Source organism: Oculatella sp. FACHB-28, assembly GCF_014696015.1.
GTDB lineage: Bacteria > Cyanobacteriota > Cyanobacteriia > Elainellales > Elainellaceae > JAAUTN01.
Genome location: NZ_JACJPJ010000092.1, coordinates 1 through 57671, shown reverse-complemented (window position 1 = coordinate 57671; position 57671 = coordinate 1). Strand labels below are relative to the sequence as shown.

Here is a 57671-nt window from a genome sequence, read left to right as displayed (position 1 = left end):
GCGGCAGAGGAGTGGGTGTGCAGGCTGAAGTGGTTGGGCAAAAAGCAGGACAGCCCAAACGCTACCGCTCAGCCCTGGTACATTCTAGTGCAGCGATCGCTACGGGTCTTGGTACGGGTTGCATTGCTCAATTCTTGCTGTCTGGTCAGTTAAAAAAACCAGGGGTTTGGGCTGTTGAGCAGGCCCTTCCTACAGATTTATTTGAGCAAGCCATGCAAGCGCGCAACATTACTATTCAGCAAGAGTGGGTGTAGCGTCTAAGCATATTTATGCTTTCTGCCTGCCTGTTCTTAATAATTTAGCCCCCAAACTTGAGGCAGAATGGCATCGGGAACGATCGCTTGGGACTGAGATTCATTGGCACCTCATCGACTTTTATCTGTCATATCGCAGATTTTACAAACCATTGGCATCGCCTTAATTCTGACGCTAATTCTGCTAATAGCCCCGGCGATCGCCCAAAAAGAAATTCCAGCTTCGGTGGTGTTAGACGGGCGAGAAATTTTTCAAATCAGCCCTTCAGGCGAATACACAGCCACCGAGCGGGCAGAGTTGGTTAATTCGCTGCTGCAAGAAGCAGTACAGGAAGATCAGCCCGTCCAGATTGAAATTGAGCAGCGCAACGGCTTGCCGACTATCCGGCTGAATGACCGCCATCTAATGACGGTGACAGACCGGGATGCTCCCCTAGGCAGAACCCCTGAAGAGCAGGCAAGAGAGTTAACCCGGCGGCTTAGGGATGCTGTTCAGCAAGCCCAGCAGCAGCGGACAGCAGAATTTTTGCGGTGGGCAGGAACGATCGCTGTGGGAGTCGTAGCGATCGCCACTTTGTTGCATTGGGGGCTGGGTGAGTTTTGGCAGCGATCGCTGCGCCCTTCCCTAGCTGCAATCTTGCCGCAGCCGAATGCTGATGAAGATGAAACCATTGAACACCCCCAAGCGTTGAACTTGCTGGTGAATCTGCTGCTGGCGATCGCCCGAACGGGCGTATGGCTAGGCGCAACGCTTTACATCACTAACCTGTTTCCGCTGACTCGTCAGTGGGGCTACCGCATCTTCAATAGCCTAATAGCTAGCTTTACCTCTCCCATCATTACCCTGGGGCAAAGCAGTTACTCAGTGACGGATCTGCTGGTTTTGGCATTCATGCTGCTGGGGCTGATCGTCTTTACCAAGATGGCAACGGATCTACTCAAGTCCCGCATTTTACAAATGACTGGGGTAAACCGCGGTGCACAGGAAGCCGTTGCGGTAATCATCCGCTACGCCATGTTGTTTATCGGTTCGCTGGTGGTGCTGCAAATTTGGGGGCTAGACATCAGTTCCCTGGCAATTCTGGTCAGCGCCCTCGGGGTAGGAATTGGCTTTGGTTTGCAGGATATTGCCAAAAACTTCGGTAGCGGCTTGGTGTTAGTGTTCGAGCGTCCCATTCAAGTTGGAGATTTTATTGAAGTTGGTGAATTTCAAGGCAACGTCGAGCGCATCGGGGCACGCAGCACCCTAATTCGCACGCTCGATCAGATCTCGATCATTGTGCCAAACTCGCGTTTTTTAGAACAGGAAGTGATCAACTGGAGCCACGATAACCCTGTTTCTAGAATTCACCTGCCTGTCGGGGTAGCCTACGGCTCAGACATTGAAGCGGTGCGATCGGCGCTGTTAGAGTCGGCGCGAAATCATCCTAAAATTCTTTCAACTCCGCAGCCCCAAGTCTTTTTCAAAGAATTTGGCGACAGCAGCCTAAATTTTGAACTGTTGGTCTGGACAGCAGAACCCAGCAAGCAAGTTGTGATCAAAAGCGATCTCTATTTCCGCATGGAAGCTCTGCTACGTCAGAATCAGGTAGACATTCCCTTCCCCCAACGCGACCTGCACCTCCAAGTCGATCACCTGCCCCTGAAACTGTCCCCAAAAATGGAGCAGATGGTGCAGCAGTGGTTAGAGCGATCGCAGCTTTAAAGCTATTCAAGGGGTTGGATTTTCCATGCGCTTAATGCACAAAAAATTCAACCTCTCAAACAAACCTTCGTTTCTAAACTTTCCTGAAACGACTCCAGTTGCTTGGAGAAGTTATAGGGTGAAAGCAACTTCTTGGTATCGCAAGCTGGGTTTGCGATCGCTGGGTGGGAGTGGTGCGATCGCCTACTAGCCCGGGAAAAAGTCATAGAGGTAGAGCAAATGCGCCTTGTCTATTGGGGTTTGGCAATTGGCGGGTTCGTTCTGGTCGTTACTTGGTTGTGGGGAGCGCTCGTCGCGTTTTCCCTAATTCTTTTGCTCATTATTGGTTACGAGATTTGGCGACAGAGCCGTCCCTTAGCGCTATCAAATCGGTCCCGTAAAGCCAAGCTAGAAGACGGCTTAGTTGAGCGATCGCAGTCTGAAGTACCTCTACCCGATGCAGTTAAACTGACTGCAAAACCTGCTGGCAAGCTTCGGTTTCAACTGGTAGAAGAGAAATCAGTCAAGCACTCCAGCAGATCGGATTTTGATCAGCCCCTTGGTGCAATTCCTGCTCAATCTGCTGTAGGAGGCGATCGCACAGTCATTCAGGAGCCGCTGACACTAATTTCAGCTATAGAGGCAGATGCAATTGCAGAAGCAATTCAGAATTTTGCTCAGACCGAGTCAGACGCAGATTTAGCTGATGCCCCTACCGTGATCGAGTCGCTCAACCAAGTTCACTTTGCCGGGTCTGCTGAAGCAAGCCCCAATGCAACGAGCTTGGCTGAGGAACCTACCGTTCTGCCAAAAGAGGAGAGCAAGCGGGCGATCGCCAAACCCTCCCGTCAGCCCAATCCCTGGGATGAACCTGTTACCACACCCGGTTTCCTCAATCTCCAAAGCAATCAGACCGTCATTCGTTCCCCAGCCACAAGCGAGCCAACTGTTGCCAGACCGTTCCAATCGCAGTCAGCAGATGAGCCGACCGTTGCTAGACCGTTCCAGCCTAGTAGCTCCGCAGACGAAAAAACGGTAATCGGTCCCTCAAAAGCAAAAACCGGCAACAAGCCAACCATTGCCACCCCGTTTCCAAGCCAAGACTTAAACAACGTCACTATCCCCAAGCCTGCTGATGGAAGCAGTCCTAATTCTCCATTAGCTAACCCTAAAATCTCCTCCTTAAAAAGTACCGATCCAGAAAAAATTACTGTAATTGGGCAAAACCAAAGTCCCAATCAGGAGGAGCAGACAACGCTTTAACGGATTGGGTCAAAGTCAAAAGTGACAAAAAATCATGATTAAAATAAGGGCGATTTACTACCAAACAGGTGAGTCTCAGGAAAAAATCCTAACACCAGAAACATTAACTCAGGGGGGTGGTCTAATCGGACGAAACCCAAACTGTGATCTGGTGCTAAATAGTCCTGAAGTGAGTCGAGTTCACGGTCGAGTTTTGTATCAGTCGGGGCAATACTATTACACCGATTTGGGCAGTACCGATGGCTCTCAGGTCAACGACCAGACAGTGCAGACCAACCAGAATTTTTTGCTTCAAACAGACGACATTATCCGCATTGGCGGGTTCATTCTACTCGTCAAAGAACTGGACTTACAGGCAGCAGCAATGAGTGGCTCAAAAGCAACTTTGATTGATGGTAGTGCTGCCAGTGTGTCATCCAATGCAAATCGGAACGCTGTGAGTCAACCTAATCCAGCGCAAAACGGTTTGCCTAATGATTCTTTGCCTCAAAATGACTCATCTGATGGTCTCTTCTATATTTCTCAAGGCAACCCTACTAGCTCAACACCTATTTCTGCGGCTGAGGCACCCGCAGTGCAGCGGCTAATGTTTAAGGTGGAAGAGTTAAAAGAAAAAGGTATTTTGAACCAGGGTTTTACAGAATGCGTTTTTCAAGGCAAAGTTCTGGTAGAAGGCATCTCTTTGGCTAAACGCTTGCGCGAAAAAGCAACTGATCTCTGGCAATCTGAACTTGACTCCGGCAAACTCTGTCTCCTAGTGGAATATCCTGAACACTTCACCCTTTGGCAAGAAAAAGAAGGGTAAGATGTTGGGCGTTGCTGGGTGTTAGGCGATCACCCTGGCCGCAAAATCGGGAAAAGGCAGAAATCTCGACGATTACTTCGTTGGCTGAACAGATTCCCAAATTCGCTTGAGTAAGTCATAAAAGGGAGTCCAGTTATCTTCAACGGTAATCGGTTCCCAAATTGCCTCAATTTCGGGTCTGAGTAAAATGGTGCTGGGGTTGTGTTGTTGTAACCGTTGAGCGATCGCCTCCATCCTGTCTTGTGGCAGAGCAGTGAGAATTTGGTGATGGAGCGATCGCCACTGGTCGAAACAATCCATCACTGCATCAGATTGGGATTCACCTTCAGCAAAAATTAAGGCTTTATCGGTGCGCCAATCTGGTGAAAACTGTTGTCGTAACGCTAGAAAGAAGTCGTGATAACCAATTCGGGCTTCTTCTAACAGTTGCAAAGTGAGTTTAAGTAAGTGAGTGGCGACCCCTTGTGGGTATCTCTCCGAGATCGCCTCATCTAGTTCCTCTAATCCTTCAAAGCCCAACTTGTTCAGCATTCGCTGTAGATAGGCAGTGACATAATGTTGCTCAAACTGAGCTAGACCTGACTCCATTTCTGCGGGGCTGATCACTGCTTTTAGTGGTACTTGCAGCATTTCTAAATTCCAGCGGCAGATTGAAGGCTGATTTCTATAGCTGTAGCGACCAGCGTAATCAAAGTAAGCAGCAGTGAAGTGAGGATCGTATTGATCAATAAAAGCGTAAGGACCGTAATCAAAACTTTCCCCAGTAATCGACATATTGTCTGTGTTGAGTACGGCATGACAAAAGCCCACAGACATCCATTCTGCAACCAGTTTTGCGACTCGCTGCACCAGTTCTGCATAGAAATGAGCGTACTGGTCAGGTTGGTTCCACAGATGCGGATAGTAGTACTGAATCACATGATTCAGCAGCCTTTGGGTGAGATCAGGACGACCCAGGTGATGGAGTCGTTCAAAGGTGCCAAAGCGAATGTGCGATCGCGAAAATCTCACCATTACTGAAGATCTCGTAGGAGACGGCTCATCTCCTCGCCAGAGTGCTTCCCCGGTTTCAATCAAGCTGAGGCAACGAGAAGTACGGACACCCAAAACATTTAGCATTTCGGATGCCAGCACTTCTCGTACACCCCCTTTGAGTGTGAGTCTGCCATCCCCACCCCTGGAGTAAGGCGTTGTGCCAGAACCTTTAGTGCCAAAATCGTACAGTTCACCGTCTACACCACGTACCTGCCCGTACAGGAAGCCTCTGCCATCGCCCAAAAACGGATTGTACTGACCAAACTGATAACCGTGGTAGCGCAGCGCTAGCGGCAGTTGCTGCGCCTGAAAATGTCCAAAAGCTTGGATAAAATCTGCATCCGTAACCGACTTTGGATCAAGTCCTAGTTTAGGCAACACCTGATCATTACGAAAGCGAAGAATGTGACGGGGAAACTCCGCTGCTGAGACAATATCAAAATAATCGTCTCCCAGATTTTCTAGGGCCGGCTCATAGTTGAGCGATAGAAAAGGATTTGGAGAACTCGTCCGGTCAAGGGCTTCAGGGAACATGGTTACTGCTAGAACACCTACTTCATCTTCTCATCTTAGAAGGAAGTCCTGGTTCGCATAAACGTCTGGTCGCGATAGAGGTCTAACTGTTTGATTTTTGCTCGTAGTACTCAGAGATGTGTTCGTAGACATCCTGAGGAAATTGGAGGTCTTTGTAGACATTACAAGCATCAGGATCATCGGAATCAGGACAAATCTGAAAATCCTGATTTTTTTGCCATTCCAAAATGCGCTCGCGTTTGGGTGGATTGTAGTCCTTGCCCTGCACCTGCTGGTAGAGCGATCGCGCCTCCCGTTCATCACAGTCTGGGTCTTTCTGAAGGTAAGTCACCAGTTCTTCTTCTGACATGAAGTGACGCGCCACCATAGCAAACGTCAGTCTGCCATAATGTCCGATATCCTGCTTTTGGTCGAGCGCCTCTAGCAAGTGCGCCATTACATCACTTTTACGGAGTTCCTTAACTGCCATAATGCACTTCCTTATTAAGCTGTGACTTCAGTACAGGGAATTTAAAACGCTCTTGGATCGCTTTAAATCTGACCTGAAACTATTACCCTTCCTTTGTAAAACACTGCTTAAAAGGTGCCGTCTATCTTCAGAAGGCTGTTTGTAGAACAAAAGTACTCATTCTGGCAGGTTGCCCAGGCAGAATTACCCGTTTACCTCGGAGCGGATATGTTTGCAGAAGCAGTCCCAGCCATCTCTGTACTCGACAGATTCAAGGAGTCAACTTGCTCAAGATCTGGTTCAGCCATCTGCAAATGCCTCTCTAAAAGAGCCAGATTTCGCACATTTGCTTTGTAATAAGCGTCAAACAAGTCACCCAGAAGGGGCACTGAACCCACCACTGCCTCTAAGACAATGTTGGCAATCATTTGGCCTAGCACCTCCGAAGGAAGCTGAAAGCGCCGCGCCAGAAAAATAATATAAGCCGAAAATGCAGTTGTAACTATATCTCCTGCACCAGGAACCAGACCTAAAATAGGATCTAGCCCAATTCGAAAGTTAATAAAAGGAATGCGAATGGCAGTATCCATCAATCGACTCAGCTTACGAATGCGATTGAGGGTAGCAAGCCGTTCTACAGCATTTAAACTTGATGTATTCATGTCAAAGTAATATTCATATATTTATATGTCTAAAAGCTTGACATAGTTATTAGAAAGCAGCTTGTACCGTGAGAAGTATGTTTTAAGGAAATTTTGCCTGTTCCAGGTTATATTTATTGACTCGATCGCTGTAGAATTCATTCCATTCGTGACCACTCACAGGATTACTCACAAGATTTATTGCAATGCCAAAAGCACAAGATAAAGACAATTCAGGTATGAATAGACCGTTGAGTTGGCTAGGCGTTCTTTTAATTGCAGTTGTCAGCGGTTTGATTGTACGAGTCTTGGGTGATCCTATTGTTGAAGTTACGTCACCAAACCTAGAAGAATTTTGTGAGGATGTAGAGGAGTTTTTTGAAGATCCTAAAGACTTTTTTGAAGACCTGAATCGGTAGATTTGCTTTAGAGCCTATCCTTTGAGCGATGAATTTTGCCTCATTTCAGACATACGCTCTCAGGGTGGCAATCTAAGCGGAGAAATGAATTATGGCTAACTTAGTAGAAGTTGCTACTGAAGCAGGTTCTTTTGGGACATTGATTACAGCAGTCGAACGTGCTGGTCTTGTAGATATTCTCAAAGGTGAAGGTCCTTACACTGTGCTTGCGCCAACCGATGACGCATTTAACAAGCTCCCAGCAGAAACGTTAGAATCCTGGCTTCAAGATCCTCATAAGCTAAAGCAGGTGTTGTTATATCACGTCATCTCAGGCGATGTGCGATCGGATGACTTGGCTGAAATCGATGAAGCCCCGACCCTAGAAGGTTCAGTGGTATCCGTTGAGCAGGGAGACGGCGTTCACGTAAATGAGGCGAAGGTACTGCAAACTGATATCCTGACTGACAATGGTGTGATTCATGTCATTGACACTGTTTTAACGCCAGCACTTTTGGTGTAGAAAAGGTGTAAAAAAGAGAGGCGATCGCCCTAATCACCTGACAAATCTTCTGATGTAGGTTGGGTGGAGCAGAGCGTAACCCAACACTCACCTAGATTTCGTTGGGTTCCGCATTCGCTTCACCCAACCTACGATATACCCATAGTTTTGGGAGTTTTGTCAGTTAACTAGGTGATCGCCCTCAAGCCTTCACTGGAAAGGGCGATCGCTTGGTATACAGTGTTGGAACCCTAATTTAGCAGCAAAAAACTTAAATCATTAAGCAACTTCTCTACAGCATTGCTGTCCAATACGAACCGTCAAGTTTTTACAGTCGGCGCAGCTTCGTTGCTCAAGGGTGATAAGATAAGCAGTCAAGCTAGGGGTGCCTGAGTTTCTCAGGCTGAGATTACACCCTTAGAACCTGAGTCTGGCTAGCACCAGCGGAGGGAAGCTGTTTATTTTGAGGAACCTCATATGCGGACTGAATGGATCGCCAAGCGGCGCGGACAAGGCAATGTGTCTCAGATGCACTATGCCCGTCAAGGTGTAATCACAGAAGAGATGCACTATGTGGCACGGCGCGAAAACCTGCCTGCCGACCTAATTCAAGCGGAAGTGGCGCGGGGGCGAATGATTATTCCCGCTAACATTAACCACACGAATCTGGAGCCGATGGCGATCGGCATTGCTTCTCGTTGCAAAGTGAATGCCAACATTGGCGCATCCCCCAACTCTTCCGACCTGCAAGAAGAGGTCAACAAGCTTAAACTAGCGGTCAAGTATGGCGCAGATACCGTGATGGATTTGTCCACGGGTGGGGGCAATCTAGACGAAATTCGCACTGCTATCATTAATGCCTCACCCGTACCAATCGGCACCGTTCCGGTCTATCAGGCGCTAGAAAGTGTGCATGGCACCATTGAAAACCTCACGCCTGATGACTTCCTGCACATCATTGAAAAACATGCTCAGCAGGGGGTGGACTACCAAACGATCCATGCAGGCATTTTGATCGAGCATTTACCCCTGGTGAGAGGGAGGCTGACAGGCATTGTTTCACGAGGCGGTGGTATTCTGGCTCGTTGGATGCTACATCACCATAAGCAAAACCCACTCTACACTCACTTTCAGGACATCATTGAGATTTTCAAAAGATATGATGTTTCGTTTAGTCTGGGTGATTCCTTGCGTCCGGGCTGCGCTCACGACGCATCAGACGCGGCCCAGTTAGCAGAGCTGAAAACTTTGGGGCAGCTTACCCGCAAAGCCTGGGAAGATGACGTACAGGTTATGGTGGAAGGCCCAGGACATGTACCGATGGATCAGATCGAGTTCAATGTCCGCAAGCAGATGGAAGAATGTTCAGAAGCACCTTTCTATGTGTTGGGACCACTGGTGACGGATATTGCGCCAGGATATGACCACATCACCTCAGCGATTGGAGCGGCGATCGCCGGTTGGCATGGCACAGCAATGCTTTGCTATGTCACACCCAAAGAACACCTCGGCTTACCCGATGCAGAAGACGTGCGAAATGGGTTAATTGCTTACAAAATTGCGGCTCATGCAGCAGACATTGCGCGTCATCGACCAGGGGCACGCGATCGCGATGATGAGCTTTCGATCGCACGCTATAACTTTGACTGGAATCGCCAGTTTGAGCTGTCGCTCGACCCTGAGCGGGCACGGGAATACCATGACGAAACATTACCCGCTGATATTTACAAAACGGCTGAGTTTTGTTCGATGTGTGGTCCAAAGTTTTGTCCCATGCAAACTAAAGTCGATGCAGAAGCGCTAACCGAGCTAGAAAAGTTTCTGGCGAAGGAAAGCGTTGGCAGCGGTGTGTAACGATTTTTGAGAATCAGGGGCTTAGGCCCCTGATTCGGACCGAAAACCGGGATTAATTAGAATGCAAACCCCTCGTCCGGAATTACGTTCAGTAATTTGGAATCTATCGGGGGTAATATTTCTTTCATCTTCCCGAACCCGTCATGCAATATCCTCTCGAACTAACTTTTAAGATCTGGACGCTAGCTCCCACCATTTCAGTCACGGATGCTCAAGGCAACTTGGTCCTATACGTCAGACAAAAGCTGTTTAAGTTCAAGGAACACATCACTGTCTTTTCGGATGCTCAACAGACCCATTCGAAATTCACGATCAAAGCCGATCGCATCATTGATTTTTCTGCTCGTTATAACTTTGCTGACCACGATGGAGCCTACTTAGGCAGCGTCAAGCGTCGCGGTCTGCGGTCACTCTGGCGCGCCAGATATGACATTTTTGATGGTGATTCAAGCAACTTGATGATTCAAGAAGAAAATCCTTGGGTCAAAATTTGGGACAGCTTGTTTCAGGAAATTCCAATCCTGGGAGCGCTCAGTGGCTATGTATTTCACCCCAAATATCTGGTCAGCCGTCCCGATGGTCAAGTGGTGATGCGTTTGGAAAAGCTACCTTCATTCTTCTCAAGAAAGTTTGTCTTAAAACCAGTTGATCAAATGAGCGATCGCGAAGAAGCTCAAGCTTTACTCAGCTTGCTCATGATGATTCTGCTAGAACGCGCTCGCGGTTAAATTAGCTATACATCTTAAAGGAGAAGGGAGACAGGACTGGGTTCTGCCTCCCTTCTTTAACTGAAGTGTCTACTACCAATTTCAAAATCTACAGATAGAAAGGCACCCCGCTCAGCGGGGTGCCTTTCTATCTGTAGCCTCTTAAGGATTAGCGAGCAATGTCTCCAGGTGGAGGCTGCAAATAGGGTGAAATGTTGGGCGCAATCTCACAGGCTGTGGCCTGGTTGATTTGAACGTAGCTAATACCGTCTCTACGATTCAGCACATTGATGCAGCGTCTGGTGCTGACTTGGAGTTGATCTTCGTTTCCCAATGCGACAAACACGAGCGCTTCATACTCTACGGTGCCGTCGGGCGTAAATGTGAGTGAGTTGTTGGAAGAGTCTGGAATGGTGAAAATTAGCCGATCTGCTGGAATATTGGGAGACAGCGTTTTCCATTCTCGTGGTTCTGTCGTGTAGGGTGACTGTGCAACCTGAATTCCTGTATCAGTTTTCCGAAAGTGAACCGTGTAGTTGTAGCCTTCCGAAATAGCTTGCTGCTGCGCTTCCTTGAGTGATTGACGAATTTGTTCGGCTAGAAGGTTGACTCGGGTTTGATTAACCAGACTGATGAAGTTAGGGATAGCGATCGCTGCCAAAATTCCCATCACGCAAATGACGACCAGCAGTTCAATCAAGGTGAATCCCTGACTGAAGTGCTGAGATGGGCGATCGCTCCTCTCAGAAACTCGCAACTGACGAAGTTTCATCATCTCCCTCCATCCGTTGCCAGACGCTGCAAATCGTGTGGCGCAGGTGGTTGAATGCTAGGTTGATCCCTTTCACGAGTAGAACGGGTAGACGATTGACCTGACTGAATTCCTGGTTGAGTTTTCGACTGAGCGTCTTCCTGAATCGTTGTGAGATATTGCTCAGCCTGCTGAAGCCACTGTCTTTGGTCAGGGTGCATCCGAGATGCATAACGGCGGCAAGACTCCCAGTTGGTCACCACTTCAGGCGATCCCTGAACTTCTGCCAACTGTGCCATTAAGCAATAGGCAGAGGCTTCTTCATCATTAAGCTGAATTGCCGCATTTAGGTAAGATGCTGCCTCAGTGTAATTCGCTTGGGTTAAGTAAGCCCAGCCCAGATTTTTGAGCATGGAATACCGAATAGTATCATTTTGCTCTAGTTTCAATCCTGCTTGCAGCAGCGAAATTGCCTGCTCTGGCTGCCCTGCTAAAATGTCAAGCCGAGCCAGGTTGCTGTATGCCTCTGGTAACCCTGCCTGCTGAGCAGTTTCGTAAGCCGTGCGAGCTTGCTCAAGGTCGCCTAGCTGCTCATAGTTACGTCCTAAGTGGAAGTAGGCTTCTGGATAATCGGGTTTGAGGGCGATCGCCCGCTCCAACTCAACTTGAGCCAGATACAGTTCTTCTGCGATCTGGTGCGTGATGCCACGCTCGTGGTAGACCGTTGCCATCCGCATGGCTCCCCACTGCCAGGTGACCCCACCCAGACCCAGGGCGATCGCCACTCCGGGTACTGCCAGCGCCAAGCGTAGCTTTTTCAAGCCAGCGCGTTTAGGAGGCAGCAGCGCTGTTTCCTGCTCATGATCTTGCTTCTGAGGATAATCCTGAAGGTCGTATCCCTGCTCGATCGCGTCTAGACGTTGCCAAATCGCATCTGTGTTTGGCGGTCGCTTACCTACCGTTGGAGCCATTAAATGGTCAATTAGGTCAGCCAACGGAGTACTAATGGAGGGAGCCTGATCCCGCCAACGCAGTTCGCCCGTGTAGAGGTCAGCGTCTAATTCCAGTGGATGCTTGCCTGTTAGCAGGTGTACCAAGGTGCGTCCCAGCGCAAAAAAGTCAGACTGCGGCAAAGGTCTGCCATCGATCTGCTCCGGCGGGGCATAGCCAGGGGAACAAATGCCGGTCAGAGCTTGCCCGCCGCCTACCTTGACTAACATGGTAGGCGTTACTTCCCGCACCGCACCAAAGTCAATCAGCACAAGCTGACCATTGGGACGGCAGATGATGTTAGACGGCTTAATGTCGCGGTGAAAGCACTGCTGCACTGAGTTGTTGTGCAGTACGCCAAGAATGTCAACCAGTTGTTTTAACCAGGCGATCGCCTGAGCTTGAGTCACTGGTCGGCGCAGCTTGCCGCGTGAGTTAGCCCAAGAATTGAGGTCAACCCCTTCGATAAACTCCATGACTAGGCAATGCAGCGTTTCAGCGCCAGCGCCAAGTCGGAACTGAAAGGATTCTTCCTCTACCTTAGGAATTCCGGGATGACGAAGCTGGCGTAATACTTTTGCTTCTCGCTGAAATAGCTTGGCGGCGATCGGCGACTGGTTTAGCAAGACCTTGAGAACTTTTTGCGTTTCAGTCTTGCCTGCCTTTATGTTCAGCGTGTCCTCAATCAAGTAAGTTTTGCCAAAGCCACCTTCGCCGACCTGCCGCTTGACGCGATATCGATTTTGCAACAGCAAGGTTGAATTGCAATGACGACAAACCGTAGCTGATGCACTATCGGGATCAGCCGGATTGGGGCAAGTCGGGTTAACACAGTAATGAGGTTTAGGTCTCAACGTCAATTAAGTCAAAGAATTTCAAAGTTTGAATTAAATTGATTTATAAATAGAAGCCTTCCCTATTTCCATCGGAGTACACCATTAGGAGGATAAACTCATAGATCAGTTTAACCCCCTACCTGGAATTATGGGCTTCCCTCAAAAGGTTCAGAATGATGTTTCTCTAAATCTTCATAAGTAGCTTCGCATTCACCCGTATGGGTGAGGCACTTGACCAGTCGTTCCTCTCAATGTTCCAGAGAACTTTATAGTCGAAATATTAATATTCAAAATAAAAAAATGCCTTCTATTCCCAAAGCAATTGTTAAGTCAGGATATAAGGCTCAGTCAGATGACACTAGCGTTGATGCAGATGTGTTGATATTCAATTTATTGCGGCGGCTGAGTTTTGAGGACAAAGCTGAACAAGTCCAGAAAACTGACTGAGCAATCCGTCAAATATGGATTGCCAGTGCCGAAGATATTATCTTGCAAAAGTTGGCTTGACGAAGAAACAGCGATTTAGAAAAACAGTGGCGAGACGTTTTAGGTGTCCTTAAGCTTCAAGGTGAAAGGCTGGATTTTGGCTATTTGGAGCAGTGGGCACAGACTCTTAACTTATCGGAGGATTTAATGATGGCATTGGATCAAGCAGGACTTTGATAGGGTTAGAGAAACAGGGTTAGAGATGATTACGATTTACAGCGACGAGCATCGTTATCAAAACGCCACGGCAGAACTTATTGATGGCAAGTTTTTACCCCCGTTTGAGATGCCAAAACGGGCAGAAATGGTGCTTGAACAGGTGCGATCGGCAAATCTGGGTGAGGTACTGCCACCTGAGGAGTTTGGGCTTGAGCCAATCTTGCAAGTCCATGATCAGCAGTTTGTCTCCTTTTTGAGTACGGCGTGGGGTGAGTGGGTGGCAGCTCACGGAGATTATGATGCGTTGCCGCTAAATTGGGCAACGCGAACGATGCGTCAAGACCGCATTCCAGAAGCCATTGATGGCAAACTGAGCTATTACTCCTTTGATGCAGGTACGCCCATCACTGCCGGAACCTGGAGAGCAATCCGCGCCTCTGCCAATGTGGCGTTAACCGGACAAAAGCGGGTGGCGAATGGAGAACAGGCTGTTTTTGCGCTCTGCCGTCCACCTGGACATCATGCAGGACGTGACCTCTATGGAGGCTACTGTTTTTTAAACAATGCGGCGATCGCTGCTCAAGCTTTTCGAGACGCAGGTGCGGAGCGGGTTGCGGTGTTGGACATTGATTATCATCACGGCAATGGCACCCAGTCCATCTTTTACGATCGTGCTGACATTTTCTTCCTCTCTCTCCATGCTCATCCCAAGGATGAGTATCCCTACTTTTTAGGCTATGAAGATGAGATCGGTGTAGGGCAAGGCGAAGGATTTAACCGCAACTATCCGATGCCTTGGGGCACGGATTGGGGAGCTTATCAGAAGGCGCTTGCAGATGCGGTCAATCACATTGGTAACTATGCTCCAGATGTTGTAGTTATATCACTCGGGGTTGACACATTTGAGCATGATCCTATCTCAAAGTTTCGCCTAAAACAGGACGACTATCAGCGAATTGGGGAGGCTATTGCCCATCTTAGTAAACCAACTCTATTTGTGATGGAAGGGGGGTATGCAGTAGCCGAAATTGGCATCAACGCGGTTAATGTGTTGTCTGGGTTTGAAGCGGCATAATCTGACAGTGCACTTCAGTCGACATCTAGATAGCAAAGTCTAACAGAGGGGAGAGGTCTCGCAGCTTACAATTCCGCTACCCTGCACTTACAGCAAAAACTCGTGGGCGCTTCAGCGAGATTCTTTATGAACCATTCCAATTCTTCTAACCCCAATTCTGTTTCTGGCAGTGACAAAGCCGAAACTGCTAAAACAAAACGGGCAGCAGCAGCAGCAACGGCAGCCGTGACAGAGGTTATGTCACCCGAGACGGCGGTTGTTGATGAGCCGCCACCGAAACCCAATTATCCCCTATATCGAGTTCATCCAGGGGAGCCATTTCATCTTGCTGATATTGACCCAGACACTGCGGAGTCTTATCAGGGTAAGAAGGATGTCGAAGCAGAACTCGAATATCAAAGAGAACGCTTGCAGAAGCTACAGGAACGGCTGTTTGCAGAACAACAGCGTAGTTTGTTGATTGTGCTGCAAGCAATGGATACAGGTGGCAAAGACGGCACAATCAAACATGTGTTTCAGGGGATTAATCCTCAAGGCTGTCAGGTCTGGTCGTTTAAGCAGCCCAGTGTAGAAGAACTTAGCCATGACTTTCTCTGGCGCTATCATCAGCGAACTCCACCTCGCGGTATGATCACCATTTTTAATCGATCGCACTATGAGGATGTATTAATTGTTCGAGTCAAAGATTTAGTACCAGAAAACGTTTGGCGTAAGCGCTATCAGTTGATTAATGAGTTTGAACACATGCTCACACTTAATCACATCATGGTGGTTAAGTTCTTTCTCCACATTTCTAAGAATGAGCAAAAAAAGAGGTTGGAGAGTCGCTTAAACAATCCAGATAAGCGCTGGAAGTTTTCCTTTAGTGATATTAAAGAACGTCAGTTTTGGGATGATTATCAGCTTGCTTTTGAGGAGGCTATTACAAATTGCTCAACTGACTACGCGCCCTGGTATGTAGTGCCTGCTAATAAAAAGTGGTATCGCAACCTGGTTGTAGCAAGGGCGATCGCTGACACCCTTGAAGCGATGAATCCTCAGTATCCAGCAGAGACAGAAGCATTGGATAATGTGAAAATTCCAGAATAGGTAGCCCATAGCGCTAGTCACCACGGACCAACCCAGCAAACTCTACCACCTCTGGGGACGTTCTCTCAATCAAACGCAGCAAGAGCAACCCAAAATTGCTTCTGTGTTCCAGGAATTCGTCATTCGCTTGCGTGCCGATCGCCTGCTGTATGCCTATGAAGAAATTGAGCCGTTGCTGTAGCTACCACTCCAGGAAACCAGGGTTTTTAGCGGATTAGATGCAATGTACATCTAATGCCCCATGACCTTCCGGATCACCTTGCCAATGAGTGCAAGATCTGAGGTGACACCCTGTAGAAACCCATACCCGGCAATCGAAACAAGATTCCAGGTAATTATTTCCATGCGCTTTTCAACTTTTGTATTTTGCACACTTACACTAATTGCCGCTCAAGCGATTACGCGACGGGCGATCGCTACCCCTGCCCCTGCTCTAGAGGAAACCAAAGAAAGTCCGGTTAGTGTTGCAAATGATGCAAAACCTGAACTTAGTCCAGTCACTACTCCGCCTGAAGTAGAGCCTGTTAAACCTTTTGCACATCGAGAGGTTGCCCACAGTGTAACAGGCGATCGCCCTACCTCAGCACCGACAGCCCCTGAGCCAGATGCCAAGGTTGAAATAGCTTTACCGACACCAGAACCAGAACTAGAACCAGAACCTATCGGCAGTGTCGAAATTGCAGCCGTTTCCCCTGAATGGACAGCAGTTGCACCGCAAAATTCAGTGGAATGGTCTCGTCCTAACTTTGCCCCCTTTGAACCAGCCCTTGAAGAACAAAATCTCCAGGTTCCAACTCCTGAAGAACCAATAGTTGTACCAGTAGTCGTACCGGAAAACGAACCGGTTCAACTACCAGACGTGGAATCAGATCAAGTTGAATCTGAGGTTGCACCGCAGATGGAACCGGATGCTGCGCCAGAAGGTGAACCTGCTCAACTACCGAACGCTGAACCGGGAATCGAAGTCGATGCCGAGTCAGGAATTGAAATAGAGGTGCAAGCGCCCCCTGACCCAGCTAGTTTAAACACTTTAGAAGAATTTGCCCCACCTCCCAATCCTTTAACCAGACCCACCTTTCCTGAAGAAGTGGAAGTGGGAGAAGCTGTGCCAATTACCCTGGAGCAGGCGATCGCCCTGGCACAGCGTCACAACCTCGACCTGCAAACCGCTCAACTAGAGCTAGAACGCACTGAGGCGGAACTGCGTGAAGCTCAAGCAGCTAACTTGCCTCGACTGACGGCTGGCGCTGACCTCACCCTGCAGCAAAGCCAGAGCTCCTCTGGTCTTCCCGAAGAGTTAGAAGCTGCACTAGGAATTGAAAGTGGCAATAACTCTTCCACAGCAGCAGTATTGGGCGGTTCCGTAGAACTGAACTATGACATCTTTACGTCAGGTCGGCGATCGGCTCAAATCAGTGCGGGTGAGCGGCGAGTGCGGCTTCAGCAGCTCCAGGTAGAAGTTACTTCAGAAGCCACTGTGTTGGATGTGGTGAACGACTACTATGATCTTCAGGAAGCTGATGAGCAGGTGAGAATTGCCCGTGCCTCGCTAGCAGAAACGGAATCTAGCCTGCGAGACGCAACGGCTTTAGAGCAGGCTGGCATTGGTACCCGATTTGAGCAGCTTCAGGCTCAAGTAGATGTCGCTAACGCCCAGCAAGACCTGGTCGAAGCGTTGAGTCAGCAGGAAGTTTCTCGTCGTCAATTGCGACAGCGACTTGGCATTGCTGAGTCGGTGAATGTAGCGGCGGCTGATCCCGTTCGGGTCGCAGGAGACTGGTTGCCTAATCTTGAAGAAAGCATCGTTCTCGCTTACCAAAACCGGGCGGAGCTAGAGCAGCAGCTGGTACAGCGTGAGATTAGCCAGCAACAGCGACGAGCAGCGTTATCGGAGTTGGGACCGCAAGTTTCAGCTTTTGCTAGCTATGGGGTGCAGGACACACTCAACCAGGAAGGTGGGCTGGATGATACTTATCAGCTAGGTTTGCGAATGAACATGAACCTGTTTGATGGTGGAGCAACTAGAGCTAGAGCCGCACAGGAGGAAGCCAATGTGGCGATCGCCGAAACCCAATTTGCCAACGTGCGTAACCAGGTGCGGCTTGAAGTCGAGCAAGCCTACTTTACCCTCCAGTCCAGCTTTGAGAATACGCGCACAGCCACTCAAGCCGTAGACTTTGCCACCGAAGCCCTGCGCCTAGCTAGACTGCGCTATCGGGCAGGAGTCGGCACCCAAACTGAAGTCCTGCAAGCGCAATCCGATCTCACTCAGGCAGAGGTCAATTTGCTGCAAGCAATTCTCGGCTACAATCGCTCTCTAGCCTCGCTGCAGCGGGCAGTTGGCAGCTTTTCGGAGGTGTGAGGAGGAAGTAGAAGGGAATCGGTAAGGGTTCATCGAATTCCTCCACCCGATTGACTGACAAATCTTCTGATGTAGGTTGGGTGGAGCAAGGCGGAACCCAACTCCTGCCTCGATTCTGTTGGGTTTCGCGATGCTTCACCCAACCTACGACTTAACAGACACAGAAACTTGCTGGCCCTTGCTGTTTAAGGCTTGATCTGGTAACTCTTCTGAAAGTGCCCAAATTTTTGGGCAGCTTTTGGAATTGACCTGTTGCTGTTGAGTGGTGTTAAGTTGCACAGCGTATGAATTTTTCTGACTCCAGGCTGTTGGTATTGCTAGCTGCAAGTTCTTTGATTGCCATGACTGGGGCAATCCTAGCTCCCATCTTGCCGGAAATGGCAAACAGCCTCCATTTTGAAACGGCCCAAGCTGGCAACCTGATCAGTTTTCACTTTCTGACCTTAGCAATCTTTACGCCATTGCTTGGAATTTTGGCTGACCGAATCGGACAAATTCGGCTGCTGCTACCGTCCCTGATTTGCTACGCCGTCTTTGGCATATCAGGAGTATTAATGCACAGCTTCACGCCGCTGTTGGCAACACGGGCGCTGTTAGGGATCGCTAATGGCGGCATTGCAGCGGCAGGGTTGGGATTAGTCAGCAAGCTTTACCAGGGCGAGGCACGGGCACAGGCGATCGCCTATGTCGCTACCACTTTAACCCTGGCTAACATTGTCTATCCGTTGATTGCAGGCTGGATTGGCACAATCGACTGGCACTTTGTCTTTGGGTTATACGGATTGGGAATTCCACTGGCGCTATGGGCTGCTGTTGTGTTTTATGGCAGTCGCCAATCTACTGGTTTGAATGTTGAAGCTCTGTCTACCCAAAAGGATACCGAGAAATCTTCAGCAGAATCTTCCCAAAATGCTACGGTGTCGGAAGTTGCCACACCCGCTCAGCTATTTCGTCAACCTCAAATCTTGAAACTGTTGCTGTGTTTAGCGTTGGTGTCAGCCAGCGTGTATGCCCTGATCGTCTATTTGCCGATCTATATGAAAACGGATATGAGCAGCAATACCGTTTCAATTGGCATTGTGTTAGCGACGAAGGCAGGTGGCGCAGCGCTAGTTTCTGCCTTTCTGGTGCGACGTTTGGTCAAACAAATTGGTGAAAGTTGGACGATCATTCTAGGGGCTGTAACCATGTCACTCACTTTGGCGACAATGCCTTACCTGCACCAGATGCAAACTTTGCTCCCCGTCGCGATTTTGTTTGGTTTTGGCTTCGGCATCGTTGTACCAACGCTCTACAGTAGCTTAGCTGAGCTAGCGCCTGACAACCTACAGTCAACTGTCCTGGCAACTGGAACAGGCGTGAGTTTTCTGGCACAGTTCCTATCTCCCATTCTGTTGGGGTTTGTCTTCACCCATTCCAATCTCCCAACAGTGTTCTATACCACTGCACTGGTAGCGGTAACTGTAGGCTTGTTGAACCTTCTTCCCAAGCGCAGTTTGGTACCCGCAGAAGAATAAACCTTTTGCATGAATGCTAGCGTTTGAAAGATGTTCGAAAAGCCTGTTCTGTAACCCAGAGAAATTGTAGGGGCATAGCATTCGGTAGGTAAACTTTGGAATAGACCAAAAATTCTTGCCCGAATGCTATGCCCCACCGAAATATACGCTACTCTGCAAACACTCTCTTAAAAACCCTCTAACAATCAGAAGGTTTTAAAGCACAACCCCTATGTTTACTCCTGTTTCTGTTGCTCCGCTGAGCTTTCACTAGGACGCTCTGTCGCAGCAGGGTTAATCTCTGTTCCCTGCTCATCAAAGGGATATCCTTCGCCTTCATCTAAAAGGTTCTCTGGATCTCCTACAAGGTTTGCAGCAGAATCAATCTGACTATTGTCATGACTGTGTTTCGTTCCACCGCCTTTGTGACTAGCATGACCACCGGGCATAATTTTCTCCTTAAATTTGTTGATCAATTAAGTGTTGTAAGTTTTGCTGATTCCAGGGATATTAATGGTTGAACTAAGCCGCTTTCTGAGCATTAGCGGATACTCCAACTCGGTCGAGCACTGTGGGCTTTACAAATCCGTAGTAGTAAGCAATGCCGGCAAGAATTGCATTAAACCAAACGTTGTTGCCAAACAGGGGTGCAATGCCAAAGAAAGTGTTGGTGAAAGGAATTATCCCTAGAATGGCATGTGCGGCATACACAAAAGCGAAAATTTGGTTGAAGGTGATTGAGCCACCTAGACTGGTAAAAGCAGCAATTCCCCAAAGTCCAACCAAAACTCCTATAGCGTTGTGGAAGTAGTTGGTTGGAAAGATGCCAAATAGATCGCCATAACCGCTAGCGAAGGAGACATCCGCAGGCGGAGCGACAAAAGCAGGCACAAAACCCGCTAATCCTAATAGCAGGAAAAGAATGCCCAAACTTAGCGCACAGTAGCGAACTTGCATGTTGTCAGATGATGCTTGCATAGTAATGTCTTTTCCAAAATGAACTGTATTGAGTGACGGTAGCAATAGCACTTAATTGAACTGCTAGCTACTCACTTAACATTCAAGACCAGTTTCAAAAGCCTAACTTCATTCTTAAAGCCAGTTCCGGCTATGTCCAAAGAGGAGTTCATGATGAATTTGTTTTGTGATGTTCATCTCTTACGCTAAGCCTGGAAGAGATGAACATGCTACGCAGGCAGGCAGAGCTCTTAGTCTCAAGATGCTGTTGGGTATCGTCTTGTTTCTTTTATACCTCTCCTATTAGACAGGTACTTGGATGAATATAACGGCTCGTGAGTTAGAGGAGAGATGACTTTCAATTCCTTAAGATGGTGCTTCCATGAGCGTTTCCCAGGCTCCTTATCTACCCTACATGCGCTTTACTGCCTGGAAGCCGGAGTTCTCAGATTAAAGGAAGGATGCAGATGAAAGTTCCACCAGAAATTACCTACCGAGGCGTTGACAAGACTGAGGCGATCGCCTCTCTAATCGATGAGAAACTAAACAAATTGGAGCAGGTCTGTAATTACATCAGTAGTTGCCATATTGCAGTTGAAAAAGTACATGACCACCCTCGCGGTGGCTCTCCTTATCGAGTTCGACTCGATATGACCGTTCCTCCCAGCCATGAGCTGGTCGCAGAGAGTAATCCCAGTCTCGGAGAGCGCAATCAGTATCCTGAACTCGATACGGTAATTCGAGATGCATTTAGCAAAGCTTGGCGACAGCTTAGAGACTTAGCAAGACAGCAGCGGGAGCATGATACTGCTGGAGTAAGCGACGAAGTCCAAGATACTACTGCTCTTGTCACCAAATTATTCAAAGAGCAGAACTACGGCTTTCTCAAAACTCTTGGAGGAGAAGATATCTATTTCAATTGCGACAGTGTACTACACAATGATTTCGATCGCCTTGAGATAGGGACAGGTGTTCGGTTTGAAGCCATAGAGAGTGAAGAGGGATTGCTCCACGCGACAACAATTCAAATTGTCGATAAGCCCGGGGCAAGTGTTGGAAAGTCAGAAGAGACACCGATTGAGCCGCCCCTAGGTTGGGAGTAATCTGAACAGCGAATCAAATTGAACAAATCAGGAGTTTTCCTTTGACAACTCCTGATTTCGCCAAATAGAAACAATATCGGGTTAAACAGATTTCACGACACATCAATTTCTATAAGACTGTAAGGGCGCACTGCGGTGCGCTCCTACCCATATCTATAACATTCTCAGATTAAATTGGTATAGAAAGGAAACGATGAAGAAAAATGACTTGGAATACTACGATTTAAACGCTGAGAAATGGTGGAAGAACGGCGAAACCTTACATTTGTCAAATCACTTCAATCAAACAAGGTTTGAGTTTGCCGCTAGCTACATTCCAAACTGGAAAAATCTTAAAGTTCTAGACGTTGGCTGTGGAGGGGGATTAGCTTGTGAAGCTTTAGCCAAACTGGGCGCTGAGGTATCAGGAATCGATCTGTCTGAGAACTCAATTAAAGTTGCAAAAGAGCACGCAAGCCAAAGTCAACTTGAAATCGATTATCAACAAGGATCTGCCGAAGTCCTGCCCTATAGTAGTCATACCTTTGATGTGGTGTTATGCTTTGATGTGCTAGAACACGTATCAAACCTAGAAAAGGTGCTTTCAGAAGTTCATAGAGTCCTATCCCAGGGCGGAGTATTTCTATTTGATACAATTAACAGAACTTTTAAGTCAAAATTGGTGATGATTTGGCTTCTAGAGGATGTTCTAAACCAGATACCCCGTGGACTTCATGATTGGAACAAATTTATTAAGCCTGATGAGTTGAATTTGATGCTGAGAGAGAAGCATTTTTCTAATATTGAGGTTAAAGGATTTGATGTTACTAATGGGATGAACTTTGGAGTTCTTAAAGACATTCTTCTCAAGGGATTGAGTACTCGGAGTGAAGGTGGGGAAACAGATTTGTTTAAGATTCAAATTAACCGAGATACTTCTATGTGCTATATCGGCAAAGCCGACAAGCTTCTATAAACTGTACTTTTCCTAGGTTCAAATAGCAAGCCTGCGGTATCAAACATCACAAGGCTTGAATGCTGATGTCGCTCGATATTACTCTCAAGATAGGAATCAGTTAGGACTATAGGTAGACTTCCCTAAGTACCTGGGTAGTTAGGATTTAGATATATAGCGAAGCCTTGACAGATTTTAAGATTTGGCGATCGCAAATAATTTTCTACCCTGCAATGGAGTTCCTACGTGGTTCAGACAGCATCTATTAAGCCTGTAGAATTCGCTTCAACAACTGTTAAACAGGCAAAAAATTATGGAGTCCTAATTGCTTCTACGATCTTTGGTCTTTGGATAAGCAGTCTAGTTTTGCTGCTTTCTACAGATGTGTCAAAGCTGCCGATTCTAGGAGTGATTTTTGTTGTACTTTGGCAGACTTTTTTGTACACGGGGCTATTCATCACGGCGCATGACGCGATGCATGGAGTGGTCTTTCCCAAAAATCCTAAAGCCAACTATTTAATTGGTTCAGTTGCAGCGTTTTGCTATGCATTTTTTTCCTATAAGCGCTTGTTAAAAAAACATTGGCTGCATCATCGCCACCCGGGAAGTGAGCTTGACCCAGATTTTCACGATTTCAAACATAAAAGTTTCTTTTCCTGGTATTTTCTCTTTATTAAAAGATACTGGAATCTACAGCAATCAATCAGTTTGATAGTTGCCTTCAATTTGAGCAAGTATATCCTCCATGTGCCTGAGACAAATCTAATTTTGTTTTGGATTATTCCTCCTGTTCTAAGTTCGTTACAGCTGTTTTACTTTGGAACGTTTCTACCTCACCGAGAACCCCAGGACGGCTATACCAATTCTCATCATACTCAAAGCACTTCGTTGCCTGTGTTCTTGTCTTTCATCACCTGTTATTACTTTGGTTACCATGAAGAGCATCATGAGCATCCTCATGTACCCTGGTGGCAACTGCCAGCAATTCGAAATAGCTAAAAGCTAATACCGTTTTTACCTGAAACTGCACCTTTTTAAGCACACTCTATACACATTGAGCAAGCTCCAAAATAGTGAATTTTCCAGTGAGAAGCTTTGTGTTTCTAGTTACAAATCAACTTAAAACAAAGATGTTCCTATGGTAGACGCTCTAGCAAACTTCCAGGATTAACATCAGAATTAGCAACAAAGATAGTTCTAGTTTTCCTCGTTGTTTGCCTGGAGGTGTTGAGTCCTAAATCACTAAAATTTTGCTCAACATTTCCAGGATTCCTTCTGTTAATAGCGGAACAGATAGGAGGCAAAGCGACGGCTATGAATCATTAGACTCTTTTACGGCTAGCACTACCGCTCTACCTACACCTTAAAAACTCACTTAGACATTGAGAAAGTACCAGAAACTAAAACCATGAAATCTACAGCTTTAACACAAACTATTCTAAGTAGCGTTTGCGCCCTTAGCCTGGCCGCTTTCCCTTTTGCATTTAATGCTTCTGCTCAGACAGGAGGTGCTGGTGGAACGACAGGTGGCACCACAGGTGGCACGACTACAGCTCCTAGCAGTCCTTCAGGTGGAACTGTTGACGGTGCGACGGGTGGAGCAACCGGTGGCACCACAGGCAGCACCACAGGAGACATTGAAGGAAATACCACGGGTACCACGGGTGGAACTGACGGTACGGTTACAACGCCCGGTACTGCTATCGATGGGACAACAGGCGGAACAACCAGTGGTACGACAGGTGGCGCCACGGGCGGAACAACCGGTGGAACAACTGGTGGAACTACGGCTCCTGCAGGTACCACGGGTGGCTCAACTGATGGTACTACAACCGCTCCTACCGTAAGCCCTAACACAACGACTACGGGTGGACAGGAAACTGGCGATACAACCAGTGATGTTCAGGCGGCTGAGGGCGATCGCGACTTTGACTGGGGCTGGCTAGGCTTGCTTGGATTGCTGGGTTTGGCTGGTCTCAAGCCTAAGGACAGAACTCCAACCCGTCGTGAAACAACCGTATCGAGTTCTAGTTCCAACAGATATTAGAGTTGTTTTGTGTGAACTAGTTATCTTTCCGCAAACTAAGGATGCATTCTCGGAAGACAGGGATACATCCTTTTCTCTCAATAGACCTCAAGCATGAATGGTAGCGTGGCAAAGCCACGCTACCATTCATGCTTGAAAACGTGATTTATGCAGGAGGTTAATCTCCAGGTGCGGGGCTAATTGCAGTGAATTGTGAGAGGCTAGGGAGTATAGCGGTTCCTTTTCACCTATTTTCATGCATTCTATGCAGTTTCGCGATCGCTTCTTTCAACTAGCTGCTGTCAATGTGCTTTCTAACCTGATGGTGCCGTTAGCAGGGCTAGTCGATATGGCGTTTTTAGGCCATTTGCCAGAAATCCGTCATTTGGCAGGTGTGGCGCTAGCGACGGTTTTATTCCATTACATCTATTGGACGTTTGGCTTTCTGCGGATGGCGACAACGGGAACGACCGCCCAGGCAGCCGGACGGCAAGATCAGGATGGTGTCCTATTAATTGGGTTGCGTAACGCTGGACTGGCACTGGCGATAGGAATATCAATCTGGGTTTTGCAATATCCCCTACGAGAAATTGGGTTTGCCCTTCTGAGTGCAGAGCCAGAGGTAAAAGCAGCAGGCATTGATTACTACAACGCGTTAATCTGGGCAGCACCTGCAACTCTGATAAATTTCGTGCTGATTGGTTGGTTTCTGGGGCGAGAGCATGGAGGCAAAGTGCTGGTACTGTCGCTCATTGGAAATGGAACTAATGTGATACTGGATTACCTGTTTGTAGTGCAGCAGGGGTGGGGGAGCGCAGGTGCAGGTTGGGGAACAGGACTCAGTCAGTGTCTCATGCTTTTGATAGGGCTAGTCTTGGTAAGCCGAGAACTGAAGCTAAGCCAGGTTCAAGCGGTCACAGCAAAACTGTTTGACCTAAGCGATTGGAGAGCGGCGTTTCTCCTGAATGGTGACATTGTAGTTCGCACCTTTGCGCTGGTGTCAGCTTTTGCGCTATTTACAAATTTCAGCTCTGCCTTAGGAACAACGGTATTGGCAACGAATACTCTATTGCTGCAAGTCGTTACACTAGCAGCTTATTTTATTGACGGGTTGGCGTTTGCAACGGAGAGTTTTGCGGGCAAGTTTTATGGGCAAGGCGCAAGCGATCGCCTGCTGACACTAATTTGGCTATCTGGTGGAGTGAGCCTAGGGTTAGGACTTGCCTTCGCGGCGGCGTTTGCTCTCTTTCCCACGCCCTTGTTTGGACTACTGACAAACCATGCAGACGTGTTGGAGCAGGTGAATCGGTTTGTGCTGTGGCTATTTCCGGTTCTCGGTTTCGGGGCGATCGCCTACACCCTGGATGGCTACTTTTTGGGTTTGACTGAGGGACAAATTTTGCGTCAATCTACTGTTGTGGCAACTTTGCTAGGCTTTGTGCCAATGGGGGCGATCGCCTGGCAACTTCATAGTGCCCATTTGCTATGGATGGCAATGGTGTTATTAATGGCAACCCGAGCCATCACCCTGACCCGCCGAGTGCCTGAAACACTGTGGGTTAAATCGGTAATGCAAGCAAGTGATGTAAGCAAGTAATGTAAGCAAACCAGTCCTAAAGGAAATAAGTTGATGGATCGATTGAATTTACAAGTCTTTCAGCAGTTTTGGGCGATCGCCAAATCCTACTGGACAGGGGACGAAAAATGGCAGGCTAGAGGGCTATTGCTGGGAGTTGTTTTGTTTTTGTTAGCCTACACAGGGCTAAGCGTCTTGCTCAACAACAAGCGTGGAGTGCTAATTTCAGCCCTTTCTGCTCAGGATGAGCCGCGATTTTGGCAAACGGTGATGATCTTCTTAGCAGTGCTAGTGATCTATGCACCGCTGCTGGCTGGCTACACTTATTTGCGCGATCGCCTCAGTTTGCAATGGCGACGCTGGCTAACTGAGCGGTTTGTGAATCGCTATTTTAGCGATCGCGCCTACTATCAACTCAACATTTCAGACATCAACATTGATAACCCCGACCAGCGAATTGCTGAAGATGTTCGCAGCTTTACTCAAGAATCACTCACTTTTTTGTTGGCACTCGTAGAATCATTTCTAGCTGTGGTTGCCTTTAGTGGTGTGCTGTGGGGCATTTCCAGACCACTCGTGTTTTTTCTAGGACTGTATGCGCTAGTTGGGACATTAGTGACAACGGGTGTATTTGGCAAACCGCTGGTTCGGCTAAACTTTGAACAGTTAAGACGAGAAGCAAACTTCCGATTTAGCCTGGTGCGAATTCGGGAAAATGCAGAGGCGATCGCCTTTTACCGAGGTGAAGAACGCGAATCAAACCAGGTTGAGCAGCGGTTTTCAGAAGTGTTTGAGAATGTCAAACGGCTCCTTGTTTGGGAGTTAAGTCTAAACGTTTTGACTAATGCCTATGAGTTTATTCCGTTCATTTTGCCCGCACTGGTGGTGGCTCCTGGGATTTTTGCCGGAGAGATTGAAGTGGGCAAAGTGAGTGAAGCGCAGGGCGCTTTTGTGCGCGTCTTTTTCTCACTCAACATCATAGTTGCTCGCTTTCAGTCACTCACCACTTTCACAGCCGGAATCAATCGTTTGTACACCTTCGCTGAATTTCTAGAACAGGTTGAAACGGATCAAACTCAGACAACAGCCGCCGCCGCAGGTACGTCCATTGAGGGAATACAAACTGAAGCATCCTCCAGTTCTAAGCAACCCTCCGTCATTCAAGTGGTCGAAGCCGATCGCCTTGCTTTAGAGCATCTCACTTTACAGACGCCGAATCGACAACGCACCTTGATTAAAGATTTGTCGATAGAAATTCCGTCGGGGCAAGGATTATTGGTGATGGGACCAAGTGGATGTGGAAAGAGTTCGCTGCTGCGGGCGATCGCGGGTCTGTGGAACGCTGGAACAGGCAAAATTACGCGTCCTAAACCAGACCAAATCCTGTTTCTACCTCAGCGTCCTTATATGGTCATGGGAACATTGCGCGACCAGTTGCTTTATCCCAACACTCAGCTTCAGGTCGAAGACCAACACCTCAAGCAAGTTTTGGAACAGGTGAATTTAGCAGATTTAGATGAACGGTTTGGTGGCTTTGATGCCGAACGAGAGTGGGCCGATGTTTTATCTCTCGGAGAACAACAGCGGCTCACCTTTGCCCGGCTACTGTTAAACAAGCCAAACTACGCCATTTTAGATGAAGCAACTAGTGCCCTTGACCTCGACAATGAAGAACGACTCTATCAACATCTGTCTGCAATGGGTGCCACTTTCTTGAGCGTAGGACATCGCTCATCTTTGGCGGACCATCACCAACTAGTTTTAGACCTGGCTAAAGCCTGATTAATGAATCAGGTGAAGCACATCTCGAAGAACGCTGTAGCCTGCCCAATCCCAAAGCAAGTAAGCCACAAAACCGAGCATGGCAAGACGACCATTCCATAGCTCTTGTTGGGGGTTCCAGCCAAAGATCCAGGCACTGCGATCGCTGCCATTATAGGCTGGAGCAATAGGAGTAACTGCAGTTTTTTCGGGTGTAGTGGTTTGCATGGCTAAATAGTCTCCAGTTCACTAAGATTAGCCTCATGCTATCGATTGCCTACGCTAACAAGGTCTGTCTTTGAGCTTATCTAGCTTTACTTCTAGAGAATAGTTTATGAAGAAGTACCAGAAGCACCAGTCATGCGTGAATGTTGCTTACATCTTTTGATTGATGAGCATTTAGAAGAGAACAACAAGAATGATGGCATAACCCAAACAATAGTTCTGCATCTGTTCCGTTCTAAACATTTAATTAATTAGACAGATGATTGCAGAAGGAGGAAAATATGGCTGAAGGTCAAAAATTAGCGGTTGGTGTGTTCCCTAACCATGAGGACACTGAGAGCGCATTAAATGAGTTAAAAGCGTCTAACTTTTCAATGGACAAAGTCTCCGTTATTGCTAAACAGGGTGATGAGGAGAAGCAAGTCGCTGGAGTTGAGATGAGCGATCGCGTCGGAGGACAAGATGTAGAGAGCCCTACCCAAGTCGTCTCAAATGCCGTCTCAGGAGCTACCTGGGGCACAATCCTACTAGGTTTAACAAGTCTAGCTATTCCTGGAGCGGGTCCTGTACTGGCGGCAGGTACTTTAGGTGCAGCTCTTCTAACTAACCTTGCAGGAACCGGACTCGGAACCTTAGAAACCAATCGTTTGATTCATGCTTTAGCGGATTCTGGTATTCCCGAAGAGCAAGCTAGAGTTTATAGCGATCGCCTGATCGGGGGAAACTATCTCGTCTTTTTAGAAGGCTCAGACACTGAAGTGGGGCAGGCAGAATCAGTCTTACAAAGTCAAGGCGTTGAGGATTGGGGTATCTTTGACCGTCAGAGCTAAAGTGACTCCGATTGATTCGGACAGGCCGTAAGCGACAAAGATTTGACCCGCAAGTTTTTGTGCCGGAGTTGGATAGCAAACCTCAATGCTGAAGATGAGACTCAATGATTGAGACGACTTTCGCTACCCCATCCTCGGCTTGCAGTTGTACCTGCAACTGTTGAGCCCGTTCTTGGAAGCTAGAATCTTCAAGAATGGTTCGGATGCTGGCAGCTAGGCGATCGCTAGTGAGTTCTGATTGACGATGAGTGGCGGGACAAACTCCCAGTTGTACGAGCAAATTCCCCCAAGTTGGCTGGTCTCCAAAGAAAGGGGCAACGATAGAGGGAATACCTGCCCGTAATGCTGCAGCTACGGTTCCTGAACCGCCATGATGAATTGCAGCACTGACTCTAGGGAAAAGCCAATCGTGAGGAGCTTCCTCAAGTCGGTAGATGGAGGGGGGCAGGTCGGTGCTAACGCTCCCCCAACCTGAACAAAGAACGGCTCGCTGTCCGGTTGCCGCTAAAGCTGAGACGATCGTTTGAGCTAACCACTCAGGATGCCGAGGAATCATACTGCCAAAGCCAACATAGAACGGCTTTGGCTCTTCATCCCAAAAAGCTTGTAGTTCGGGTGAGGGAGTAAACGAATCTGCTGTATTGAGAAAGCAGTATCCCGCTTGGTGAACTGCTGGGCCCCAATCTGGAGGAGGGGCGATTGCCGCTGCACTATAGCAATTAACAATGGTCAAGGGTGAAAGGAACGGAGGCGCATCACGGCGATATCGGGCTCCTGCCCAGGGCAATTGAGGCAGGTGCAGCACGTCTTGTCGAAACCGATTGATCAGCTTTGCATTAGAACGCCAGCCGAGGAATCCCACCAGATGATAGCTCAAAAGGTTGGCTAGCCCTGGCAACCGCTGGTCGGTGCGTTCGGTAAAATCCAGGAAAGGGAAAGTTCGCGTTGCAGCGATAGGAATTTGGGTCGCCAAAATTGCAGGAACCTTGAGCGCTTCAGCGAGATGGTAGCCCCACAGCGCTAGAGGCGAAAACACAATCAAATCGCTCCCCTGACAGGCATTCCAGGCATCCAAAAGCTGTTGCCATAGTAGTTCCTCAGGAATCAGCTTCACCCGATTGCCTTCGAGTAGCTCAAGTCCTGTTGGTGAACTCAGAAGTTGCTTAAAATCACCCGCAATCGGTGCAAACGGAATGTTCCAGTGAGCAGCAAAGCCAGCAAAGTTGGGACTGCCCGCTAACGTGACCTGATGTCCGCTTTGAATTAAGCCCAAAGCGATCGCGCAGAAGGGTTGAATGTCGCCACGAGAGCCAATTGTCAAAATGGTGATGCGGCCCATGTCTCTCGTCCTGTAAGTAAATGAACAAGCGCTATCGTGAATTAGGTTTGAGTCCAGGTAGTGGCTTGGCAGTGCCAAGCCACTACAGCAAGCTACGCTGCGACCCTAATCCCCACCCGCCAATTTTGCCTTTGCTCGCTGCCACAGCGTTTCCAGTTCGTCCAGGGTATAAGTCGAAAGGGGGCGATCGCACACTGCCTCTACCTGAGCAAACCGCTGAATAAATCGCTGGTTGGTACCCTCAAGCGCTTCGGCTGGGTCAAGTTCATGCCAGCGGGCAATGTTGATCAGGGTAAAGAGTAAATCACCCAATTCGGCTTGCTGGTTGGCTTTGCTTTCAGAAGCGATCGCCTGCTGAAATTCTGCTAACTCCTCGTGAAACTTTTGCCATACGCCGTCTACGTTTTCCCACTCAAATCCAGCTGCCGCCGCTTTTTGTGAGATTTTCATCCCCGCCATCAGTGGTGGAAGCGATCGCGCATAGCGGCTGAGCCGGGGAGTGAGTCGCTGAGGCTCAGTAGGAGACTGTTCTTCATCCGCTTTGATTTGCTCCCAGTTTTGATGCACCTCCTCCACGCTCTGTACCTTGACATCGCCAAACACATGCGGATGACGGCGAATTAGCTTTTCGGTAATTCCTTCTGCCACATCCTTGAGGTCAAACTGCCCAGCTTCACTAGCAATCTGCGCCTGTAAAACAACTTGCAGCAGCAAATCTCCTAACTCATCGGCGATCGCCTCCTGATTGCCCTGCCGAATCGCATCTACCACTTCGTAGGCTTCTTCGATTACATAGGGAATCAGCGTTTCAGGCGTTTGGGCTAAGTCCCAGGGGCAACCTCCATTGGGCGATCGCAACTGTGCCACAACTTCAACCAGCCGTTGCAGGGCGTTGAGAATAGCTGACTCAAATGAGTGAGATGCGGGTGGGGTAGACATAAAAAAACAAAGACTAACATGAGAATGGGTTGATCTTAGCTAACGTTTACTTTGCCGTGGTCCCTTACTCCGTCTAGTCGTGCGTTTCTTGGCTTTAGGTGCAGGTGGCAAGACAGCTTTCCATCCTTGAGTTTTATAGCGCTTTTGAGTAGATACGCCCCAGTCTGCTACGTAATGACTCAATGCCCCCAATTCTAAGCCCAGGCAAAACAGCAGCCACTCAATCGTGTAGCGCTGAAACGATCGCTGCAATGATTGCCCAATTCCATTCCACGTCCAGCCGACGCGCAGCACTTCATTAATTAAAGCTAAGCCTAATAGCCCCAAAAAGGTTAGCCAAACTGAGAGATAGAGAACCCGCACCGTTGTGCCAATAATTGGGCCGTGTGACCAGATTGAGCGATGCTTCATGCTGCCCCGGTAGGGAATCCAGATCCACCGGAGCCAGCCCCAGCGCTTGTAGTGAATCGACAGCACATCCAGGTCAGGCCCAAACATCAAACCGCCAAACAAAAAGCCTGCACAAATAATCAGCGTAATCGTGCTGTTGCGGGCGATCGCCAACGTTAGCCCCGCCAACACGGGCAGAGTCCAAAGCGTAATGCGATCGTGCGTCCGACCCGATGGCATGATTGAACGGAGTAGATTAGATTAGCAGTTTTAATAGTTTATCTGCGATTTAGCGTAGCAGAATCAAATTTATCTGCTATATTAGAACTCGTGCGATTTCAGTTGATGAAATTTCACAGCCTCTCCGGGCGGTTAGCTCAGTTGGTAGAGCGCCTGCCTTACAAGCAGGATGTCGCGGGTTCGAGTCCCTCACTGCCCATTCCCGGAAATTGTCAGGTAACACTTTATTTGTCGTCGTTAACAAGTTCTTGTCATCGTTAAAATTCTTATGCCAAGGGAGCAGGGGCATCAGATCACTCCAACGTTCGACTTGTTTAGCGGTGCTGAGGTTGGGCAGGATCCAATGCAGTCGTTGCTTGGCAAAGCGAAACCACTGGTCAACCTCAAAGCGAGCGGAAGTGCATCTGCTGCTAGCAGCGCAAGCGCAGTCGTCCTTGTCTGGGGTCATTCACCTTAACCGACTGGTCAGGGGTGTGCCAAGTCGTTGCATCGTTGAGCTTGAACTTGGCACCATGTACACGCGGTCTACCTCTGCCACTATACTTAGGCGGAGCACTCCACAAACAACGGTTAGAGCGCACGCGCATCAACTTATCACACTTAGTCTAAACTCCAGTTAGATTTTGGTCGTGCTTTAGAGTAGATGCTATAGGGGCGATCGCACTCTCTACAGTCTCTAGCTCAACAGTTTCTGTTTTGAGATTTGTATCAACAGGGGTTGCAGTATCAGGGGTAATCATAAAAGGCAGAGAGTAAAAGTATCTCCCAGCAGAGCCGGAGGCTTTAGCATATGAGAGCTGCCCAAAGCGGCTTTCTTACCTTCATTCCTCCTACCATAACTTCAATTGTTCCAACCGTTGATCCTCCTTCTCCTGGTCCCGAATATACTGCCGCACCACTACCTCATCTCGCCCCACCGTTGAAACGTAGTATCCTCGTACCCAAAAGTTTTGTCCTGTGAAGTTCTGCCATCTACCCAAATATGTTCGGGCAATCGCACTTTTGCCCTTGATAAACCCCACAATTTGAGAAACCGAATACTTGGGAGGAATAGAAATGAGCATGTGCACATGGTCTACCATCAAGTGTCCTTCTTCAATGTTCGTAGTAAAGCGTCTTGCGTCGATATTTGGGAATGAATACCACGTGATATCTGCACTCCCATTTGCTGTGACTTAACCTACCGGTATCTTTCATTAGAGTCTCCTTCAAGTGACCCACATTTGGGCTCACGTTGCAGAGTCTCTTTCCTAAATTCCCGGTACTATCAAACTCTGAAAGTCCTCCGGTAGAGCCGGGGGTTTACCACGATTAATTAATGAGCTGGTTTCTTGTGTAAGATTAGAAGAATCTGATATATCGCAACTCTACTCTGATGCTATTTATTCAATGATCACTGAACTCACTCGATGTTTTTGAGTTCAGCGATCGCCTCAGATTTAATGTCAGTTTGGGAGCTAGCAACGTGATCAAACCTTTGAATATTGCCATCATTGGTGGCGGCATTGGTGGATTAGCAACTGCGATCGCCCTGCTCAAACACGGATTTGACGTGAAAGTCTATGAAAGGGCAGAAACTCTGCGCTCTGTTGGGGCGGGTTTGACCTTAACCCCAAATGGGTTAAACAGTCTCGAAGTTATCCATCCGGGCATTGTTGAGGTTTTGAAGCAAGCAGGTAGTCAGCTTAACACGCTCACCTTGAAGCGCAGCACTGGAGAAGCGATCGCATCCAACCCAATCACGGTTGTGCAGCAATATGGGCAACCAATGTTAAATATTCGGTGGTCACGTCTCCAAGAAATTCTTGCATCAGCACTACCAACTGATATCATCCATTTTGGACATCGCTGTGTCGGATTTGAGCAACTTGACAACAGTGTTACACTCTTTTTTTCGGGTGGGAAAACCGTTGAGACAGATTTGCTAATTGGGGCAGATGGAATTAACTCTATCGTTAGACAGAACCTAATCGGCGACGGTTCTCCAAATTATGCTGGTCGCGTTTCTTGGCGGGCTATTCTCCAGTTTGAGCATGAGCAACTTGCTCCAAACACTTCTACCCTACTCACATCAGCTGATGGCAAAAACTTCCTGCTAGTTGATGTGGGTGGAGGTTACACCTTCTGGAGCGCTAGTGCTCTATCCGCTGATGATTTTGTTCACCAACGGGCTACAGCTTCCAAAACTCGTGTTCTAGAGCGATTTGCTGATTGGGCAGAACCCGCAGGCGAAATTATTAAAGCAACGCCTACCGATCACATTGTGGAACGACCGATTTGCGATCGCCCCCCCTTGCGACACTGGAGTAACGGCGGAGTAGTACTGTTAGGGGATGCAGCTCATCCAGTCGTTCCGTCTTTGGGACAGGGAGCAAATATGGCATTTGAGGATGCTTGCGAACTAGCAGCGTGTCTTGCTGCTGCATCGAATATAAAAACAGCTCTTAAGTCCTACGAAAACAGTCGCCTTCCTCGTACAGAAGTTATTTACAATCGCAGTTCAATTCAGGGCTATCGCTCTTATCAACGTGATAGTGAAACGACATTAAACGAAATGATGGAAGCTTCTCAAATGAATCAAAATGAATTTGAAACATGGCTCTACAGCTACCATCCTGGTGCTAGAGCGTGTATCTCATAAATCCGGTTTTCTGATCTGCAATATAGCGTTTCCCATCTGATGCTACTGAGCCAACCAAATCTGTGCAATCTTGAAAAAACCTGAGCAAATCCTGCGCGGTGCAATTTACGGGTGTAATGTGATCAACAACGATTTGTCGAGAGTTTAGTGATGATTGTTTTAAGTAAGGTGAATGCTAGCGATGTAGCAGTCAGTACTAAAAGTAAGCGATAAATGGGAGGCAGCATTGGATAAAGATTTGAAGTATTCCAAGCGCAGTGAGACGGATCAAGTTTTTCGCGCTATAAATTCTCTCAATCAACCAACAGAGACTACAGCAACAGATACATCTTCATCTGAGCGGTCTATACTCACGATGTCATCACTGGGGAAGCTAGGAAGATTTGGTAATCAACTTTTTCAGTATGCGTTCTTACGAATTTGTGCATTGCAATCAAACGCGCAGGTCGAGTGCCCAGCTTGGATTGGTCAATCACTATTTGGACATACTGATCCACCCATTACACAGCGTTTACCTCCTGCAATCGAACAGCTCGATCAGGGTGAAGCCTTGTTTGATGCGTTTCCAGAGTTTATTCCATACATTGAAAAAATGGCAGGAGCACCAAGTCTTCGCGTTGGAGTCGAGGCGCTAGAGCAAGGATTAACCAATGTTGATTTGTGGGGATTTTTTCAAGTTCACACTCGTTTTTTGCAGCCACATCAAACCTTTTTTCGATCGCTGTTTCGACCCGTTCCTGATCTCAGGGATGCGCTAGAAGTTGGGCTAGCTAAGTTGCGATCGCAAGGCAAAACAATCATTGGGGTGCACGTTCGACGGGGTGATTTCGTTCGCTTACCGCTTTCAGGATTTACCTTAGTTGTACCGCTAGCGTGGTGGTGTGACTGGCTCGATAGTATATGGGATCAGTTTGACCAGCCTGTGCTATTTCTGTGTAGTGACGAGTTAGAGCGTGTTTTGCCAGCCTTTGCTAAGTTCAACCCCGTCACCTGCAAGGATTTGTCTATTGAATTGCCGCAGCTTCAGGCTATTAATGCTGAGTTCTATATTGACTTTTTTATGCTAAGTCAGTGTGATGTGGTCGGCATTAGCAACAGCATTTTCAGCTTTGCAGCTTGTTTGTTAAACGAGCGAGGACAACAGTTTTTTCGCCCCTGCTGGGACTTCTCCATCAAGTTTATCCAGTTTGATCCTTGGGATAGTTTGCCACTTCTTTACATCGGCGACGGACAGCCCAAAATTTTAAAGGGCATTGATGAGGCTGCGGCGGTGGCTCTTGCGACTCAAGGTAGACTCGGACTTTTGAGGTGTCTCTGTGTTCAGGTGCCGATTAGTTTAATCAGACAATGGCTTGTGCGAACCTACTTAAGCTATCAAGGGGCAGGTTGGCGAGGCGTACTTAGGTTATTCAACATAACTGAATTCTTGAGGTAAATTAGTTTATATCATGCCAGAGTCAAGTCATTTGCCACCTCATCTCTTGACCTGCCCGTAAGGGCACAAGCCCAGATTCAGTAAATGGAACTTCATCGGGAACGCGCCAAGTCGTTCTGGTTAAAGTAATCTGTTCAGTATTGCGCGGGAGTTGATAGAAATCTGGACCATAGAAGCTGGCGAACGCTTCAAGTTTATCAAGTGCATCAACGCTCTCAAACACTTCTGCATACAGCTCCATAGCATGTAGAGCCGAATAGCAACCCGCACAGCCACAGGAATTTTCCTTGCTGTTGCGAGAATGAGGAGCGCTATCGGTGCCCAGGAAAAACTTAGGATTACCAGAGGTTGCTGCTTGCAAAAGTGACAGGCGATGCTCCTCACGTTTCAAAATTGGCAGGCAATAGAAATGGGGGCGAATTCCACCTTGAAATAAGATATTGCGGTTAAACAATAGATGTTGTGGCGTAATCGTTGCAGCGATGTTGTTGGCAGATAGGACATACTGCACAGCATCTGAAGTGGTAACGTGTTCAAGCACCACACGCAGGTTAGGAAACCGCTGCTTGAGAGGGATCAGATGTCGCTCAATAAACACTTTCTCGCGATCGAATATATCAACATCTTGATCGGTCACTTCTCCATGCAGCAGTAAAGGCATGTCTACCTGCTGCATCGTTGCAAAGACGCGATCGCACTTGCGAATGTCCGTCACACCGAAGTCTGAATTAGTTGTTGCACCAGCTGGGTAGTACTTGACCGCTTTGACAAATTGAGATTCTTTGGCCACGATAATTTCTTCGGGGCTTGTGTTGTCAGTGAGGTAAAGCGTCATCAGTGGCTCGAACTGTTGGCTAGCCGGAATGGCTGCAAGAATGCGATCGCGATAGGCTGCGGCATCAGCTACCAAGCGTATTGGAGGCTTCAAATTTGGCATGATGATAGCACGGGCAAACTGACGCACCGTATGGGGTAGAACCGCTTTCAGCGCCGCGCCGTCGCGTAGATGGAGATGCCAGTCGTCAGGTCGGGTGATCGTAAGCTTCTGCATCTTACAATTATAAAACCGTTAGTGCTTGGACAAGTGTACAGTGACTTTATGCTCAGTGCGAAACAAGACGGTAAAGCCGCAGCATGATTCTTTCGCAAAACATTGAAAGCGCCGCACGTCAAGGAACCCCGTGTGCTCATTGTGGACAGAAATATGGCTTATCCGGTCGCTATAGAAAGGCTAATGAATCTGCTTCGCAAAGCACAGGTTCAGGGGGTTGAAAGTGGCAATATGCGAGCACAAGTAGAATTCGTGTCTCTAATTTTTGGACTTGTTGCTTAACTCGATTTAGATGGAGTGAGTCGTTTGTTCTTCACTAGTTTTTCCGACAGAGTCAAATTAAGCGCGATTATCCTTGCCAAGTGACAGCAAAAGCATATTTTTGTAAGGTTTGTGGCGATTCGCAGAATGCAGCACTCTGATAGGCGAATAGCTTTTAGAGAATTATTAGTAGGGTTCTTCGCATCGTTTGATCTAACCTATGAACTTGGACGAACAGCTCAAGCAACTTGCGGACGATTCGATTTCTAATTCGCACCGACGATTTGAGCTTACAGAAACTTCCCTGGCATGAATGGGATTTTCTTGAGCGCTATCCAAAGGCGGAAGTTGCTTTGAGTGCGCCGGAATACGAAGCAATTCACAGCAGCAAGATTCACAGTAATAAAACAGTTCTTGGCAATAAGACGGTTAAAGTTCTCGCGATTCTGGGAAACAGTGAGGGAATTGATCTGGAGGGCAATCGCCAGATTTTAGAGCAGCTACCGAATGCTGAAATTGATTTTTTAGTCGAGCCACACCGCCAACAGTTGAGCGATCGCCTTTGGAAAGCAGCGTGGGATATCTTGTTCTTTGCTGGACATAGTACTGCAATCAATTGAGCTTGCAGATGTTCCCAAAGCCATGGCAGTTCACTCTCTTCCAAATGGTGGTTCCAAGCAGCTCGAATCACGAACTCCGACTGAACTCGTTGGGCAGCTACAAAAAACTCATAAATATCGCTCTCCCTATCACTATCTGTGATAGGGAGAGCGACAATATCCGGTAGGCAAATACGCTTCCAAACATGGATTCAAGACCCTGATTAAACCCAACCAATAGAGTCAACATCGCCACTTGGCACAATTGAAAAAGATTGTGTCATCTCATGGTGCAACCACCCAAGCAGGGTTAATTGCTCACCTCAACCCAATCATTACTGGATGGTGCCAATATTACGCTACGGTAGTGAGTAAAGAAGCATTTGCTTCAATGTCCTACCACCCGTCTGGGCAACTGTTGCGTTGGGCAAAACACAGACATCCCAGACTCAATACCCATCAAATTGTGTCGCTATATTGGCGAGTGAACCAGGGAGACGGATGGGTATTTCAAATCGAGGTACACTACTAAGATGGAAATCATGGCAATCAAAGCCTGAATAATCTCAAACTGCTACACCGTCACTGCCATGACCAGATACACGCAGCAGCGACAACACCTAAAACTGGTATTCCTGACAATGAGCCAAGTTGGAGAGGAGCCGGATGCACGGAAACGGGCAAGTCCGGTTTTGAAGCCAAGCAGATGGGGCGACCTACCTATAATGTTGTCTCAACCCGCGATTCCAGCTTGTCTTTTGGCGGCCACAGCGTTAATTGTCCGCCATGTTGATACTCCTCCAGCGTAAATGAGTCTACCTGGATCGCATCATTGCGAGCAGATTCGGCTTCTCGTAGAAGAGCTGCATCATCCTCGGTAATCACGCCAGCAGTCAGCGCTGCATCAATCAACTGTTGTGGCTTCATCTGTGGTAGTTTCCCATCACGACTCGCTGTCTTGATCGTCTTGAAGATAGCTTCAGCTTGAGACGAGAGACGGAACGCTTGTTCCAATCGTCCTAACGCTTCATTAGGATGGTCTGGGACATAAATCCCAGGTGTGAGGCGATCGCGTATTGCTCCAGGAATTTGAAGCTGCTGGGCAATATTGCTGCCAAGTTCATCTGAAGGTAGCGCACCAATTGAATTGAACCGCCACCACGCCAGCACAGGACCCCGGAAGAGAGGACCGAGAACAGGGATAGAAAAATTGGCAAAAATCCCCTCAAATCCCTGTTGAATTTGGGCAAAGGCATACTGCATAGCCCAACGAACAGCGGGTAAATCTTCGGGATTTTGTCCTTCTGCCTCAAACCGGCGCAAGGTTGCCATTCCTAAATACATCCAGGACAGGACATCAGCAAAGCGTCCTGTGAGTTTTTCTCGACGTTTTAACGTGCCACCGAAGCCGATGAGGGCAAGGTCGGTCATAAAGGCAAACGTTGTAGACGCCCACGCTAGCTTGCGATAGAACTGGGCAGTGAGTCCTGAAACCGGGGCAGGTGCAAGATAGCCGCGCGATACATTCAGTAATCCTGCTCGAAAACCGTTCCGTACAATCAAGGCGATGTGATGCCAGAGGGCATGATCAAAGGCGATCGCATCTTCCCGGTTTAAAGTTTGAACTTCTTGATAGATATAAGGATGACACCGGATTGCACCCTGTCCGAAGATCATCATCGTGCGGGTGAGAATATTGGACCCCTCAACCGTAATTGGGATAGGCGTGGCGATGTAGATACTGGCCAGCAGATTGCGTGGACCCCGACAAATCCCTGATCCGCCTAAAACATCCATGCCATCGTTGATCAGTTTGCGCGACAGTTCTGTGAACTGATATTTGGCGATCGCAGAGACAACAGATGGTTTTTCGCCCTTGTCTACGGCTCCACACGTGTAGATGCGAGCTGCATCCATCAGGTAAGTCAGTCCGCCAAGGCGGGCGAGCGGTTCTTCAACTCCTTCAAATCGCCCGATCGACAGCCCAAACTGTCGTCGCACCGTAGCATGAGCGCTGGTGACGCGCGTTACTAATTTGGCAATGCCGGTGCAGGTTGCCGGAAAGCTGATGCCTCGTCCGGCAGCTAGGGTTTGCATCAGCATCCTCCAACCTTGACCCGCCTGCTCTACTCCGCCAATAATTTGGTCGATCGGGACGATAACATCCCGTCCTTCAATAGGAGAGTTGTAGAACGGCACTCCCATCGGATCATGGCGTCGCCCCAGCACCACTCCAGGGGTATTCGCAGGAATGAGAGCACAGGTGATGCCTACATCTTCGCCTTTGCCGAGGAGATTGTCGGGGTCGCGCAGCTTAAATGCGAGTCCGATCAGAGTGGCGATCGTGCCTAGCGTAATGTAACGTTTACGGAAGGTTAGGCGGAGACACAGTTTGCCATGCTCATCCTGAAACACCACACCCTGCGAAGTAATACTGGCAGCATCTGATCCAGCCGTCGGCTCTGTCAGCGCAAAACAGGGAATTTCCTCACCTCGCGCTAACCGAGGGAGATAGTAATCCTTCTGCGCCTGTGTGCCATAGTTGAGCAGCAGTTTTGCCGGACCCAGCGAATTCGTTACACCAACCGTGGCCGTGTGAATAAACGATCGCGAGGCGAGCTTTACCATCACTGCGCTGTAAGCCAAGTTCGAGAATCCTAACCCACCGTACTCTTTTGGAATCATTAGCCCAAAGAACCGTTCTTCTTTGAGATAACTCCACACGGCGGGTGGCAAGTCTTTGCGACGTTGAATTTCCCAATCGGTTGCCATCCGGCACACTTGCTCTACAGGACCCTCTAAAAATGTCTGAATTTCAGGCGGCAGTTGAGGATATGGCTCACTTCTCATGCGCTTAAAATTAGGTGCGCCTGAAAAGAACTCACCATCTACCCAAACTGTTCCTGCTTCGATCGCCGCTCGTTCCGTTTCTGAAATGTTGGGCAGAAGTTTGAGAGACTGAATGCCTCCCATGATAGGTATGGTGATGAGCGTACGACGAAACCAGGGAACATTCAAAATGACGGCCACAACACCAAAAATGGACCATCCCCAAATAGGTGCGTTGATAACTAGAAGTGTGGCTGCAATGTACAACGACCACATCCACAGCGGTACACCGAGATAGCCAAATAGCAGCAGAAGAAAGATAAGGCTGGGAATGCTGAAGACTGGCTGAATGAACGGCATAGTATTCCCCCTAAACCATCAAATTCTCAAGTACCCCTGCAGCACCCATACCGCCACCAACGCACATGGTTACTAGACCATAGCGAACGCCGCGTCGTTTCATTTCGTGCAGCAAAGTGGCCGTGAGTTTTGCGCCTGTGCATCCCAAAGGATGTCCGAGGGCGATCGCACCCCCATTGACGTTGACAATCTCTTCATTCAAATCAAGCTTGCGGATAACAGCCAGACTTTGGGAGGCAAAGGCTTCATTGAGTTCAATCAAACCAATATCGTCCAGCTTCAAACCGACCTGGTGCAGCACTTTTGGAATGGCGGCCACGGGGCCAATTCCCATGATTTCAGACGGCACTCCTGCAACCGCAAAACCGAGCAATCGTCCCATTGGCTGCACCTCCAGTTCATCGACCAGGCGTTTGCTTATTAATACCGCCGCCGCCGCTCCATCCGACATTTGAGAGGAGTTTCCAGCCGTCACGCTGCCGTGAATGCGAAACACGGGGGGTAGCTTAGCCAGGGCTTCTAGGCTGGTGTCGAGACGCGGTCCCTCATCCACCTTAAACACAGTGTCGAACGCATGGGGGCTACTGTCCACATACAGCGTTTCATGTACGGGGAGAGGTACCACTTCTTCTTCAAAGCGACCGGATTGAATGGCGTTGATCGCCCGATGGTGCGATCGCAATGCAAAGGCATCCTGGTCTTCCCGGGAAACCTGGTATTGCTGTGCCACATTCTCTGCTGTAATGCCCATCGTGGAATAGGCTTGAGGTGCTTCTGCAATCAAGTCTGGGTTGGGCGCAAACGCATTTCCCCCCATCGGAATCAAGCTCATCGATTCTGCGCCTCCAGCGACGATCGCTTCAGCTTGCCCCAGCGTAATCGCTTGGGCTGCCATCGCGATCGTTTGTAAGCCAGATGCACAAAACCGGTTGACGGTGCAGCCTGCTGCTGAGTCAGGTAATCCTGCCCGTTGAGCAATGACGCGCCCTAAATTAAATCCCTGTTCCGCTTCTGGGAATGCACAGCCAAAAATAAGGTCGTCGATCTGATCGGGTTCTAATCCTTTAACTCGATGGATGGCTTCTTTAACGGCGATCGCACCCATATCATCGGGACGCATGTTGTGTAGCGTGCCTCGCGGTGCTTTTCCTACCGCCGTCCGAACGTTGCTCACGATGTATGCTTCTTTCATAGCTTTTGTATGTGAAATTGAAAGTTGTTATTAAAGTGAGGAGTGAGGAGAGTTTTGAGTTGAGAATTGAGAAAACTTCCCTCTCTCCCCTCGCTTAGTTCCGCAATGGTTTCTTGGTCTTGAGCATATGCACGATGCGCTCTTGCGTTTTAGGCTGGCTCAGGAGTGGGAGAAATGTTTCCCGTTCCAGTTGCAGCAGGTAGTTTTCGTGGACCAGAGCAGGGGCGGAGAGTTCTCCTCCGGTCATGACGTAGGCTAGCCGCCCTGCGAGGTAGCGATCGTATTCACTGGCAAACCCTCCTTGCTGGAAGACATAGGCCGCGTGTTCCAGTGCGGCTCTGGCGGGTTGACCCAGCACCATAATACTGTTTTGTTCTGGAGGGGGAGTATAGCCGATCTGGCTGAGGTGCAGCGCTTCTGCTTTGGCAACGGACAGGCGGCGATCGCCATTCATCACAATGCGAGCGGTTAGCGGCAGAAAACCAATCTCTTGGGCTTCAGCCGCACTGCTTGAAACTTTTGCCATGGCGATCGTTTCAAATGCCGCCCGGAGGAAGGGCTGAATATGGCTAGGGGATTCTGAAGCGGCTCGTTCAGTCACTCGCGCCACTGTTCGCATAATGCCGCCTGCCCCCGGAATTAGACCCACACCTAACTCCACCAGTCCAATGTAGGTTTCTGCGGCAGCAACCACGTGTGGGCAAGCCATGACTAATTCACATCCTCCACCCAAGACACGTCCCTGAATGGCAGCAACGATGGGTTTGGACGCATAGCGAATGCGCTGGAGGATGGTCTGAAATTGCACAATCAAGTTGTCAAGGGCATCAAAGTTACCAGACTGAGCCAGCATCCCCATTTCAGCCAGATTCGCTCCTCCAGAAAAGTGGGGGCTATCGTTCCCAATGACCAAGCCTTTGAAGTCATCGCGGGTTTCTAAAAGCTTGAGGACCTCATCTAAGCCGTCAACCACCTTCAAACTCAGCGTATTGCCCTTTGAACGAAACTCATACAGCACAATCCCATCGCCTAAGTCCAATAGAGCCGCTTCTGGGTTATGCCAGAGAGTCCGCTGTGGGTCAGCTTTCACAGTCTCTAGCTTCATTTCATCCGCCGGAATTTCTAGGGGAATGTAATGCAGCTCGTTGCTCCGCCCCAGCTCATAGACGTATTGGTCATTCCAGTAAAAACTGCTGGCACTGTTGCGATGCATTATTTCTATCCATTCAGGGATGAGAATATCGACAGCTCTCATGGCGGTCAATACGGTTTCAAAGCCCAAAACATCCCAAATTTCAAAGGGACCTAACTCCCACCCAAAGCCCCATCGCATCGCCCGATCGATGTCAGCCGGACTATCAGCAATTTCGGGAATGCGGCGAGCGCTGTAGCCCAAAATCTTCAGCATGGTTTGGCGGAAGAAAGCTCCAGCCCGATCGCGATCTTGATATAACGCTCGGAGGCGATCGCCCAAATCCGGTAGCTTGTTAAGAGCTTCAACATTGCCTAGATTCAGCGGTTTAGCTGATTCATAAGTTAGCGTTACAGGATTGAGAGAAAGAATTTCGCCACCTTGTTTCTTGTAAAATCCTTGTCCTGTTTTCGCTCCCAGTGTTCCAGTCGAGACCAGTTTACGCATGATCTCAGGAACGCGAAACACATCTCGACTTTCATCATTAGGAATAGCCGGATAAAGATTTTCTGTCACATACAGCAGCGTATCCAATCCCACTAAATCAGCAGTTCGAAATGTTGCAGACTTAGGGCGGCCCACTAGCGTTCCGGTGAGAGTATCAATCTCTTCAATGGAGTAGCCCTGCTCTGTCCAGGCTTTCAGTCCTAACATTGTGGCATACATACCAATGCGATTTGCGATGAAGTTGGGGGTGTCTTTTGCAAACACAACCCCTTTGCCTAAATACACTTGTCCAAACCACTGCATGCGCTTCAGAACCTGTGGATCGGTATCTGCCGTTGGAATCACTTCCAATAGTTTGAGATAGCGCGGCGGGTTAAAGAAGTGCGTTCCTAAAAACCGCTTCCGAAATGACTCTGATTGATGTTGAGCGATCGCATGAATTGGTAATCCGCTGGTGTTTGTCGAGACGATCGCATCCTCACGAATAACGCTTTCCAAGCGCTGCATTAACTGCTGCTTGATGTTCAAATTTTCAACGACCGCTTCAATCACCCAATCTACCTGAGCCAGTCGATCAAAATGGTCGTCAAAGTTGCCGAGAATGATCCGACGAGCTGTTTTTTCGGTGAAAAAGATGGGTGGAGATTGTTTTCGCGCTTTCTTAAAAGCGGCTTCGACCAAATCATTTTTGTTGCCGGTCTTGGCGGGTAGATCGAGGAGGTGTACGGTCAAACCTGCATTGGCGAGATGGGCTGCAATTTGAGTTCCCATAACGCCCGCACCCAGAACGGCGGCTGTTTGAAATGGTTTAAACATTGCTTTGAAACCCTTCTATAGTTAGGTGGTGAGTCGTGGGTTGAGAGACTGAGCAACGGCTGGACAAGACGCATCGGGGATAGGAGAACAGGCGGATACCAGGGCAGAATTGGAGGCATCGCTATGGCGTCCCCGTTCTGTATCGCCTCTGCGAACTTCCCCTTCTCGATACAGGTGATCAATTTCGGCAGCGAACACTTCAGCAACTTTGGCACGATTGATGCGTCCATCTGCCATGAGCAGTCCATTCTCAACAGTGAACGCAGCATTTAATAATTGGAATCGTTTGACCGTTGCCCAGTATGGCAAATGGCAATTAGCGCCATCCACAAGAGATTGATATAAAGCAATAGTGCAGAGATGTTTCAGCAATTCCTGATTGGATAAATCAAATCCAACAATTTGGGCATGATGGTGCAATGCTTCCAGGTTTGGGGCGATCAACATCGTACAGAACTTGCGTTCAGAGCCAACGGCGATCGCTTGAGCCACTAACGGCGATTGTTTCAACCGCTGTTCAATGGGTTGAGGCACAATATACTTGCCCGTTGACAGCTTGAAGAGTGATTTTTTCAAACCCGTGATTTTCAAGAAACCTTCGTTCGTAAACGTACCTAAATCTCCCGTGTGCAGCCAACCCTGTTCATCAATCAGGGCTCGTGTGGCTTCGGGATTCTTGTAATACCCTGGTGTCACATAAGGACTGCGGGTTAGCACTTCTCCATCAGGAGCGATCGCAACCTCAACTCCTGCGATCGGCTTACCGACGGTCCCTGCTCGGTTAAGAGACATGCGATTGAAACACACAACAGCACTTGCCTGAGTTAACCCATAGCCGTGCAGAACAGGTAGACCTGCTGCTGCATACAAATTAGCTAACTCAGCTTTTAATACAGCCCCTCCACTGATCAAATAGTGAAGACGACCCCCAAACAGCGATCGCCATTTTGAAAACACAAACCAGTCAGCTAGCTGCAACAGCAATGCATACAATCCTTTAGCCCGTCCCAGTTCATATCGCTTAGCAAGGTTTAATGCCCAGTTAAAGATGAGTTGAGCTGTTCTAACTTGCAACGCCTGTAACCAAGACAACCAAATACGCTGCAGTCGACTCAAAGACCTTGAGAAAGGGAAACGAGTTGATTCAGAGAAATACGCCAGAATCGTTTCTATATCGTCTCTTGGGTCCTTAATTTCCAGTCTCTTGATAACGCCGTCCCGATGTCCGCCTATCTCAAGAACCTTACTGTAAATCTTCTCTAGAAAAAGAGGCACCGTCACTAGAATCGTAGGTTGAACCTCCTTGAGATGTTTCATTACCCGAGTAGGGTTGGAGAAATAGATGCTGTGCCCATAGTTGATGTTTCCATAGAGCAGCGTTCGAGCAAGAACGTGATTTAAGGGCAAAAATGTCAGCACCGTCTCTGTGTTACCCCTTCCTAAGTCCGGAAGGCTCGCAAATGAGGCTAACGCGTTGGCTGAAAGGTTTTCATGGGTTAGCATGACGCCCTGCATTTGCCCCATTTCGTCGGGAATGTAGATGATGGTTGCAAGCGTGTTAGGAGTCAGCGTGCTGTGAAGTTGATGCAGTCGATCGCTTGAATATTGAGCTTGCCCATTGCATTGAATCTCGTTTAACGAAAAGAGTTGAACGCATTGTGGAAACGGAGAATGAGGTTGGTCTGCATGAGCAGGATGTAAAAACATCGGAATCCGAAGACAAGCCGACTCAGAAATCGCGTCAGGGTTGAACTCATCTGGATGAACGGGCTCTCCCGATCGCACCCACTGCGATCGCATTTGCTGCCAGTCCGAAGGAACATTGGCAACAATAATGTATTGCAGGTCAGGAGTTTCCCAGAGGTGCGGCACAATTTGTGCCAACAGCTCTAGGTTGGGGATGATGAGTGCTTTAGCGGCACTATGTCGCAACACAAAGATGATGTGTTCGAGCGTTTGTGTTAGATCAATCGGTACATCCGTTAAATTTGCTAGAAGACACCCCAGGTCTGCAATGCAGAAGTTCAGATCGCTGTGCATTAACAGGGCAACGCGATCGCCTTGCTCTAAACTCAAATTGATGAGTCCCAATGCCAAGGCTTCGACCGTTGCCTTGAAGTCCTGATTTGAGAGTGGTTGCCAACCTGTATCAGTCCATTGATTGAATGCTTGAGCATTCGGGGCGCGATCGCAAGCCTCATCTAACAATGAAGGTAACGTCCGCCCCAGAAATACATTGCCAGAATCTAAGGAAGTTTGATATATCTTTTTATCAGTGCATAACATCTTCTTTAGAAGAGCAGAATCCTCTTCTCCTTATAAACAACTATTTCTAAACCCTCTAAAGCAAATCATTGAATGAAAAATTATGGAGTGAAAGAGAAGCCTACGCATTGAATTGTTGTCAATCCAATGCGTCTAACCTCCCCTAAGGTGCTATTAAGAAATGAGGCAATTATGTAGCGTTGAACATTTGCAATTCAATGGTGCTTTAAAGAAGTAAGATGCAAGACCCCGCAGAAATTTAGATGTTGACTTCTGACAACCGAGCCTTAATCAGTCCCCAGTATCTCCTTTCAGTTTGGTAGCAATTAGAAACAATTTCATATGCTTTGAGACTTCGGCTCTATCATGCCTAAACGCCTCTAGCTCTAGTAGTTTCAGTGTAGCTGGTTAGTATTGAACTAGTTGATTTTTTATATATTTCTTGAGGAAGTTGAGGGTAAAACATTACGTTTTGCGGCGATCGCTAAGGAAATCTCTCTTTAGTAATACTCGTCAAGATAGAGCTTTCGGCATAGATAGTTGATGATTGTTATTACTTACTCTGTACGCTATAAAAATCGGCATTTCTTTATCTTGGGATGATGCACGGCTATCCATTCCAAAGTAGGGGCGTTTTGCGAAACACCCCTACTAAAATGCCCCTACAATTCATACCGTAGACCAGTAACGCCGTTACTTAAGATCTAAGATAAATCCTTTAGGATGCATACAGTTCTGACGACCCGTAAGCCACTGTTGGGTCTAAATGTTTCCCCAGCCAATGTTCTAGGTCTGTCAGAACTTGATAATCCACATCACTGTAGAGGTCATGGCAACAGCCCGCATACTCGTGATATTCCTTATCGGAGAACATCACCCGTCGGAAGAAGTCGCGGCTAGCCTCGGGGAGCGTTACCGCGTCTGTACTGCAATGCAGAAGCAATAAAGGAATTTGCAGATTGGACGTGTGTTTATAAATCCAGTCTACAGTTGCAAAAAACTCTGTTGCTAATCGAGCACTGCCATACTCATGGCGCAGTGTATCTTGGAGATAGACTGCGCAGAGTTCTGGATCTCGTTCGCAAAAGTCATTTGGGATGCCCAACTTTAGGCTAAACCGTGGCCAAACTCCCGAAAGCAATAGACCTAATCCTAGCTTCACTGGAGAAATGCCAACTCTGCCAAGAGCAGGTGCTGTAACTATGAGTCCTTGAAGTCGTTCTGGCGATCGCAGCACATAGTCGAGGACGATCGTGCCCCCCAAGCTATGTCCCCACAGAAAATAGGGTCCTCCTAGTCGTTTCTCGTGAATCTGCTGCAAGAATAGGCGTAAGTCCTCACGAAACTCGGACCAGGAGTTGATATATCCTCGCTGCCCAGGGGAGCGTCCATGACCGCGTAGGTCAAAGGCATACACTTCAAAGTTTTGGGTAGTGAGAGTTTCTACAGCAGGATTAAACAAGCCGCTGTACCCTCCCAAACCATGAACCAGGGCAACAGTTCCCTGAATCGTTTCCCTTGGATGCCAACTTTGATAATAAAGGTCTAGCCCTCCAAAGCCTTTGAACGTTCCTTCAATGTGTTGCATTATTATGTCTCCTCAAATGCGTTTGCTGCTGTGGGTTCAAACGCTACTAAGGACTAACATAGACAGACTAAGTTAAAGGGATGAAGCGAAAAAATTGCTGCATTCCTATCAGTCGCTAGTAGCCTGAACTCACCGCTACTAACTTGAGGAGATTACTGAGTATGAAATTGGGGTAATTAGAAGTCGTACATCATACCTAGCATTATATCTAACCCTTATGAAACGGCAATTGCTAACGTTCTCCACCGTAGGGAAGAAATATTCTGCTCAGCAGATCTTCCGGTTATGTCGCTTGAGCTACCGAGATTTGGAGGAGATGATGCAAGAATGGGGAGTGCGTCGCAGAACCATCCGAACTTGCACTGGCTAAATACTCACCGCTGGAACTGAAACCCAGGTCCCAAATTGCGTCGTCATGTCCATCAAAGGTTGCTAAACATTCCCCAGTTGCACAGCTCCACAATTTGATTTGGCGATCGCTACTGCCTGTCGCCAGATGATGGGTTTGCGGATGAAATGCCACACCTCGCACGACTCCCAAATGGTTTAGCACTCTAAGCAGCAGCTGCGTATGTATGTTCCAGAGTTGAGCCTTACCAGTTTCATGACCGCTGACCAGCCATTGTCCATGGGCACTGAGTGCTAAACGCTAGATCGGACTATCCGTCTGCCATTCCTGTAGACATTGCCCAGTTACCACATTCCATTGCGCGATCCGTTGAGCAAAACCTCCCGTGAATAAGGTCTGGAAATCTGTGGCAAAGACAACTGCGATTACCCAGCCCTGATGGGCAGACCAGGAATTGGTCCACTACCCCGCTTTGAGATCGTAGAGAAATACTGCCCCGTTTAAGCCTGCCATTGCCAACAAATCATCATTGGGACTGATTGAGATTCTGAAAATATCAGAAATCGATTCAGTAAATCGGGTGTGCTTCAAGTGGGTATTCGATAAATCGACCTGATGCAGCGGCGTATCGGCTAAATCTACTTGTCGTAGCGTCAAGCCTGATAGATCGACTCCTGTTAAATCTGCTTTCAGATGATTGAGGAGGTTTAATAGATTGTCTGCTGCATAGCAATTGGATGACGCAGTCTGTTGCTGGCATTGGCGGAGCAGTTGCCGCAGATGGTGAACGATTGCTTTGCAGTCTCCCAAAGGGGTAATCGCATCATGGCTTAAAAAATGTACCATCAGTCGAGCAATCAACGGTTCTAGAATTAACTGTTTCTGACTGTCGCGAACATAATCTACCGCTTCTGCTTTCAATAACGCATGAGTCTTTAAGTCCCACAATGTTTGCGCTTCGATTTCATGGGCTGCGATAGTCAGAAGTTTTTCAGTGACGTATTCCATGACAACGGGCTGCTGGGTAAAGCGAGTTCTCTGCTGTTCAATTAAGCATCGAAATCTTAAAGATTCCAAACTTTCCAGCAATTGATCTTTGGAAATAACAGGGACGATATCAGCCTGTAATCCAGCAATTTCAAAAAATTAGGACACTTGCCCTCAATTCTGTCATGGATTCATCACGTTTACTTAGCCTTCAACATTTCTAGGTTTGCTCATAATCTGATCACAGAGCAGGCGATCGCTCTCTTCGACATTAGGGTTGGTCTGCAAGTAATCTTGCACCCAATTACTCCCTCGGATCACCAACTCATCAAAATCCAGTATTTCGGCGTTCCAAAGTTTGACTGTATTGTCCATACTGGCAGACACAATCGCCTCACCATCCGGGCTGAAACACACTGCAGAAACGCTATTTCCATGCCCTTTTAAGGTTTTGAGTTCTTGACCCTCTAGATTCCAGAGCTTGATGGTTTTGTCTACACTAGCAGATGCAAGATATTGCCCGCAGGGGCTGAAACTCAATCCTTGAATTCTTCCTTGGTGTCCAGTCAATGTTTTCAGTTCTTCACCTGATATGCTCCAAAGTTTGATAGTTTTGTCATCACTTGCTGTCGCAATGATTTGACCATCAGGACTGAAGCAGAGCCGCCTCACCGTGTCTTTGTGTCCGCTCAAGGTGTTCAGATTTTCCCCATCTAAGTTCCATAGCGTTACGTTGGCGATCGCATCAGCCGCTGCGATGATTTGACTGTCAGGACTGAAGCGCGCGTCCAAACGAGCACCATCAATGGTTTTTAGTAACTGTCCCTTCAAGTTCCACAACCGAATTGTGCCATCTTCCCACCCTACCGAGAGCAGCGACTGCCCATCAGGACTGAAACTAACGCTGTAAACTCCCCGGTTATGCCCAATGAATTGCTGAAGTTCGTCTCCATCTAGATTCCAAAGCCTCACTGTCGCTGTATCGTTGTTACTGGCAGTCGCAAATGTTTGACCATCAGGGCTAAAACCGATGTCATTAATGCAGTTTTGATGTCCTTGAAACAATTTAAGCAACTGTCCTTGCCGATTCCAGATCGCAATGATGCCATCGTGACTACCTGCCACAACCCACTGCCCATCAGGGCTAACACCAATACTGAGAAACCCATGCGATTTATTACTTGTTAACGTTAATAACGTTTGATCAGATAAGTTCCAAAGCCGAACCGTACCATCAACACTGCCCGAGGCAATAAGATTGTTTGTTGGACTAAAGCTGATGCTGCACAATTTACTAGTATGTCCTTTGAGAACGCCCAACTCATGCCCTTCGGAACTCCAAAGTTTAACCAATCCATCTTGTGTAGCCGCCGCGATTGAAGTTCCATCAGGACTAAACCGAACATCTAAAACGGCTTCACAGCTACCCTGGTTTCCCATGCAATCGGCATCCAGGCTCTGAAGTTCTTGACCATTCAAGCTCCAGAGTTTAATTTTACGATCCCAACCGCTGGAGGCAATGACAGTACCAGTGGCATCAAAGCAAACTGCCATTACTGGTGCAATATGCCCGTCGAGCGTTTGTAATTCCTGTCCTGCAATTGTCCACAACCTGACAATGCCATTTCCTCCTCCTCTCGCATTGCTGCCGCCTGCTGCTGCAATGATAGTTCCGTCTGGGCTAATATCAGTGCTGGTTACATAGCCTGCGGTGGGCAAGGTAAGTATTTCCTCCCCCTCAACCGTCCATCCCCTAACTGCACCATCGTTGCTCCCAGCAATTAACAGAGCACCATCCGGAGTGAATTGAATATCCCCAATACCAGTCGGGTCGTGATAGTGTCTAAGACGCTGCCCCTCTAAACTCCATAGATAAATTTTCCCACTGGCATCACCCGATGCGATCGCCTGACCATCAGGGCTAAAGCAAACACTCATGATATAACTTTCATGTCTTGCCAAGGTTCTGATTTGCTGTCCTTTTGGGCTCCACAAAATGATGTCGCCTTTTACTTGTGCATTGACGACTGCATTAACAGCGGCAGCAATGAGAGTTCCGTCTGGGCTGAAACAAACTTGTTTGACAAATACAGGGTCATCACCTATTTCTAGGCGATTGCGTTCTTTTACCCCATAAACTGCTTGTTGCAGCGCTAACCTGACCTGCTTTTGCAAATTAGCTTCTGTCCACGTTGCCAACTTTAAGCGTCGAACTGCTCGCAATGCTTCCAGCAATGCTTCAAATTCTTGGTTTGAGATAAACAACGCCTCTGAAGATTTGCATAATGCCTTGACTTCATTCCTCTCAGCTTCAATTCGGCGTTGCTCAGCCTGCTCATAAAGTGATTGCAGGCGTTCGATCTCCTGCCGTTGCCACTGCTCACTGGCAATCACATAGTGATTTTGCAGTTCTGTGGGTCGAGGTTGTTTGTCTTTGCTGTGGGCAAGCCATTGTTCGATGTCTGCCAATCCGTTGCCTCGCAACAAGAAACTATTATCTCGGCTACTCTTTTCCCATTCGATCGCCTTAATCAACAGTTTGGTGTGTTGTCGCACATGCTCAAGATCAGTGTCGAGCGCCTCCAAAAGTTGATGAAATGCACGATCAAAATCATCCGTTTCTCGAAAGAAGAGCCAGTTACGTTTTTGCAACGCTGGATGAACTTGACTCAAATCAAACTCATTACGCCGCACAATTGGAAATAATCGCTTGTGATGCAAAACGGCATGATCAATTTCTTGATTGCAAACCGCAGAAGCAACTGAATCAGAGCTGATGATAAACACAAACGTATCAGCAGACTCAATGCCAGTCTGAATCTCCTGCCACCAGTCTGCCGTCAGGGGAATATTGCTCCAGTCAACCCAGGTGCTGCGATTGCGTGCTTCCAATGCTGCATAGAGGGCTTTCACAAAGTCGGTGTCTTTGCGGGAATAGGAAATAAAAACATCGCTCATAGGGGGTTACATAACGAGGATAGTTGTTAATTCAATCCTTGCACTTCATCTTCGGAAGAAATCGTAAATCTTTCAGAATTTGTACAGTGACTTTTTATTTATCGTGATGGCGAGTTAGTGACAACACGGATGTGAAGCTTATTTCTGTTGAGGCTTATCTTTAAGGATGGGCAGGAAGTAAATGAACTAGTACCAAGCTCAGTGATTGAAGGCGTGCAGTGAATAGGCTAGCTTGATAATACGAATCTGTCCTAATGTCATCTAGTTGGGCACTGTACAAAAACTCAATCCTCTTCACTCACAAACCTAAAAATCCAACACGTGCGATCGCACAGACATTTAACGCCCACAAAGGTAAATTCGCTGATGTAAGCGCTAATGCGTCTTTGTAATCACCCAGACTGACTCTGCCCCATTGCGACCAACCCTAACAAACGACAATATTATTAGAAGCAACTGATTTTAGAGTGAACAAACTAGATGGCAGGTAAAGTTGAAGGGAAAGGTCAGGCCAAAGTTTTAACTCCTGCCGAAGTGGAGCAAGTTTTAACCTATGCTCGCGAACCCTACAGAACGGCGATCGCCATCGCTGCTTACACTGGCTGTCGGATGGGGGAGGCGATCGCCCCAAAGGGAAACTGCCAAGTAAGGCGAAAACTGCTGCGATGATCATGGGCGATCGCTCGTGGCAAGGAATTGAAGTGCCTGGAGCGAGAGATTGAGGTACTACGGCAGAAGGTTGAGAGAATTGAGCGGTTGAGCAAGTGCACAAAGGCGTTTTTAGGATGTTAGACCACGGTTCACCAACAATGTCAGTTGCGACTCAGTCCCCTTAACCGAGTCCATAACTTTCCCTAACTTCTAGCCATCGCCACCGGCAAGACCACCGCCTACAGTAAAAGAGTGATGAGAAACAGCTGAGAGAAACAAAGCAAAACACGGTTCCGGATTTGCTCTAATTGCATCGGTTGACAGTGACCCTTCAATCACCCTAAGTAGACATCAGTTGTCACTCTCGGAGTTCTCTTGAACTGTCCATATAACGGTAATTAATTTAGAGGAGGCAATCATCATGAAAGTCGAACATCTCTCTACTGAGGAACTTTCACCCGAAGAAATTAAACAATTAGAAGAGCTGAGGAGGACGATTGAAGCGGCGATTTCAGATGATTGGCTCTCTCATGATGAATTGGAACATATCAAAACCATTGCTTTTGCACACAAAAAGATAGTTCCAGAAGCATTGCAACTGTACTCGAAACTTGTAGGTAAAATCAATCGGGGCGAGTTGGAATATGAGTGGTAATCGTACTTCTGTATAGTTCTTGCCGGAGAATGCTGAGGGTTAAGCTGGAAGGCGATCGCGGTTGGTTTGTTATCCTTTGTATCAACGATTGTGTTAAGCATCGCATAGGCATCTGCTACATCCGCACAGGCACCACCTACACTAAAGCCAACGACACCACCCCAATTTGAACGTTCAGGGGTTGAACATTTAGGAAACATTGAAGTGGCTCCGATTAAACTGGGGTGTTTGAAGCGTAGCTGTCATAGAATGCCATTAGGCTGAAACCCTTCTTCATTGTTTAACATAATTGCGTTGTTTCAGGTCCCGGATTTGCTCTAATTGCATCTGGTGACAGCGACCCTTCAATCACCCCTATTAAAACCTTTGCTCGCCCCTAACCAACCAAACAGTGAACCGCGCTTAGGAATCGTCGCTTGCAGATAGGCTGGCGTTAGGTTAAACAGAATATCCGTAAAGCTCCCGGACTGGTTAGCAGGCTTTGTTGCCGCGAGAGTAGAGAGAAATAAAGCCCGACCTAACGAACGGTGAGATTTTGTGTTCATCGAATCACTTCCATTGATTGAGCATAGAACTGAGAGCAAAATTTTTTCAGTGGAGTTAGTTAAGGGACTTCTCCATCGCATAATTAATGAATGTTTCACCCCGTCGAGTAACTTCCTGCTCTTTAACAACTGAAAATCCTGAGTTCTACCGCTCCCGTTTCAAACTCGACCTCTAGCGTTTCTCCAACTGCGAGTGTTTTCCACTACTCTGTATCGACTTGCAGGCGCGATCGCCCAAGCATAAAGAATTTGTGCAAGAACTTACCAATCTCTCCCTGGAATTGTGGCGTGATAGATGCGATCGAAAAGTTGAGTTAGTACTGGGTCAGTATTATCTTTATCAAACAAGTAATTCAAACATTTCCCAATTGAAATCACCGCATTACAAGACGGAATATCGACTTTAAACAACGATTCAACTCGAAACTGAGCATCTGGAACTCTGGCTTGAGTAAGTGCAATCATCGACTCAGAGATATCAACTTCAAGCACCTGATAATGAGCTTTCGTAAGTTCTAACGCCGATCGCCCACTACCGCAGCCCAAGTCAACTCCTAAACCTTCTCGAATATTGTTTTGAGTCAGGATATCGAGAATACCTGGAGCAGATTTGAGCGCGTAATCACTGTGACCCGCATCGTGAATATAAGCAAGGTCTTCTTTGTACCAATCTTTCATATCTTTTCACCCGATGCGGAACAAGTTGTAATGGTTGTTTTGCTTATAGAGTGACCAGCCGTTTTCAGGATATTCAGCCAAATTCTCCAGATAGTCTTGCTCTGCCTAAGCAAGACGGTTCGCTTGCAGCAGTACTGGCTTTAAAGTTTGGCGCACCATTCAGAAAGTGGCGTTGCACATTTGACGAATGATTTTCGTAGGGGCAAGGCATTGCCGTGTCCTTACAGTGGGCAATTCGCATACTAGGAATTTCCGCATCATTCTCAATTTGTGCAATGCCCAGAAAGTTAGTGCAGTAGATGGTCAGGCTAGATTATGTTGGGGCAATAGTAGCAACAACCGTCACCAGAACTTCAATCTATTTTCCAAGCAGGAAGCGAGATACTGCCTCCGTATACAATTCGGGTGCTGTGGTCATTGCTTCGTGTCTCTGACCCAGTAATGTCTACTTCTTCTCCCTTCAAATGGCGACACTTTCTGCCTGAAATCATCCTGCTCAACGTTCGCTGGTACCGCCGTCACGCTTTGAGCCACCGCAATTTAGAGGAGATGATGCAAGAGCGAGGTGTGAACGTAGACCACTCAACGATCAACCGATGGGTATTGAAGTATGCCTCCGATTTGGACAAGCGAGTTCGACCCCGTTTGCAGCCAACGAATGATTCCTGAAAGGGATGAGACGTACATTCAAATCAAAGGGGAGTGGAAATATCTGTATCGCGCCGTCGATTCATAGGGCTATACTTTGGACTTTATGCTGAGTGCAAAGTGAGATGGCAAAGTAGTAGCACACTTCTTCCGTAAAGTGTTGAAAGCCAATCATGTCACTCAACCACGTGTCGTCAATGTGGACAAAAATGCAGCTTATCCGGTCGCCCTTGAAAGGCTCTAATACGATTTTTTTGCAGCCAAAGTTTTGCTAGCTAAAGGAGTTTGATCGAAGCGTTATCCCTGCTTGTTCCACTTACAGCAGTTCTCAAAATTTGACGCGCTGTGATTTATCGACCTGGATGTTCACGCAGTGTGCCCGTTCGCGATCGCATCTAGTTTTGCCTGATCTAATACTAAAATCTTCCCGCCCCGACGGTAAGTAACAACTGTCTGAATTTGCTTGAACAGTCGGACACATTCTTCATAAGTGATCCCGATGCTGCGAGCAATCTGGTAGTAGGGCAAGCGCGATCGCAACTGTAATCCCTGATCTATTACATCTGTTCCTTCAGCGATCGCCGCCGCTTGAATAAATTGTGCTAACCGCACGATCGCCCGCTCTGAAACCAGCCCATGTACGACTTGATGGAGATGTTGGAGACGCTCTGTTAGAACTGCAATAATTTGCAGTGCTACTTCTGGAGAGTTCTGAATTATTTCTAGTAAAGTAGTGCGTTCAACCGTGAGAATCTGGCAGTCCTGTTCAGCCACTACCGTTGCGGGGGCTACACCATCGCCAAATAGTGCAGGTGCAGCAAAGAGTTCTCCAGCGGGTAATGTTCGCAAAATTGTTTCTTTACCTGTAGAAGCCGTTTTCTTGATTTCAATTCTGCCACTGAGAACCACGAAAAGTTGAGCAGGTAAGCGATCGCCTTCATGCAGAATGATTTCTCCTTGCAAATAGTGCTTAACTGCCGCACGATCTTGTAGGTGAGCAAGCTGATCGAGATCGAGTTTAGAAAGCAGTGGAATTTGCTGGAGTTGGTCTATCGTCACTTGCATCGTTGAACTCCTCGATCAAGCAGGCTTGATTTCTCCTTCAATTTAATGTTTTCCCTGCGTTTAGTCATTTTATGAGGTAGCTCATAGATAGATTCATCAGAATTCGGCAAACTACGAACAGTAAACAAGAGGAACTGCTGCATGGCTTTGAATATTGAATTGTTAGAGTCTAGTTTTTCACGGATTAAAGCACAGGAAGCTAACTTCATGAATTACTTTTACTCAACTTTGTTTACAGACTATCCACAGGTCAAGCCATTGTTTGTTAACACCTCCATGAAAAAGCAAGCAAAGCAGCTATTCAAATCACTCGTCTTTGTTGTAGAAAATCTTCACTGCCCCGATGTATTGACTAAATCACTTAAGGCTTTAGGAACTCGCCATATTCAGTATGGTGTTCAGCCTGAACATTATCCCATGGTGGGCAGTACACTTTTAAAGGCATTTGCGATTTGCTTAGATAGTGCTTGGACACCGAATACCGAGCAGGCATGGAGCGAGGCGTACGCAGTCATCACTGAACTCATGTTGAGCGGTGCAGAGTATCCAATCGAAATTCTAACTCTCCAACAAAATGATCGAACAGTTCTAAGTGATTTGAACTGATTCTTGCTTGCAGCCTAGTCTATGAGCTATTAACCCGGCAACTTAAGAGGGTGCAGCGGGAAGGGGCAATTCGTAGAATTGAAGTATGAATAAACCTGATGCCCGCTTACTTAATCCCACGACTCAAGATTATCTGCGACAACAAGCGATTCGGTTACGTCAGC

At 47.8% G+C, this 57671-nt stretch carries 51 protein-coding genes, 1 tRNA gene, 4 pseudogenes and 1 riboswitch (1 of these 57 running past the window's edge); of the genes and pseudogenes, 30 read left to right on the top strand and 26 right to left on the bottom strand.

From position 1 onward, the window contains the following. The 4 genes from H6F88_RS24755 to H6F88_RS24740 form a co-directional block, all read left to right on the top strand. Positions 1-254 carry the 3' portion of a saccharopine dehydrogenase NADP-binding domain-containing protein gene (locus H6F88_RS24755; protein WP_190645526.1) on the top strand. Its footprint begins 853 nt before the window's first position, so the window shows 254 of its 1107 coding nt (coding positions 854-1107); the start codon falls outside the window, past its left edge; its stop codon occupies positions 252-254. Positions 255-357: 103 nt separating this feature from the next. Then, positions 358-1959 (top strand): mechanosensitive ion channel domain-containing protein, encoded by a 1602-nt coding sequence (locus tag H6F88_RS24750; protein WP_190645434.1) that lies wholly within the window; start codon positions 358-360, stop codon positions 1957-1959. A 132-nt stretch (positions 1960-2091) separates the two neighbouring features. Further along, positions 2092-3201 carry a hypothetical protein gene (locus H6F88_RS24745; protein WP_190645433.1) on the top strand — a complete coding sequence of 370 codons (1110 nt, stop codon included), beginning with the start codon at positions 2092-2094 and terminating at the stop codon, positions 3199-3201. A gap of 34 nt (positions 3202-3235) precedes the next feature. Further along, entirely contained in the window at positions 3236-4006 is a 771-nt protein-coding gene (locus tag H6F88_RS24740; RefSeq protein WP_190645431.1) for an FHA domain-containing protein, read from the top strand. 72 nt (positions 4007-4078) lie between these two features. On the opposite strand, the gene H6F88_RS24735 is transcribed toward H6F88_RS24740, so the two are convergent. The 3 genes from H6F88_RS24735 to H6F88_RS24725 form a co-directional block, all read right to left on the bottom strand. Beyond that, a complete protein-coding gene (locus H6F88_RS24735) occupies positions 4079-5575 on the bottom strand; it encodes a YdiU family protein (protein WP_190645430.1) in 1497 nt (498 codons plus the stop codon). A gap of 82 nt (positions 5576-5657) precedes the next feature. Further along, positions 5658-6044 carry a hypothetical protein gene (locus H6F88_RS24730; protein WP_190645429.1) on the bottom strand — a complete coding sequence of 129 codons (387 nt, stop codon included), beginning with the start codon at positions 6042-6044 and terminating at the stop codon, positions 5658-5660. A gap of 191 nt (positions 6045-6235) precedes the next feature. After that, complete coding sequence (locus H6F88_RS24725; RefSeq protein WP_190645427.1) at positions 6236-6685, bottom strand: DUF4112 domain-containing protein; 450 nt, start codon at positions 6683-6685, stop codon at positions 6236-6238. 185 nt (positions 6686-6870) lie between these two features. Between H6F88_RS24725 and H6F88_RS24720 the strand changes: the two genes are divergently transcribed. The 4 genes from H6F88_RS24720 (at position 6871) to H6F88_RS24705 (ending at position 10146) form a co-directional block, all read left to right on the top strand. Next, positions 6871-7083 carry a hypothetical protein gene (locus tag H6F88_RS24720; protein WP_190645425.1) on the top strand — a complete coding sequence of 71 codons (213 nt, stop codon included), beginning with the start codon at positions 6871-6873 and terminating at the stop codon, positions 7081-7083. A 91-nt stretch (positions 7084-7174) separates the two neighbouring features. Beyond that, complete coding sequence (locus H6F88_RS24715; protein ID WP_190645423.1) at positions 7175-7585, top strand: fasciclin domain-containing protein; 411 nt, start codon at positions 7175-7177, stop codon at positions 7583-7585. A gap of 350 nt (positions 7586-7935) precedes the next feature. Then, a riboswitch (TPP riboswitch) is annotated at positions 7936-8033 on the top strand. An 8-nt stretch (positions 8034-8041) separates the two neighbouring features. After that, the gene (gene thiC / locus H6F88_RS24710) at positions 8042-9418 is read left to right on the top strand and encodes a phosphomethylpyrimidine synthase (protein ID WP_190645422.1); all 1377 of its coding nucleotides are present in this window, start codon (positions 8042-8044) and stop codon (positions 9416-9418) included. A gap of 143 nt (positions 9419-9561) precedes the next feature. Continuing rightward, positions 9562-10146 (top strand): hypothetical protein, encoded by a 585-nt coding sequence (locus H6F88_RS24705; protein WP_190645419.1) that lies wholly within the window; start codon positions 9562-9564, stop codon positions 10144-10146. 148 nt (positions 10147-10294) lie between these two features. Here the strand turns inward: H6F88_RS24705 and H6F88_RS24700 are convergent, their stop codons facing one another. Then, positions 10295-10900, bottom strand: coding sequence for a GspH/FimT family pseudopilin (locus tag H6F88_RS24700; RefSeq protein ID WP_190645418.1), 606 nt, complete (start codon positions 10898-10900; stop codon positions 10295-10297). Then, positions 10897-12720 (bottom strand): serine/threonine-protein kinase, encoded by a 1824-nt coding sequence (locus tag H6F88_RS24695; protein ID WP_190645416.1) that lies wholly within the window; start codon positions 12718-12720, stop codon positions 10897-10899. The genes H6F88_RS24700 and H6F88_RS24695 overlap by 4 nt, the downstream gene beginning before the upstream one ends. A gap of 282 nt (positions 12721-13002) precedes the next feature. On the opposite strand from H6F88_RS24695, the gene H6F88_RS24690 reads away from it, so the two are divergent. From H6F88_RS24690 to H6F88_RS24670, 5 genes are all read left to right on the top strand, one after another. Beyond that, positions 13003-13149, top strand: a complete 147-nt coding sequence (locus tag H6F88_RS24690; protein WP_190645415.1) for a hypothetical protein — start codon at positions 13003-13005, stop codon at positions 13147-13149. 241 nt (positions 13150-13390) lie between these two features. Continuing rightward, positions 13391-14422, top strand: coding sequence for a histone deacetylase family protein (locus H6F88_RS24685; RefSeq protein WP_190645413.1), 1032 nt, complete (start codon positions 13391-13393; stop codon positions 14420-14422). Between the two features lie 126 nt (positions 14423-14548). Then, on the top strand, positions 14549-15511 hold the full coding sequence (locus tag H6F88_RS24680) for a polyphosphate kinase 2 family protein (protein WP_190645411.1): 963 nt from the start codon (positions 14549-14551) through the stop codon (positions 15509-15511). Positions 15512-15854: 343 nt separating this feature from the next. Then, positions 15855-17873 carry a TolC family protein gene (locus H6F88_RS24675; RefSeq protein WP_190645410.1) on the top strand — a complete coding sequence of 673 codons (2019 nt, stop codon included), beginning with the start codon at positions 15855-15857 and terminating at the stop codon, positions 17871-17873. Positions 17874-18157: 284 nt separating this feature from the next. Next, positions 18158-19390, top strand: coding sequence for an MFS transporter (locus tag H6F88_RS24670; RefSeq protein ID WP_190645408.1), 1233 nt, complete (start codon positions 18158-18160; stop codon positions 19388-19390). Between the two features lie 215 nt (positions 19391-19605). Here the strand turns inward: H6F88_RS24670 and H6F88_RS24665 are convergent, their stop codons facing one another. Together H6F88_RS24665 and H6F88_RS24660 are read right to left on the bottom strand one after the other, a co-directional pair. Next, positions 19606-19818: a hypothetical protein gene (locus tag H6F88_RS24665; protein WP_190645407.1), complete on the bottom strand. Its 213-nt coding sequence runs from the start codon at positions 19816-19818 to the stop codon at positions 19606-19608. A 73-nt stretch (positions 19819-19891) separates the two neighbouring features. After that, on the bottom strand, positions 19892-20347 hold the full coding sequence (locus H6F88_RS24660) for a DUF4383 domain-containing protein (RefSeq protein WP_190645405.1): 456 nt from the start codon (positions 20345-20347) through the stop codon (positions 19892-19894). A gap of 446 nt (positions 20348-20793) precedes the next feature. Between H6F88_RS24660 and H6F88_RS24655 the strand changes: the two genes are divergently transcribed. From H6F88_RS24655 to H6F88_RS24630, 6 genes are all read left to right on the top strand, one after another. Then, positions 20794-21429, top strand: a complete 636-nt coding sequence (locus tag H6F88_RS24655) for an HPF/RaiA family ribosome-associated protein (protein ID WP_190645403.1) — start codon at positions 20794-20796, stop codon at positions 21427-21429. A gap of 193 nt (positions 21430-21622) precedes the next feature. Next, a complete protein-coding gene (ubiG, locus tag H6F88_RS24650) occupies positions 21623-22384 on the top strand; it encodes a bifunctional 2-polyprenyl-6-hydroxyphenol methylase/3-demethylubiquinol 3-O-methyltransferase UbiG (RefSeq protein WP_190645402.1) in 762 nt (253 codons plus the stop codon). Positions 22385-22609: 225 nt separating this feature from the next. Next, a complete protein-coding gene (gene crtW, locus H6F88_RS24645; protein ID WP_347277739.1) occupies positions 22610-23362 on the top strand; it encodes a beta-carotene ketolase CrtW in 753 nt (250 codons plus the stop codon). 409 nt (positions 23363-23771) lie between these two features. Next, on the top strand, positions 23772-24410 hold the full coding sequence (locus H6F88_RS24640; protein WP_190645400.1) for a WGxxGxxG family protein: 639 nt from the start codon (positions 23772-23774) through the stop codon (positions 24408-24410). Positions 24411-24645: 235 nt separating this feature from the next. Beyond that, positions 24646-25986: a guanitoxin biosynthesis MATE family efflux transporter GntT gene (gene gntT / locus H6F88_RS24635; RefSeq protein ID WP_199333782.1), complete on the top strand. Its 1341-nt coding sequence runs from the start codon at positions 24646-24648 to the stop codon at positions 25984-25986. Positions 25987-26019: 33 nt separating this feature from the next. Beyond that, entirely contained in the window at positions 26020-27747 is a 1728-nt protein-coding gene (locus tag H6F88_RS24630) for an ABC transporter ATP-binding protein/permease (RefSeq protein WP_190645399.1), read from the top strand. Here H6F88_RS24630 and H6F88_RS24625 read toward each other — a convergent pair whose 3' ends face one another. Beyond that, positions 27748-27954 (bottom strand): chlorophyll a/b-binding protein, encoded by a 207-nt coding sequence (locus tag H6F88_RS24625; RefSeq protein WP_190645397.1) that lies wholly within the window; start codon positions 27952-27954, stop codon positions 27748-27750. Positions 27955-28232: 278 nt separating this feature from the next. Here H6F88_RS24625 and H6F88_RS24620 point away from each other — a divergent pair, with 278 nt between their 5' ends. Beyond that, the gene (locus tag H6F88_RS24620; protein WP_190645395.1) at positions 28233-28781 is read left to right on the top strand and encodes a general stress protein; all 549 of its coding nucleotides are present in this window, start codon (positions 28233-28235) and stop codon (positions 28779-28781) included. Positions 28782-28863: 82 nt separating this feature from the next. On the opposite strand, the gene H6F88_RS24615 is transcribed toward H6F88_RS24620, so the two are convergent. The 3 genes from H6F88_RS24615 to H6F88_RS24605 all read right to left on the bottom strand — a co-directional run bounded on the left by H6F88_RS24615 (position 28864) and on the right by H6F88_RS24605 (position 31689). After that, positions 28864-30120, bottom strand: a complete 1257-nt coding sequence (locus H6F88_RS24615) for a glycosyltransferase (protein ID WP_190645393.1) — start codon at positions 30118-30120, stop codon at positions 28864-28866. A gap of 105 nt (positions 30121-30225) precedes the next feature. Next, on the bottom strand, positions 30226-31059 hold the full coding sequence (mazG, locus tag H6F88_RS24610; RefSeq protein ID WP_190645392.1) for a nucleoside triphosphate pyrophosphohydrolase: 834 nt from the start codon (positions 31057-31059) through the stop codon (positions 30226-30228). A gap of 39 nt (positions 31060-31098) precedes the next feature. After that, the gene (locus H6F88_RS24605) at positions 31099-31689 is read right to left on the bottom strand and encodes a metal-binding protein (protein ID WP_190645390.1); all 591 of its coding nucleotides are present in this window, start codon (positions 31687-31689) and stop codon (positions 31099-31101) included. Between the two features lie 126 nt (positions 31690-31815). Here H6F88_RS24605 and H6F88_RS24600 point away from each other — a divergent pair. Continuing rightward, positions 31816-31888, top strand: a tRNA-Val gene (locus H6F88_RS24600). 72 nt (positions 31889-31960) lie between these two features. Here the strand turns inward: H6F88_RS24600 and H6F88_RS34640 are convergent. The 3 genes and pseudogenes from H6F88_RS34640 to tnpA form a co-directional block, all read right to left on the bottom strand. Continuing rightward, positions 31961-32285, bottom strand: a pseudogene (locus tag H6F88_RS34640) (transposase); the annotation flags it as partial. A 9-nt stretch (positions 32286-32294) separates the two neighbouring features. Further along, positions 32295-32429: a hypothetical protein gene (locus tag H6F88_RS34165; RefSeq protein WP_277882227.1), complete on the bottom strand. Its 135-nt coding sequence runs from the start codon at positions 32427-32429 to the stop codon at positions 32295-32297. A gap of 90 nt (positions 32430-32519) precedes the next feature. Continuing rightward, a pseudogene (gene tnpA / locus H6F88_RS24590) lies at positions 32520-32886 on the bottom strand (IS200/IS605 family transposase). Positions 32887-33154: 268 nt separating this feature from the next. On the opposite strand from tnpA, the gene H6F88_RS24585 reads away from it, so the two are divergent. Together H6F88_RS24585 and H6F88_RS24580 are read left to right on the top strand one after the other, a co-directional pair. Next, on the top strand, positions 33155-34330 hold the full coding sequence (locus H6F88_RS24585) for an FAD-dependent monooxygenase (protein WP_190645388.1): 1176 nt from the start codon (positions 33155-33157) through the stop codon (positions 34328-34330). A gap of 427 nt (positions 34331-34757) precedes the next feature. Beyond that, positions 34758-35765, top strand: coding sequence for an alpha-1,2-fucosyltransferase (locus H6F88_RS24580; protein ID WP_199333781.1), 1008 nt, complete (start codon positions 34758-34760; stop codon positions 35763-35765). A 22-nt stretch (positions 35766-35787) separates the two neighbouring features. On the opposite strand, the gene pyrC is transcribed toward H6F88_RS24580, so the two are convergent. Further along, the gene (gene pyrC / locus H6F88_RS24575) at positions 35788-36816 is read right to left on the bottom strand and encodes a dihydroorotase (RefSeq protein ID WP_190645386.1); all 1029 of its coding nucleotides are present in this window, start codon (positions 36814-36816) and stop codon (positions 35788-35790) included. A 509-nt stretch (positions 36817-37325) separates the two neighbouring features. Here pyrC and H6F88_RS24570 point away from each other — a divergent pair. Both H6F88_RS24570 and H6F88_RS24565 read left to right on the top strand, forming a co-directional pair. Next, positions 37326-37697, top strand: a complete 372-nt coding sequence (locus H6F88_RS24570) for a hypothetical protein (protein ID WP_190645384.1) — start codon at positions 37326-37328, stop codon at positions 37695-37697. Between the two features lie 235 nt (positions 37698-37932). After that, a complete protein-coding gene (locus H6F88_RS24565; protein WP_277882226.1) occupies positions 37933-38208 on the top strand; it encodes a group II intron maturase-specific domain-containing protein in 276 nt (91 codons plus the stop codon). Positions 38209-38396: 188 nt separating this feature from the next. Here H6F88_RS24565 and H6F88_RS24560 read toward each other — a convergent pair whose 3' ends face one another. The 8 genes from H6F88_RS24560 to H6F88_RS24525 all read right to left on the bottom strand — a co-directional run bounded on the left by H6F88_RS24560 (position 38397) and on the right by H6F88_RS24525 (position 52659). Beyond that, positions 38397-40865 (bottom strand): acyl-CoA dehydrogenase, encoded by a 2469-nt coding sequence (locus H6F88_RS24560; RefSeq protein ID WP_190645381.1) that lies wholly within the window; start codon positions 40863-40865, stop codon positions 38397-38399. A 10-nt stretch (positions 40866-40875) separates the two neighbouring features. Further along, positions 40876-42057, bottom strand: a complete 1182-nt coding sequence (locus tag H6F88_RS24555; protein ID WP_190645379.1) for an acetyl-CoA C-acyltransferase — start codon at positions 42055-42057, stop codon at positions 40876-40878. Positions 42058-42151: 94 nt separating this feature from the next. Beyond that, on the bottom strand, positions 42152-44512 hold the full coding sequence (locus H6F88_RS24550; RefSeq protein ID WP_190645378.1) for a 3-hydroxyacyl-CoA dehydrogenase/enoyl-CoA hydratase family protein: 2361 nt from the start codon (positions 44510-44512) through the stop codon (positions 42152-42154). Between the two features lie 21 nt (positions 44513-44533). Then, complete coding sequence (locus H6F88_RS24545; RefSeq protein WP_206756465.1) at positions 44534-46720, bottom strand: AMP-binding protein; 2187 nt, start codon at positions 46718-46720, stop codon at positions 44534-44536. 775 nt (positions 46721-47495) lie between these two features. Next, positions 47496-48365 carry an alpha/beta hydrolase gene (locus tag H6F88_RS24540; protein WP_190645374.1) on the bottom strand — a complete coding sequence of 290 codons (870 nt, stop codon included), beginning with the start codon at positions 48363-48365 and terminating at the stop codon, positions 47496-47498. Positions 48366-48648: 283 nt separating this feature from the next. Continuing rightward, positions 48649-48918: a hypothetical protein gene (locus H6F88_RS24535; RefSeq protein WP_190645521.1), complete on the bottom strand. Its 270-nt coding sequence runs from the start codon at positions 48916-48918 to the stop codon at positions 48649-48651. A 258-nt stretch (positions 48919-49176) separates the two neighbouring features. Then, positions 49177-49722 carry a pentapeptide repeat-containing protein gene (locus H6F88_RS24530; protein WP_190645373.1) on the bottom strand — a complete coding sequence of 182 codons (546 nt, stop codon included), beginning with the start codon at positions 49720-49722 and terminating at the stop codon, positions 49177-49179. A 183-nt stretch (positions 49723-49905) separates the two neighbouring features. Further along, on the bottom strand, positions 49906-52659 hold the full coding sequence (locus tag H6F88_RS24525; RefSeq protein WP_190645371.1) for a TIR domain-containing protein: 2754 nt from the start codon (positions 52657-52659) through the stop codon (positions 49906-49908). A gap of 480 nt (positions 52660-53139) precedes the next feature. Here H6F88_RS24525 and H6F88_RS24520 point away from each other — a divergent pair, with 480 nt between their 5' ends. The 3 genes from H6F88_RS24520 (at position 53140) to H6F88_RS24510 (ending at position 54135) form a co-directional block, all read left to right on the top strand. Beyond that, positions 53140-53328: a hypothetical protein gene (locus H6F88_RS24520; protein ID WP_190645370.1), complete on the top strand. Its 189-nt coding sequence runs from the start codon at positions 53140-53142 to the stop codon at positions 53326-53328. Between the two features lie 403 nt (positions 53329-53731). Then, on the top strand, positions 53732-53965 hold the full coding sequence (locus tag H6F88_RS24515; protein ID WP_190645368.1) for a hypothetical protein: 234 nt from the start codon (positions 53732-53734) through the stop codon (positions 53963-53965). Between the two features lie 29 nt (positions 53966-53994). Continuing rightward, positions 53995-54135 carry a hypothetical protein gene (locus H6F88_RS24510; RefSeq protein ID WP_190645366.1) on the top strand — a complete coding sequence of 47 codons (141 nt, stop codon included), beginning with the start codon at positions 53995-53997 and terminating at the stop codon, positions 54133-54135. 174 nt (positions 54136-54309) lie between these two features. Here H6F88_RS24510 and H6F88_RS24505 read toward each other — a convergent pair whose 3' ends face one another. Then, complete coding sequence (locus H6F88_RS24505) at positions 54310-54510, bottom strand: hypothetical protein (protein ID WP_190645365.1); 201 nt, start codon at positions 54508-54510, stop codon at positions 54310-54312. Positions 54511-54783: 273 nt separating this feature from the next. Further along, positions 54784-55188: pseudogene (locus tag H6F88_RS24500) on the bottom strand (class I SAM-dependent methyltransferase); the annotation flags it as partial. Positions 55189-55629: 441 nt separating this feature from the next. Between H6F88_RS24500 and H6F88_RS33595 the strand changes: the two are divergent. Then, positions 55630-56077, top strand: a pseudogene (locus H6F88_RS33595) (IS6 family transposase); the annotation flags it as partial. 125 nt (positions 56078-56202) lie between these two features. Here the strand turns inward: H6F88_RS33595 and H6F88_RS24485 are convergent. Then, positions 56203-56901, bottom strand: coding sequence for a Crp/Fnr family transcriptional regulator (locus H6F88_RS24485; protein WP_190645360.1), 699 nt, complete (start codon positions 56899-56901; stop codon positions 56203-56205). Between the two features lie 141 nt (positions 56902-57042). On the opposite strand from H6F88_RS24485, the gene H6F88_RS24480 reads away from it, so the two are divergent. Next, the gene (locus H6F88_RS24480) at positions 57043-57507 is read left to right on the top strand and encodes a globin family protein (protein WP_190645358.1); all 465 of its coding nucleotides are present in this window, start codon (positions 57043-57045) and stop codon (positions 57505-57507) included. Positions 57508-57671 lie beyond the last annotated feature (164 nt).

Excerpts from the sequence above, each read along its gene's own strand:
- H6F88_RS24740 (WP_190645431.1), top strand. The coding sequence starts at position 3,236 with ATGATTAAAATAAGGGCGATTTACTACCAAACAGGTGAGTCTCAGGAA.
- H6F88_RS24735 (WP_190645430.1), bottom strand. The coding sequence starts at position 5,575 with ATGTTCCCTGAAGCCCTTGACCGGACGAGTTCTCCAAATCCTTTTCTA.
- H6F88_RS24730 (WP_190645429.1), bottom strand. The coding sequence starts at position 6,044 with ATGGCAGTTAAGGAACTCCGTAAAAGTGATGTAATGGCGCACTTGCTA.
- H6F88_RS24725 (WP_190645427.1), bottom strand. The coding sequence starts at position 6,685 with ATGAATACATCAAGTTTAAATGCTGTAGAACGGCTTGCTACCCTCAAT.
- H6F88_RS24720 (WP_190645425.1), top strand. The coding sequence starts at position 6,871 with ATGCCAAAAGCACAAGATAAAGACAATTCAGGTATGAATAGACCGTTG.
- H6F88_RS24715 (WP_190645423.1), top strand. The coding sequence starts at position 7,175 with ATGGCTAACTTAGTAGAAGTTGCTACTGAAGCAGGTTCTTTTGGGACA.
- thiC (WP_190645422.1), top strand. The coding sequence starts at position 8,042 with ATGCGGACTGAATGGATCGCCAAGCGGCGCGGACAAGGCAATGTGTCT.
- H6F88_RS24705 (WP_190645419.1), top strand. The coding sequence starts at position 9,562 with ATGCAATATCCTCTCGAACTAACTTTTAAGATCTGGACGCTAGCTCCC.
- H6F88_RS24700 (WP_190645418.1), bottom strand. The coding sequence starts at position 10,900 with ATGATGAAACTTCGTCAGTTGCGAGTTTCTGAGAGGAGCGATCGCCCA.
- H6F88_RS24690 (WP_190645415.1), top strand. The coding sequence starts at position 13,003 with ATGCCTTCTATTCCCAAAGCAATTGTTAAGTCAGGATATAAGGCTCAG.
- H6F88_RS24685 (WP_190645413.1), top strand. The coding sequence starts at position 13,391 with ATGATTACGATTTACAGCGACGAGCATCGTTATCAAAACGCCACGGCA.
- H6F88_RS24680 (WP_190645411.1), top strand. The coding sequence starts at position 14,549 with ATGAACCATTCCAATTCTTCTAACCCCAATTCTGTTTCTGGCAGTGAC.
- H6F88_RS24675 (WP_190645410.1), top strand. The coding sequence starts at position 15,855 with ATGCGCTTTTCAACTTTTGTATTTTGCACACTTACACTAATTGCCGCT.
- H6F88_RS24670 (WP_190645408.1), top strand. The coding sequence starts at position 18,158 with ATGAATTTTTCTGACTCCAGGCTGTTGGTATTGCTAGCTGCAAGTTCT.
- H6F88_RS24665 (WP_190645407.1), bottom strand. The coding sequence starts at position 19,818 with ATGCCCGGTGGTCATGCTAGTCACAAAGGCGGTGGAACGAAACACAGT.
- H6F88_RS24660 (WP_190645405.1), bottom strand. The coding sequence starts at position 20,347 with ATGCAAGCATCATCTGACAACATGCAAGTTCGCTACTGTGCGCTAAGT.
- H6F88_RS24655 (WP_190645403.1), top strand. The coding sequence starts at position 20,794 with ATGAAAGTTCCACCAGAAATTACCTACCGAGGCGTTGACAAGACTGAG.
- ubiG (WP_190645402.1), top strand. The coding sequence starts at position 21,623 with ATGAAGAAAAATGACTTGGAATACTACGATTTAAACGCTGAGAAATGG.
- H6F88_RS24640 (WP_190645400.1), top strand. The coding sequence starts at position 23,772 with ATGAAATCTACAGCTTTAACACAAACTATTCTAAGTAGCGTTTGCGCC.
- gntT (WP_199333782.1), top strand. The coding sequence starts at position 24,646 with ATGCATTCTATGCAGTTTCGCGATCGCTTCTTTCAACTAGCTGCTGTC.
- H6F88_RS24630 (WP_190645399.1), top strand. The coding sequence starts at position 26,020 with ATGGATCGATTGAATTTACAAGTCTTTCAGCAGTTTTGGGCGATCGCC.
- H6F88_RS24625 (WP_190645397.1), bottom strand. The coding sequence starts at position 27,954 with ATGCAAACCACTACACCCGAAAAAACTGCAGTTACTCCTATTGCTCCA.
- H6F88_RS24620 (WP_190645395.1), top strand. The coding sequence starts at position 28,233 with ATGGCTGAAGGTCAAAAATTAGCGGTTGGTGTGTTCCCTAACCATGAG.
- H6F88_RS24615 (WP_190645393.1), bottom strand. The coding sequence starts at position 30,120 with ATGGGCCGCATCACCATTTTGACAATTGGCTCTCGTGGCGACATTCAA.
- mazG (WP_190645392.1), bottom strand. The coding sequence starts at position 31,059 with ATGTCTACCCCACCCGCATCTCACTCATTTGAGTCAGCTATTCTCAAC.
- H6F88_RS24605 (WP_190645390.1), bottom strand. The coding sequence starts at position 31,689 with ATGCCATCGGGTCGGACGCACGATCGCATTACGCTTTGGACTCTGCCC.
- H6F88_RS34165 (WP_277882227.1), bottom strand. The coding sequence starts at position 32,429 with ATGATTACCCCTGATACTGCAACCCCTGTTGATACAAATCTCAAAACA.
- pyrC (WP_190645386.1), bottom strand. The coding sequence starts at position 36,816 with ATGCAGAAGCTTACGATCACCCGACCTGACGACTGGCATCTCCATCTA.
- H6F88_RS24560 (WP_190645381.1), bottom strand. The coding sequence starts at position 40,865 with ATGCCGTTCATTCAGCCAGTCTTCAGCATTCCCAGCCTTATCTTTCTT.
- H6F88_RS24555 (WP_190645379.1), bottom strand. The coding sequence starts at position 42,057 with ATGAAAGAAGCATACATCGTGAGCAACGTTCGGACGGCGGTAGGAAAA.
- H6F88_RS24550 (WP_190645378.1), bottom strand. The coding sequence starts at position 44,512 with ATGTTTAAACCATTTCAAACAGCCGCCGTTCTGGGTGCGGGCGTTATG.
- H6F88_RS24540 (WP_190645374.1), bottom strand. The coding sequence starts at position 48,365 with ATGCAACACATTGAAGGAACGTTCAAAGGCTTTGGAGGGCTAGACCTT.
- H6F88_RS24530 (WP_190645373.1), bottom strand. The coding sequence starts at position 49,722 with ATGGAATACGTCACTGAAAAACTTCTGACTATCGCAGCCCATGAAATC.
- H6F88_RS24525 (WP_190645371.1), bottom strand. The coding sequence starts at position 52,659 with ATGAGCGATGTTTTTATTTCCTATTCCCGCAAAGACACCGACTTTGTG.
- H6F88_RS24520 (WP_190645370.1), top strand. The coding sequence starts at position 53,140 with ATGGCAGGTAAAGTTGAAGGGAAAGGTCAGGCCAAAGTTTTAACTCCT.
- H6F88_RS24515 (WP_190645368.1), top strand. The coding sequence starts at position 53,732 with ATGAAAGTCGAACATCTCTCTACTGAGGAACTTTCACCCGAAGAAATT.
- H6F88_RS24510 (WP_190645366.1), top strand. The coding sequence starts at position 53,995 with ATGCTGAGGGTTAAGCTGGAAGGCGATCGCGGTTGGTTTGTTATCCTT.
- H6F88_RS24505 (WP_190645365.1), bottom strand. The coding sequence starts at position 54,510 with ATGAACACAAAATCTCACCGTTCGTTAGGTCGGGCTTTATTTCTCTCT.
- H6F88_RS24485 (WP_190645360.1), bottom strand. The coding sequence starts at position 56,901 with ATGCAAGTGACGATAGACCAACTCCAGCAAATTCCACTGCTTTCTAAA.
- H6F88_RS24480 (WP_190645358.1), top strand. The coding sequence starts at position 57,043 with ATGGCTTTGAATATTGAATTGTTAGAGTCTAGTTTTTCACGGATTAAA.